The sequence below is a fragment of the Alkalihalobacillus deserti genome (assembly GCF_020734105.1).
Taxonomy (GTDB): Bacteria; Bacillota; Bacilli; order Bacillales; family Bacillaceae_D; genus Halalkalibacter; species Halalkalibacter deserti.
In genome coordinates, this window is the sequence record NZ_JAJAFR010000008.1 from 1 (window position 1) to 57,671 (window position 57,671).

At 36.6% G+C, this 57,671-nt stretch carries 50 protein-coding genes, 2 pseudogenes and 1 riboswitch (1 of these 53 running past the window's edge); of the genes and pseudogenes, 12 read left to right on the forward strand and 40 right to left on the reverse strand.

From position 1 onward, the window contains the following. Positions 1-149, forward strand: a 149-nt coding sequence (locus LDX58_RS15370; RefSeq protein WP_227937813.1) for an IS3 family transposase, incomplete at its 5' end; no start/stop codon positions are given. Between the two features lie 152 nt (positions 150-301). Here LDX58_RS15370 and queF read toward each other — a convergent pair. Genes queF through queC form a run of 4 tightly spaced genes read right to left on the reverse strand, consistent with a single transcriptional unit; the run spans position 302 to position 2,611 of the window. Further along, entirely contained in the window at positions 302-799 is a 498-nt protein-coding gene (gene queF, locus LDX58_RS15375; RefSeq protein ID WP_227937709.1) for a preQ(1) synthase, read from the reverse strand. Positions 800-816: 17 nt separating this feature from the next. Next, a complete protein-coding gene (queE, locus tag LDX58_RS15380) occupies positions 817-1,524 on the reverse strand; it encodes a 7-carboxy-7-deazaguanine synthase QueE (protein ID WP_227937710.1) in 708 nt (235 codons plus the stop codon). Beyond that, positions 1,521-1,946 carry a 6-carboxytetrahydropterin synthase QueD gene (gene queD / locus LDX58_RS15385; protein WP_227937711.1) on the reverse strand — a complete coding sequence of 142 codons (426 nt, stop codon included), beginning with the start codon at positions 1,944-1,946 and terminating at the stop codon, positions 1,521-1,523. The genes queE and queD overlap by 4 nt, the downstream gene beginning before the upstream one ends. Continuing rightward, complete coding sequence (gene queC / locus LDX58_RS15390; RefSeq protein WP_227937712.1) at positions 1,943-2,611, reverse strand: 7-cyano-7-deazaguanine synthase QueC; 669 nt, start codon at positions 2,609-2,611, stop codon at positions 1,943-1,945. The genes queD and queC overlap by 4 nt, the downstream gene beginning before the upstream one ends. Positions 2,612-2,808: 197 nt before the next feature. Then, positions 2,809-2,852, reverse strand: a riboswitch (PreQ1 riboswitch). Between the two features lie 117 nt (positions 2,853-2,969). On the opposite strand from queC, the gene LDX58_RS15395 reads away from it, so the two are divergent. Continuing rightward, positions 2,970-4,202, forward strand: a complete 1,233-nt coding sequence (locus LDX58_RS15395) for an aminopeptidase (RefSeq protein WP_227937713.1) — start codon at positions 2,970-2,972, stop codon at positions 4,200-4,202. Positions 4,203-5,060: 858 nt separating this feature from the next. Next, positions 5,061-5,396 carry a hypothetical protein gene (locus tag LDX58_RS15400; protein WP_227937714.1) on the forward strand — a complete coding sequence of 112 codons (336 nt, stop codon included), beginning with the start codon at positions 5,061-5,063 and terminating at the stop codon, positions 5,394-5,396. Positions 5,397-5,629: 233 nt separating this feature from the next. On the opposite strand, the gene ectB is transcribed toward LDX58_RS15400, so the two are convergent. Further along, positions 5,630-6,907: a diaminobutyrate--2-oxoglutarate transaminase gene (gene ectB / locus LDX58_RS15405; RefSeq protein ID WP_227937715.1), complete on the reverse strand. Its 1,278-nt coding sequence runs from the start codon at positions 6,905-6,907 to the stop codon at positions 5,630-5,632. A 31-nt stretch (positions 6,908-6,938) separates the two neighbouring features. Beyond that, positions 6,939-7,475, reverse strand: a complete 537-nt coding sequence (gene ectA, locus LDX58_RS15410; protein WP_227937716.1) for a diaminobutyrate acetyltransferase — start codon at positions 7,473-7,475, stop codon at positions 6,939-6,941. A 167-nt stretch (positions 7,476-7,642) separates the two neighbouring features. Between ectA and LDX58_RS15415 the strand changes: the two genes are divergently transcribed. Both LDX58_RS15415 and LDX58_RS15420 read left to right on the forward strand, forming a co-directional pair. Then, the gene (locus LDX58_RS15415) at positions 7,643-8,881 is read left to right on the forward strand and encodes an aspartate kinase (protein WP_227937717.1); all 1,239 of its coding nucleotides are present in this window, start codon (positions 7,643-7,645) and stop codon (positions 8,879-8,881) included. 774 nt (positions 8,882-9,655) lie between these two features. Beyond that, entirely contained in the window at positions 9,656-10,489 is an 834-nt protein-coding gene (locus tag LDX58_RS15420) for an MBL fold metallo-hydrolase (protein WP_227937718.1), read from the forward strand. A gap of 32 nt (positions 10,490-10,521) precedes the next feature. On the opposite strand, the gene LDX58_RS15425 is transcribed toward LDX58_RS15420, so the two are convergent. Next, entirely contained in the window at positions 10,522-11,166 is a 645-nt protein-coding gene (locus tag LDX58_RS15425) for an NUDIX hydrolase (RefSeq protein ID WP_227937719.1), read from the reverse strand. Between the two features lie 299 nt (positions 11,167-11,465). Between LDX58_RS15425 and LDX58_RS15430 the strand changes: the two genes are divergently transcribed. Further along, positions 11,466-11,708: a DNA alkylation repair protein gene (locus LDX58_RS15430; protein WP_227937720.1), complete on the forward strand. Its 243-nt coding sequence runs from the start codon at positions 11,466-11,468 to the stop codon at positions 11,706-11,708. Between the two features lie 24 nt (positions 11,709-11,732). On the opposite strand, the gene LDX58_RS15435 is transcribed toward LDX58_RS15430, so the two are convergent. The 5 genes from LDX58_RS15435 to LDX58_RS15455 all read right to left on the reverse strand — a co-directional run bounded on the left by LDX58_RS15435 (position 11,733) and on the right by LDX58_RS15455 (position 18,214). Next, positions 11,733-12,896 (reverse strand): alpha/beta hydrolase, encoded by a 1,164-nt coding sequence (locus LDX58_RS15435; RefSeq protein ID WP_227937721.1) that lies wholly within the window; start codon positions 12,894-12,896, stop codon positions 11,733-11,735. A gap of 140 nt (positions 12,897-13,036) precedes the next feature. Beyond that, positions 13,037-13,570 (reverse strand): peptide-methionine (S)-S-oxide reductase MsrA, encoded by a 534-nt coding sequence (gene msrA, locus LDX58_RS15440; protein WP_227937722.1) that lies wholly within the window; start codon positions 13,568-13,570, stop codon positions 13,037-13,039. Positions 13,571-13,940: 370 nt separating this feature from the next. Further along, positions 13,941-14,609: a GNAT family N-acetyltransferase gene (locus LDX58_RS15445; protein ID WP_227937723.1), complete on the reverse strand. Its 669-nt coding sequence runs from the start codon at positions 14,607-14,609 to the stop codon at positions 13,941-13,943. Between the two features lie 201 nt (positions 14,610-14,810). Then, entirely contained in the window at positions 14,811-17,564 is a 2,754-nt protein-coding gene (ppc, locus tag LDX58_RS15450; protein WP_227937724.1) for a phosphoenolpyruvate carboxylase, read from the reverse strand. A 437-nt stretch (positions 17,565-18,001) separates the two neighbouring features. Further along, on the reverse strand, positions 18,002-18,214 hold the full coding sequence (locus LDX58_RS15455) for a hypothetical protein (protein WP_227937725.1): 213 nt from the start codon (positions 18,212-18,214) through the stop codon (positions 18,002-18,004). Between the two features lie 336 nt (positions 18,215-18,550). Here LDX58_RS15455 and LDX58_RS15460 point away from each other — a divergent pair, with 336 nt between their 5' ends. Together LDX58_RS15460 and fumC are read left to right on the forward strand one after the other, a co-directional pair. Further along, positions 18,551-19,270, forward strand: a complete 720-nt coding sequence (locus LDX58_RS15460; RefSeq protein ID WP_227937726.1) for a lipase family protein — start codon at positions 18,551-18,553, stop codon at positions 19,268-19,270. Between the two features lie 274 nt (positions 19,271-19,544). Then, positions 19,545-20,933 carry a class II fumarate hydratase gene (gene fumC / locus LDX58_RS15465; RefSeq protein WP_227937727.1) on the forward strand — a complete coding sequence of 463 codons (1,389 nt, stop codon included), beginning with the start codon at positions 19,545-19,547 and terminating at the stop codon, positions 20,931-20,933. Between the two features lie 690 nt (positions 20,934-21,623). On the opposite strand, the gene ppnP is transcribed toward fumC, so the two are convergent. Then, positions 21,624-21,938, reverse strand: a complete 315-nt coding sequence (gene ppnP / locus LDX58_RS15470) for a pyrimidine/purine nucleoside phosphorylase (RefSeq protein ID WP_227937728.1) — start codon at positions 21,936-21,938, stop codon at positions 21,624-21,626. Positions 21,939-22,157: 219 nt separating this feature from the next. On the opposite strand from ppnP, the gene LDX58_RS15475 reads away from it, so the two are divergent. Then, positions 22,158-22,295 (forward strand): hypothetical protein, encoded by a 138-nt coding sequence (locus LDX58_RS15475; protein WP_227937729.1) that lies wholly within the window; start codon positions 22,158-22,160, stop codon positions 22,293-22,295. Between the two features lie 319 nt (positions 22,296-22,614). On the opposite strand, the gene LDX58_RS15480 is transcribed toward LDX58_RS15475, so the two are convergent. From LDX58_RS15480 to LDX58_RS15495, 4 genes are all read right to left on the reverse strand, one after another. Continuing rightward, positions 22,615-24,081 (reverse strand): alanine/glycine:cation symporter family protein, encoded by a 1,467-nt coding sequence (locus LDX58_RS15480; RefSeq protein WP_504752983.1) that lies wholly within the window; start codon positions 24,079-24,081, stop codon positions 22,615-22,617. A gap of 344 nt (positions 24,082-24,425) precedes the next feature. Further along, complete coding sequence (locus LDX58_RS26760; protein WP_227937730.1) at positions 24,426-24,566, reverse strand: NAD(P)-dependent oxidoreductase; 141 nt, start codon at positions 24,564-24,566, stop codon at positions 24,426-24,428. Between the two features lie 43 nt (positions 24,567-24,609). Further along, on the reverse strand, positions 24,610-24,930 hold the full coding sequence (locus tag LDX58_RS15490; RefSeq protein WP_227937731.1) for a CHY zinc finger protein: 321 nt from the start codon (positions 24,928-24,930) through the stop codon (positions 24,610-24,612). A 337-nt stretch (positions 24,931-25,267) separates the two neighbouring features. Beyond that, positions 25,268-26,623 (reverse strand): sodium-dependent transporter, encoded by a 1,356-nt coding sequence (locus tag LDX58_RS15495; RefSeq protein ID WP_227937732.1) that lies wholly within the window; start codon positions 26,621-26,623, stop codon positions 25,268-25,270. A 411-nt stretch (positions 26,624-27,034) separates the two neighbouring features. On the opposite strand from LDX58_RS15495, the gene LDX58_RS15500 reads away from it, so the two are divergent. Then, positions 27,035-27,220 (forward strand): hypothetical protein, encoded by a 186-nt coding sequence (locus tag LDX58_RS15500; protein ID WP_227937733.1) that lies wholly within the window; start codon positions 27,035-27,037, stop codon positions 27,218-27,220. Between the two features lie 101 nt (positions 27,221-27,321). Here LDX58_RS15500 and LDX58_RS26470 read toward each other — a convergent pair whose 3' ends face one another. The 4 genes from LDX58_RS26470 to LDX58_RS15520 form a co-directional block, all read right to left on the reverse strand. Further along, the gene (locus LDX58_RS26470; protein WP_308017542.1) at positions 27,322-27,477 is read right to left on the reverse strand and encodes an aspartate-alanine antiporter-like transporter; all 156 of its coding nucleotides are present in this window, start codon (positions 27,475-27,477) and stop codon (positions 27,322-27,324) included. Between the two features lie 351 nt (positions 27,478-27,828). Next, complete coding sequence (locus LDX58_RS15510) at positions 27,829-28,236, reverse strand: SET domain-containing protein (protein ID WP_227937734.1); 408 nt, start codon at positions 28,234-28,236, stop codon at positions 27,829-27,831. 170 nt (positions 28,237-28,406) lie between these two features. After that, entirely contained in the window at positions 28,407-29,297 is an 891-nt protein-coding gene (locus LDX58_RS15515; RefSeq protein WP_227937735.1) for a fumarylacetoacetate hydrolase family protein, read from the reverse strand. 527 nt (positions 29,298-29,824) lie between these two features. Beyond that, entirely contained in the window at positions 29,825-31,057 is a 1,233-nt protein-coding gene (locus LDX58_RS15520) for a helix-turn-helix domain-containing protein (RefSeq protein ID WP_227937736.1), read from the reverse strand. A 289-nt stretch (positions 31,058-31,346) separates the two neighbouring features. On the opposite strand from LDX58_RS15520, the gene LDX58_RS15525 reads away from it, so the two are divergent. After that, on the forward strand, positions 31,347-33,647 hold the full coding sequence (locus LDX58_RS15525) for a glycoside hydrolase family 2 protein (RefSeq protein ID WP_227937737.1): 2,301 nt from the start codon (positions 31,347-31,349) through the stop codon (positions 33,645-33,647). A 459-nt stretch (positions 33,648-34,106) separates the two neighbouring features. On the opposite strand, the gene LDX58_RS15530 is transcribed toward LDX58_RS15525, so the two are convergent. From LDX58_RS15530 to LDX58_RS15570, 9 genes and pseudogenes are all read right to left on the reverse strand, one after another. Next, positions 34,107-35,603, reverse strand: coding sequence for an MFS transporter (locus tag LDX58_RS15530; protein WP_227937738.1), 1,497 nt, complete (start codon positions 35,601-35,603; stop codon positions 34,107-34,109). 702 nt (positions 35,604-36,305) lie between these two features. Then, positions 36,306-37,715, reverse strand: coding sequence for an NADP-dependent phosphogluconate dehydrogenase (gene gnd / locus LDX58_RS15535; RefSeq protein WP_227937739.1), 1,410 nt, complete (start codon positions 37,713-37,715; stop codon positions 36,306-36,308). A gap of 179 nt (positions 37,716-37,894) precedes the next feature. Further along, positions 37,895-38,135, reverse strand: a pseudogene (locus LDX58_RS15540) (HPr family phosphocarrier protein). 350 nt (positions 38,136-38,485) lie between these two features. Beyond that, a complete protein-coding gene (locus LDX58_RS15545) occupies positions 38,486-39,346 on the reverse strand; it encodes a sugar phosphate isomerase/epimerase family protein (protein WP_227937740.1) in 861 nt (286 codons plus the stop codon). Next, entirely contained in the window at positions 39,343-40,356 is a 1,014-nt protein-coding gene (locus LDX58_RS15550) for a Gfo/Idh/MocA family protein (protein WP_227937741.1), read from the reverse strand. The genes LDX58_RS15545 and LDX58_RS15550 overlap by 4 nt, the downstream gene beginning before the upstream one ends. A gap of 132 nt (positions 40,357-40,488) precedes the next feature. Further along, a complete protein-coding gene (locus tag LDX58_RS15555) occupies positions 40,489-41,649 on the reverse strand; it encodes a Gfo/Idh/MocA family protein (RefSeq protein ID WP_227937816.1) in 1,161 nt (386 codons plus the stop codon). After that, positions 41,649-42,536 carry a sugar phosphate isomerase/epimerase family protein gene (locus tag LDX58_RS15560; RefSeq protein WP_227937742.1) on the reverse strand — a complete coding sequence of 296 codons (888 nt, stop codon included), beginning with the start codon at positions 42,534-42,536 and terminating at the stop codon, positions 41,649-41,651. The genes LDX58_RS15555 and LDX58_RS15560 overlap by 1 nt, the downstream gene beginning before the upstream one ends. A 55-nt stretch (positions 42,537-42,591) precedes the next feature. After that, positions 42,592-43,443 (reverse strand): AraC family transcriptional regulator, encoded by an 852-nt coding sequence (locus LDX58_RS15565; RefSeq protein ID WP_227937743.1) that lies wholly within the window; start codon positions 43,441-43,443, stop codon positions 42,592-42,594. A 476-nt stretch (positions 43,444-43,919) separates the two neighbouring features. Beyond that, the gene (locus tag LDX58_RS15570) at positions 43,920-45,398 is read right to left on the reverse strand and encodes an MFS transporter (protein ID WP_227937744.1); all 1,479 of its coding nucleotides are present in this window, start codon (positions 45,396-45,398) and stop codon (positions 43,920-43,922) included. A 1,309-nt stretch (positions 45,399-46,707) separates the two neighbouring features. Between LDX58_RS15570 and LDX58_RS15575 the strand changes: the two genes are divergently transcribed. After that, positions 46,708-48,174 carry an MFS transporter gene (locus tag LDX58_RS15575; RefSeq protein ID WP_227937745.1) on the forward strand — a complete coding sequence of 489 codons (1,467 nt, stop codon included), beginning with the start codon at positions 46,708-46,710 and terminating at the stop codon, positions 48,172-48,174. 176 nt (positions 48,175-48,350) lie between these two features. On the opposite strand, the pseudogene LDX58_RS15580 reads toward LDX58_RS15575, so the two are convergent. The 10 genes and pseudogenes from LDX58_RS15580 to LDX58_RS15620 form a co-directional block, all read right to left on the reverse strand. After that, positions 48,351-48,545, reverse strand: a pseudogene (locus LDX58_RS15580) (ABC transporter substrate-binding protein); the annotation flags it as partial. 178 nt (positions 48,546-48,723) lie between these two features. Continuing rightward, positions 48,724-50,739 carry a transketolase gene (gene tkt, locus LDX58_RS15585; protein WP_227937746.1) on the reverse strand — a complete coding sequence of 672 codons (2,016 nt, stop codon included), beginning with the start codon at positions 50,737-50,739 and terminating at the stop codon, positions 48,724-48,726. Between the two features lie 23 nt (positions 50,740-50,762). After that, positions 50,763-51,644, reverse strand: a complete 882-nt coding sequence (locus LDX58_RS15590) for a 6-phosphofructokinase (protein WP_227937747.1) — start codon at positions 51,642-51,644, stop codon at positions 50,763-50,765. Between the two features lie 121 nt (positions 51,645-51,765). Beyond that, a complete protein-coding gene (larC2, locus tag LDX58_RS26045) occupies positions 51,766-52,245 on the reverse strand; it encodes a nickel pincer cofactor biosynthesis protein LarC2 (RefSeq protein WP_265416715.1) in 480 nt (159 codons plus the stop codon). Between the two features lie 29 nt (positions 52,246-52,274). Then, a complete protein-coding gene (gene larC, locus LDX58_RS26050) occupies positions 52,275-53,162 on the reverse strand; it encodes a nickel pincer cofactor biosynthesis protein LarC (protein ID WP_265416716.1) in 888 nt (295 codons plus the stop codon). Continuing rightward, the gene (larB, locus tag LDX58_RS15600; protein WP_227937748.1) at positions 53,159-53,914 is read right to left on the reverse strand and encodes a nickel pincer cofactor biosynthesis protein LarB; all 756 of its coding nucleotides are present in this window, start codon (positions 53,912-53,914) and stop codon (positions 53,159-53,161) included. Before larB ends, larC begins: the two co-directional genes overlap by 4 nt. 60 nt (positions 53,915-53,974) lie before the next feature. Further along, positions 53,975-55,447 carry a gluconokinase gene (locus tag LDX58_RS15605; protein WP_227937749.1) on the reverse strand — a complete coding sequence of 491 codons (1,473 nt, stop codon included), beginning with the start codon at positions 55,445-55,447 and terminating at the stop codon, positions 53,975-53,977. A gap of 124 nt (positions 55,448-55,571) precedes the next feature. After that, positions 55,572-56,372, reverse strand: coding sequence for an ATP-dependent sacrificial sulfur transferase LarE (larE, locus tag LDX58_RS15610; protein WP_227937750.1), 801 nt, complete (start codon positions 56,370-56,372; stop codon positions 55,572-55,574). 99 nt (positions 56,373-56,471) lie between these two features. After that, positions 56,472-57,242, reverse strand: coding sequence for an SDR family oxidoreductase (locus LDX58_RS15615; RefSeq protein WP_227937751.1), 771 nt, complete (start codon positions 57,240-57,242; stop codon positions 56,472-56,474). A 34-nt stretch (positions 57,243-57,276) separates the two neighbouring features. Next, positions 57,277-57,671 carry the final stretch of a nickel pincer cofactor-dependent isomerase, group 22 gene (locus LDX58_RS15620; RefSeq protein WP_227937752.1) on the reverse strand. It continues 874 nt past the right edge of the window, so the window shows 395 of its 1,269 coding nt (coding positions 875-1,269); the start codon falls outside the window, past its right edge; its stop codon occupies positions 57,277-57,279.

The following is a 57,671-nucleotide window of genomic DNA, read 5'->3' on the forward strand; positions in this document are numbered from 1 at the left end:
ATTATGGGGAAGAATTAGTAAACTATGAAGAATTAAAAAGACGGATTGAAGAATATATCTACTGGTACAACCATGAACGATCAAAAGAAAAATTGGCTGGTTTAAGTCCAGTCGAATACCGAACTCAACCCAGCCAATCAGCTGCATAATAAAAACTCTAACTTTTAGGGATAACCACCTTAGTTGCACTCTTATCACGGTTATTTAATTGGTCACTTCTTTTATAGTTTGTCTAACCTTTGGTCACCTAACTTGGTCACCTTTTGTTCTAAATCGGTCACTTTTTAATGTAATTTCCCCACTATCTATTATCAATCGTCTCCGGATACAAGTCATGATTCATCAATCGGTACTCTGCCATCTTTTCATACTTTGTTCCGGGCTTCCCGTAGTTCGTGTAAGGATCAATACTAATTCCTCCACGTGGTGTAAACTTGCCCCATACTTCAATATAGCGTGGGTCCATTAATTCAATTAAATCATTCATAATGATATTCATGCAGTCTTCGTGAAAATCTCCATGATTTCGGAAACTAAATAAATATAATTTCAACGATTTACTTTCAACCATTTTCACATCAGGTATGTAACTGATGTAGATCGTAGCAAAATCCGGTTGGTTCGTTTTTGGACATAACGAAGTAAATTCCGGACAGTTAAATTTAACGAAATAATCTCTATTTTGATGCTTATTTTCAAATGCTTCTAGTACAGAAGGGTTATAAGAGAAATCATATTGTGTTCCTTGATTTCCTAGTAAGCTCACTCCTTCTAACTCACTCTCTTTTCTACCACTCATGTTGATACCTCCTAAAATTAAACACCGCGTTTATTTCCCCAAATAAGGGTGTGCAATTGCGGCAGAACCTTTGAATCATTCATAATAACAGACTCCGTTGCTTTTCCAATCAGCCATTCATAACGCTTTAATAAAACGGAAATTAAAGACGCATTATTGGTTGAAGATACATCTTCATTTCCAATCTGTAAATAAAACGGGACAGCTGGATAACGTTGATGGATTGATTCGGCATAAGCAAAATCGTCATCATTAAACACAACCACTTTCAAACTAACATTTCGATCCTCAAGTTTCTCTATATAATGATCGAGTTCATTAAAATTTGTTTCCATCATTGAACTCGGTGGCTTGGGAGAAATCGTAACGTCATCGATCTTCTTCATCCAATCTTGCCAAATTGACCCTTGAGTCTCAATGGCTGTCTTCCAACCTCTTTGATGACACAAATCAATTAACTCTCCAATCCCTTTATGAAGAGCTGGATTGCCACCAGAGATCGTAACATGAGAAAAACACTCTCCGCCAATTCTTTCTAGCTCGCTTACAATGTCCGTAGCTTGCATTAGATGGCTTTTGGTTGAGCCGTCCCATGTAAAACGAGAGTCACACCATGAACACGAATAATCACAACCACCCGTTCGTACAAACATCGTTTTTTGACCAATCACCATTCCTTCGCCTTGAATAGTCGGCCCAAATATCTCCATAACCGGTATTTTCATGCTAACTCCTCCGGTTTCGGACGATAAACGACATAACTAGTTGGTGTTTCCCGAACAACAACTTGTAAACACTTTGGTTTATGGGCTAAAGTGTCCAGCTCTTTTTGAATAGCTTTCCAAATTTGTTCTGCTACACGTTCCGTAGTTGGATTAACGTCTTTATACTCAGGGTGATCATTTAAGACACTATGATCATAGCGCTTATGAACAATCTCCTTGATGCGTTTAAAGTTGATGAGAAAACCGAGGTCATCAAGTTGATCGCCACCAATGGTAATATTAATAAAATACGTATGACCATGCATATGCTGGCATTGTCCTGCAGTACTGTCCGGAATAAAATGAGCTGCTGCTAGGTGCATATCTTTATTTAACTCATAGCGATAACTATGGGGGATTTGCGGATAAAATTGCTGCATCATAGACTAGCACCTCCTTGCTTTGATTCAAGATAGGTGTTCAAGCCTTGTTTTCGTAGTACACAAGATGGACATTCACCACAGCCATCTCCACGAATTCCGTGATAACATGTTAGAGTCTTTTCTTTCACAAAATCAAGAGCATTTAATTGATCAGCAAATTTCCATGTTTCGGCTTTATTAAGCCACATAAGAGGTGTATGGATGACAAATTGCTCATCCATCGCTAAATTTAACGTCACATTTAATGATTTGACAAAATTATCACGACAATCAGGATAACCACTAAAATCCGTTTCACAAACACCTGTAATAATGTGGCGCGCACCAATCGCTTGTGCATATACAGCTGCAAACGATAAAAACAAATGGTTACGTCCAGGAACAAACGTCGAAGGCAATTCTCCATTTTCTCCTGCTTTCACCTCAATATCATGACGAGTTAAAGCGTTAGCCGATAGTTGATTAATTAGTTTCATATCAAGAATATGAAATGAAACTCCTAGTTCATCTGCAATTTTACGAGCACATTCAATTTCATCATAATGGCGTTGACCATAATCAAAAGTGACGGTTGCCACTTCTTTAAATTGTTCAAGCGCCCATAGAAGACATGTCGTACTGTCTTGACCACCACTAAATACGACTACCGCCTTTTCATTTTTCATGTCTCATTTCTCCTTTTGTCAAAGCCTTTGACGTGATAAGCTTTTTTCTGAAGAAAGAGCATTCGATCACTCCTAATGGGTATATCCGTTAGTCCCTATTCATATAACTAATAGAATGGGGTGTAAGCCTTAATCGACCTAACAAAAACTGAATATTGTCTATAAACGACAAGAAAACTGTACTAGAATGTACAGTTGCCACCTTAGTTTTTTATAGAGGGAGTTTGCGAACCTCTTTTCTTTTATCCATATAGTATAATAGCATAAGCAGGCTTAAACCGCTATCCTTTTCACTTGCTTATAATATTGATAAAATGAAAATGTCACCTACATACGTATAGAAATGAGGAATGGTAATATGTCAACCTTTCAAGAAAAGTTAGAAAAGTATGCTGAACTTGCCGTTAAAGTCGGAGTAAACATTCAAAAAGGCCAAACACTTGTTGTTCGTACACCTCTTTTTGCAGCTGAACTTGTTCGTGTAGTAGCAAAAAAGGCCTATGAAGCAGGAGCAAAGAATGTTCATGTGGAATGGAGTGATGAAGAGCTGACTAAAACAAAGTTTGATTTAGCTCCAGATGAAGCCTTTCACGAATTTCCTGAGTGGGTAGCAAAAGGGTACGAAGAAATGGCGGAGAATGGCGCAGCCTTCTTAAGCATTACGGGATCAAACCCAGATTTATTAAAAGATGCTGATCCTGAACGTGTCTCTAACGCGAATAAAGCTAGTGGAAAAGCGATGGAAGGTTTCCGTTCTTATATCATGTCAGATAAGATTAGCTGGTCCATTGTTGCGGTTCCTTCTCAAGGTTGGGCAAAAAAAGTATTCCCAGATGTATCTGAAGAAGCCGCTGTTGAGAAACTTTGGGATGCCATCTTCGCTGCAACTAGAAGTAATCAAGAAGAACCCGTGACTGCTTGGCAATCTCACTTAGAAAACCTAGATAAAAAAATGAAAGCGCTAAATGAAAAGCATTATCACGCCCTACATTATACTGCTGAAGGAACAGATTTAGTTATTGAACTTCCAAAAACACATTTATGGATAAGTGGTGGCAGCGTGAATAAAGATGGGGTTTCCTTCGTTGCAAACATGCCAACGGAAGAGGTGTTTACTTCTGCTAAGAAAACAGGTGTAAACGGAACTGTATCTAGTACGAAACCACTAAATTATGGTGGAACACTTATTAATAATTTCTCGCTAACTTTTAAAGATGGTAAGGTTATTGATTATAAAGCAGAAGAGGGATATGAGACGTTAAAAAGGTTATTAAATACAGATGAAGGTTCAAGTTTTATTGGAGAAGTAGCTCTTGTACCACACAAGTCCCCTATTTCTGATACCAATATCCTTTTCTACAACACTTTATTTGATGAAAACGCCTCAAACCACCTTGCCTTAGGCTCTGCCTACGCATTCTGCATCGAAGGCGGAAAAGAGATGAACAAAGAAGAGCTTGAGAAAAACGGCTTAAACACAAGCCTGACGCACGTTGACTTCATGGTGGGCTCAGCGGATATGAACATCGATGGTGTTTATGAAGATGGCAAACGTGAACCGGTCTTCCGTGATGGGAATTGGGCATTTTAATCATAACATTGGTATAGCAGTTGTTTCACTGTTCGATCACACACCGGTCAGATTGAGCGAAAATAGCTTGTCTAATTAATTGCTACGTCTTACTACATAGAAGGTAGGACGTGGCTATATCATCTATCTAATGTCATCTGAATGGACATATGGCCTAGTCGCTTGGAAATCACTTTTACGTTTACATGCAGATGAAAATGAATCATTTAGTTTGTCTTAGAAAAACGGATTATGTTTACAGGTATAAGTTATATTAGAACCCTTGCCAACTTGTAAGGTTTTTTAAATGCACCACGTATAATAATGACATTTTTTGTCTATCATAAAATTACATGGTTCAATATACTGAACAACATCTCGCGAATAGATTATGTCTGACCATGTAAAGGAAGCCGCCACATGATGGAGTGGAGGCTCTTTTGTGTTTACAAGCCTAAAATAAATTTCTAAAGTTCTTAAGCATATCGTTCATATTCAGGACGATCCTTATACAACTGGAGATCTTTACTTATTCATGATAACCTTCCCTCTTTAAAATTAAGTTAATCGCTATCATTTTGTACCTCTTACTAAAACCCATAAAAACCTATTAAATATGCCCCGGTGATAATCATTTATATATACTTTCACGTTATAACAAATGTCTACATTCTAATTCTATTTCATCCAAGTTTAGTCGACCACCATTGCCCTGTCCTTTGAAACTACACATTAGAACTTCGCACAACTTTAAGGTGTTATCAGTGGATTTCCGGTAGTGGACATGCTAGTAAGGTGAATCCCAGCTAAGTTACCTAATATAAACGAGATTAATTTATAAAAAACTGCAAACAATGTTAAGTGAGGAGGGATTTTTCATTGAAAATAATTGTTCAAAATGAAAAAGAAATCGATTTAGTGAACAGGTTTTTAAAAGATATTCTTGATCAACACACTCAAAAGTCTTCGCCATCTTTAAATGAGGATGAATATCGATTACTCATACATTCACTTGAAGGAGCTACAATTTCCCTTGATCCAGCAGAAGAAGAAATGACTTTCAGTAAAGATGATATAATGTCGAGAATAATGAATTGCCGTAGCGGTAGCAGAAATGACACCATTACCTATGCTGATTACTCCGACCAGCAAAATCAGCCAATGAATGAAATATGGGAAAATAATGCTTGTTGGAATGAGGATGTTCTTGAATAAACCACAATAAAAGGCCTTAATAAAAGGCCTTTTATTGTGTGCTTGCTAATTCTGTTCATCATCTATATGAAGTGGATAAATTCCCCTCTATATCTGTGACCTAAATATTTCACAACAACCAATCGTATATCCTATTTCGCTCAATCTAACCCTTTTCATGATTAGATTGAGCAAATACATCGTTCTAACTCATCGGTTCATTATCTTACTCTTTACGACCTAGATTCTTTTTATTATTTCACTATCTCCTGAATGCTCTCTTCTAAAATGGCTAACCCTTGATCTAATGCCTCATCATCTATTATTAACGGTGGCATCACCTTAAGGACTTCGTCATTTATTCCTGCTGTTTCAGCAATTAACCCTTTCTCAAACGAGGTACAACAAATACTGCTTGCTAACCCTTCAACATTACAAACTAAGCCTTGCATTAGCCCTCGTCCTCGAACTTCTCCTTTTAGCTTAGGATATTTCTCGACAAGTTTTTTTAAAAATTGCTGAACTTTTTCTCCTTTTCTTTCCACCTCATTTTTCAACGTGTCATCTTCCCAGTAACGTAAAGCTTCTGTCGCGGTAACAAAAGCTAAATTGTTCCCACGAAATGTTCCATTGTGTTCACCAGGATCAAAGATATCATGCTGAGGTTTAAATAACGTTAATGCAAAAGGAAGTCCATAACCACCAATTGATTTTGAAAGGCATATAATATCTGGTTCAATCCCTGCAGGTTCAAAACTAAAGAATGAACCAGTACGACCTATTCCAGCTTGAATATCATCAATGATTAACAGAATATCCCAACGACGACAAAGCTCTTCAATCCGCTTTATCCAATCAAAACTTGCTATGTTGATACCACCTTCTCCCTGGACGGTTTCTAAAATAATCGCAGCTGGTTTTGATACCCCGCTCCCATTGTCCTCTAAAAAGCGCTCTATATAAGTAACAGAGTCTGTCTTTTCATCAATAAATTGATCATACGGCATCACAACTGCATTATGAAGTGCTACACCAGCTCCATGGCGTTTGAATTGGTTCCCGGTAATTGACAAAGCTCCTAATGTCATACCATGAAAGGCATTTGTAAAACTCATTATCGTTTCACGTCCCGTAACTTTCCTTGCTAATTTCAAGGCACTTTCAACTGAGTTTGTACCTGTAGGACCAGGAAACATCACTTTATATTCCATATTTCGTTTCTTGAGAATGGTTTCTTGCAATTTTTTGATAAATTCTTCCTTCGCTTCAGTTGCCATATCAAGACCGTGAGTAACTCCATCACTCTCAATGTACTCCAACAATTTTTCTTTCATTTTTGGATCATTATGCCCATAATTTAACGCCCCTGCACCAGCGAAAAAATCAATATATTCCTTTCCCTCTTTATCCCAAAGCTTATATCCTTTGGCTTTCGTAAAAATAGCAGGAAAGCTGCGGCAATAGCTTCGCACCTCGGATTCATGTTCGTTAAAAACCTTTAAATGTGGGTTTTCTTGAATTGTTGTTGTCAAAAATAACCTCTCCTTCTTCAACCATTTTCCATTAACGGATAGGTCCAATTTGGTATGTCTGCTCCGTCTCGTGACTTTCATTTGGAAATACATCAGGAGATATTTGAACCGACTCTTTCATTTGCGTTCCTAATGTGTTGGCTAACTTATGAAACAGTGCTTTTGAAGCTTTATTTGAAGGGGAAATCGTCGTTTCAATGTACTTTATATTCGTGCATTCCTCCCTACTTATGAGTTCTTGTAAAAGAGAAGACGCAAGACCTTTTCCTCTTTGTGATTGGTCTACTGCAACTTGCCAAACAAAGATAACTTCTGGATTTTCAGGGTGACGAAATGCTGAAACAAACCCAACAATTTGGTCATCTTCTTCGGCCACAACACAAGTATTTCTGAAATACTTGCTTATAATCAGATAATAATAAGCAGAATTTAAATCAAGTACGTCTGTATTCCGAATGAGTCTCCAAATGTTTGCCCCATCTTCTAACCGAGGCTTACGTAATGTAACAGTTTTCGTAAGTGACAGGTCTACCCCTCCCTTCATTCGATGAAAAATACAATTCATCATCAACATTATTCTTCGTAAAAGCTTATTAATTATAAGTAAACTTCTCACCAGTTCTTGCAATTAATTCTAAAATGGAAATTAAACTCACTTACATATTTAAAATAAAGATACCGTTAGCGGCTTATACTAGTTGATAGTAAAATTCGTACAAAAGGTGGGCAAGTCCTATGGGAATTATCTTACAAAAGTATGGTGGAACTTCAGTTAAAAACGTCGAACGTATTAAACATGTTGCCAATCGCGTTAAACATACAGTCGAAGAGGGATCACAAGTCGTAGTTGTCGTTTCAGCTATGGGCGATACAACTGATGAGCTAGTATCTTTAATGCATGAAATAACCCAAAAACCTTCCCAACGCGAAATGGATATGATGTTGACTACAGGAGAGCAAGTGTCGATGTCATTATTATCTGCAGCTTTGCAAGAATTGCATGTGCCTTCCATCTCTCTTACGGGATGGCAGGCCGGCATTGAAACAGAGGAAGCCTTTGGGAATGCAAAAATTTTAAATATTAATCCAGACCGAATACTTCAGTCCCTTACTGAGGGGAAAGTTGTTATTATCGCAGGATTTCAAGGAGTAACGGAAGCAGAGGAAATCGCAACATTAGGAAGGGGGGGCTCAGATACATCTGCTGTCGCCATTGCCGCTGCTGTCAACGCTGACCATTGTGAGATCAACACAGATGTCGAGGGAGTTTATAGTACTGACCCGCGAATTGTATCAAAAGCCCGTAAACTCGCAACTATCTCTCATGATGAAATGTTAGAAATGGCAACATTAGGTGCATCTGTCTTGCACCCAAGAGCGGTTGAACTCGCTAAAGTTCATGGCGTGAAAATTTTGGTACGCTCCAGTTTTTCAGATGCGGAAGGAACTTATATCAAGGAGGGAAATGACATGGAACAAGAAAAAGTTGTGAGCGGGGTAGCTTATGATAGAAATGTTAGCAAAGTAGAAGTACTAAAAATGCCTAATAAAATTGGAATAATCTCCAAATTATTTAATTATCTAGCAGTAGAAAAGATTAATGTTGATATGATCGTTTTAAGCGAACATGGCACAGACACCTTCAATGTAGCATTTAGCGTAAGCTTAGAAGATGCCGACCGTACGATAAAAACGTTAAAACAGCATGAAGATGAGTTACAGTTCAAGGATGCTTTCTCTGAAAAAGGAGTTGCAAAAGTATCCATTATTGGTTCTGGAATGAGTATACATCCAGGAGTAGCCGCAAAAATGTTTACCGTTTTAAGTAATGATGAGATTCGGATCAAAATGATCACAACTTCTGAGATTAAAGTATCTTGCATTGTACCTGAAAATAACGGAGTAACTGCTGTCCAAAAACTGCACAGTGCATTTGGTTTAGATACTGATGAAAAGGCAATCGTTCAAGCCTAAACTCATCGACCAAATAATAAACACACTAAAGTGAATGATCATAATAGAAATATCCATTTCTCCAAACCGAGATGAAAAATCGATTTAGAGGAGGCGACTAGCCTCCTTTCTGTCACACCACCGTACGTAGATATGCACCAATACTTCTTACGGCAATTTACCCATTGATAGGCCTTTCTCGTTTCGAACTCCAGGGGAGATAAGACTTTTTTTCGGCAGTAAGAACTTTAACTTGTTAGGCAGTTTCATCCAAGGCTTACTTAGTCCTCATATCAAGTTCGTGTTCCTAGAAGCAGAGGTTTGCCGCCGACCTTCAGATTTTGGTTCACTTTCAGACATGACCCTTGTCTTGAGCTAATTGTTATTACTACCTTACACAGCGGTCACATCGATTTAATCTATTAGCTACGTCCTTGCCGCATACTGTGGCAAGAGACGCAGCTATATTTATCTAAGAAGTCCTAAAGCTTAGAATCAACTTTGTCGTTCACCTTCTGATCGTTCGTGTCATCACTCGAAAACAAATAATGATAATTAAAACTTCTGAGGCAGCTCCTTAAACTATTTTTTCAAAGAGTTAAAGGGTTTACATACAGGATGTTTGCATTTACACGACTAAAATTACAATTGTTACTCCTAAACACTCCAAATGAGGCTATAACCTAAGTTGTCATAAGACTTTACAGTAAGTTTAATTTATTTCTTTTTAAAGGATTTTGGTGTTTGAAGATGAATATGTTAACGAAGGATTTATTTCACGAAAGGATGAGGTCGTTGCAAAAAGATCGTACAATAAAAATAATACGTGTTCCTATTCAAACTCCAACATTGTGGCCACATACAGAAACGAACTGCTATTTAATAGGTAACGACAAAGAAAGCTTATTGGTCGATGCTGGGTATGATCATCAGACAACAAAAAAAGAATTAGAGAGAGCGATTTTGGAAAACAGTCTTGCAAAACCAAAATCTATTATTTTGACACATTCCCACCCAGACCATGCACTAGGCGTTCGCCAATTAATAGACTGGTCCCCGATTGTTTATTGCCATAATGATGAAAAACAAGCAATAATGGCTGCTATTTCACCAGTAAATGAGTTATCGATACTTAACGACGATGACATCATTAGAATAGCTGGTTTAGACATAACAGTCATTCATACCCCTGGACATACTGCAGGTCACTTGAGCCTCTATATCGCTTCCGAAGAAATCCTCATTGCCGGGGATAATATCGTAACTGATGGAACAACATGGATTGGCCCACCGGACGGGGATATGACTGACTACGTTCATACTTTGAATCGTTTAAAGCAATTAAAAATAACTAAAATTGGGCCTGGTCATGGCGAATGGGTGCTAAACCCTCATGAACAGATCGAATTCGTCCTAGAACGTAGATTATATCGAGAAAGCCAAATCAAGTCCTTGCTCAAAGAACATAAGCAACTAACTTCTAATCGTTTGACTAACTTGATCTATAAAAATACAATTCACCCAAGTATTTATGAGGTTGCGAAAAGAACAACAGAGGCTCATCTTATAAAATTGATGAAAGAAGACCATGTTTCCCTAAAGGATTCCGTTTATTCTTTAAGATCTTAACTCTTAGCTTATTCTTCTCCTTATTCTTGTCATTAGACAACAGGCATCATTAAAGGACCTCCATTTTGATGATTGATGATTGTACGAAGGGCAAGAATAGTGGGGCTTGCTACGGGAAATCCCCCATTTTCATACGCTGTTATCGCTTCCCTTGGAGTAATCCATAAAGCTTCATCAATTTCATAATGATCTGGCTTAGGAGTTTGATCTTCCGGCATATTGGCTAAGAAAAATCGAGTATCAAAACGAATCGGGCTCATTTTAGGTGTGATTAGATTACCAAAATACTTTAAATTTTCAAAATTAAGATGGAGTTTCTCTTGCTTTAACATTTGTAAAAATGAAATCTTTCCTTCAACAAGAAGAGAACGGTATTCTCTTTCTGTTTCTTTATTAAATTGCACAGTTGATCCATCGTCTTTACAAACAAGTAAAATCCCAACTTCTTCGAATAACTCTCTTGCTGCGGCTACGTAATATGCTTGACTAAACTCCTCACTTGTTTTCCCATTTATATACTCAATTTCTACTTCGCTGTCTTCCTTTTCTACTGATCCACCAGGAAAAACAAAGACTCCGCCTAAAAACTTCATTGTTCTTGGTCGTTTAGTTAAGTAGACTCTTGACATATGATCCATCAATGCTACTGTTGATGCCGGTTTTGGAATTATTGTCACATTGGCCCCACCTTTTTATATTTATTAGTGCTCAAATACAATTTCCGTAGAAGGAATTTAACTTCAATTAAAAGTTTTCTTCTTATAAATATTCAACTCCCCTTACTTATTCACCTTCCTAAAACTTACAGTAACTCTTGTGTTTTAACAAAACCAATCACTGAGCCTTTCTTCTTAAAAGTGTAGTTTCTTCTTTTCATAATTTCGTTATTTAATTATGATTGTTTAGACTCTTCCCTTTATTTACCATCATTTTCTACTTTTTTAGGGAAATACTATGAAAAAAGGAGGCGAATGAATTGGCAGATCCATACTTATGTCCAAATTGTAAAACCAATCGATCTCGTTTTAATTTAATTGAACAAGTTGTCACTCCTGTTAAGATTGACTCTCAAAGCGGTGATATCGTTGAACAATATATAAATAATAATGCTGGACCATTACATATACCTTATCGTGGGCCAGAACTACGTGTTCAATGTGCAACCTGTGGACTGATTGAAGAGGAAAGAATGTTTATAAAAAGAGCCCAACAAAAATAGGAGCACTTCAGGCTCCTATTTTTATTATTCAAATATGGAAATAGCTTGTTTGCCAAGTAAAAAACTGCCAATTGCATATGCTTCTGCTTGGTCTTTTATTTTCATAGCCCTTGTTGTTTTTCCATTATATACTTGTAAATTATATGGTTGATAAGCAGGTCGTTCCTCAAAAGATGTATGAAGAAACTTAGCAGTGTTAGCAAGACCATGATTCCCTCTATACATAACTTCATAAAACGAGATAAAACCATGCATAACGCCATTATAACGTATCGTTTCAACAGGCACACCATGTTCAGCTAAACGTTTGGCATAGGCTTCCCCTTCATCACGTAAAGGATCAAATTCAGCTGTTATAATGATGGCAGGTGGCAAATCATATAATTGATCAGCTTCAAGTGGTGATGTGTATTGATGAACCCATAAAGATTCATCTGGCGTATAGGTATCACGTGCTCGTAGCATGACATTTCGGGATAATAAATAATACCCGCTATCATACTTTAACCTCGAATCAAACTCAATATCTTGAAACGTCGTTAAAGGGTACAACAATGCCTGAGCTTGAATATCTGGGCCGTTACGATCTCTAGCCATTAACGTAACAACCGTCGCAATATTTCCACCTGCACTGTCTCCAGCTACAGCTATTTTAGAGTTGTCACCATCCCATTCAGCTGCGTTGTTGTATGCCCAATTTAAAGCATCGTAACTATCTTCTATTGCCGCTGGAAATGGATGAGCTGGAGCAACTCGATACCCTACCGCAATAACGATACTGTTTGTTCTTGCTGCTAAGGATCGAACGATATTATCATGTGTATGAATGTTTCCATACCCCTCCATAAATGCTCCGCCATGATAATAAAGAATAATTGGGTGCGGACCTTCTGCAGTAGGTTTATATATTTTAGACTGAATTCTAGTTCCATCTGAAACTGGAATTTCTATTATTTCACTCGTAAATCGTGAAACTCCGCTTGTTGAAAAGAATTTCGGTGCTTTCATATTCGGAGTAACGAGATTATGATGAATAGCATGGAGAAGAACCGCTGTTTTTGGAGGTACTTGTCCTGCTTCAGTATGAGCCCAGTAATGTACGGAAAGGATAACTGTAAGTGAGCTCATTATTAAACCAAGTGACACAACCAATAACCAAATGCCTAGTTTCTCACGTATTCTCTTCACTGCGCCACCTCCAATATAATTTTATTATATCAGAAAAAGGTTTGACGCGTAAGAGATTTCCTCAATATTTTCTGTATTTTTACACAATTCATCTAATTATGGTATTCACTTTGTTGCTTGTCCGAGCTAGCTATCCTCTTCTACTCACGCCAATTAGTTTGAATAAATTCATCTCGACCTGAGATTTCACGATCTGTTTTGTATTCTTTTGGTTTTTTCTTATAGAAATCTTGATGATACTCTTCTGCACGAAAAAATGAACCAGCTTTAAGAATCTCTGTTACGACCGGTGTCTCAAAACGTCCGCTCACTTCAAGTTGTTGCTTCGATTCCTCTGCTGCGTTTTTTTGTTGGTTATTGTGATAGAAAATAGCTGTACGGTACTGTGGTCCACGGTCATGAAACTGTCCGTCTGGATCCGTTGGGTCAATTTGAGGCCAATAGAGAGAGAGCAGCTTCTCATATGGAAACGTTGAAGGTTCAAACGTAATTTGAACGACCTCATAATGACCACTTTCTCCGCTTTTTACTTGTTCATATGTAGGTCTATCAATATGTCCACCCATGAATCCAGATTGAATATCAATAATCCCCGGCTGTTCGTCAAAAGGCTGAACCATACACCAAAAACATCCGCCTGCAAATGTTGCCTTCTCATAATGTAGTTCTGACATCAATAATCGCCTCTTTCACTATAATATCTAATAGTATAGCACAATAGAAAGTTTTCTAGACTTTTTTGCTTTACACATTAATAACAGTGGTATTAGGCGCGCAAATCGAGAAAAATCATTGTGCTACCTCAAAGGTCGCTTTTAATTCTTATTAATGTCCATTACTTTAAATAAGTACATTCTGTTGAGATTTTATTTTACCTAGTTTAGATAGGACGAAGTACATGTATGAATTTAGTGTGACCCTAGTTATCACTATAACCATTGCTAGTTCAATCATCGACATGATCTGTTTGAACGTCTTGCATCAACTTGGGCAATTGAGAGGTTAAATTTCAATATATTCAATTAACCTATTTCTCGTTTCATTTTAGTTCTTGAACGGATTTTTCCACTCCATTAATGCAGCGTAGTTAAGAGACTCCTTGTCTTCCAAGTAATCTACCGCAAGTCCTAAAGGGGTCCGACCACAACGAAGAAGAAATGTGGTTACCGGATCTTTTAGCTTTCCTTTAACGACCGCTTCTAAATATTCTTTGGCAGACATCCTATTAGCTACTTTGTGGTACCCGGGCAAACGCCCACCGCCAAGCAAACGGTCTAGTCCTTTATGAACGACTACTTCATACATCGATTGCATTAACCATTTACCTAAATCAAGCTTTCTATACGTTGGATGGACACAAATATCGACGACGTATAACGTATTACCGATTGGATCATGGTTTCTGATATACCCATTATCTGTGACCTCTTTCCAAGTATGCGCCGCCTGGTTAGGATCAAAGTTTACTAATAACCCTGTCATTGAACCAACTACTTTTCCTTCTACTTCTACACAAAGCGCTCCCTCAGGAAAGAAACTCACATGATTTATTAATTGTTCTTTACTCCACCAAAGATCAGATGAAAAGGGTGGTGGAAAGCTTGCTTTTTGAATCTCTATTAATTGATCAAAATCCTTTTCGTGATAATTACGAATTACAACCTCTACATTTTGATCTTGATTATAAAGAAATAATTGTTTTTTATACGTCATTATTTACCTTTATCCTTTCATACTAATGTTTACTTCCCATTGTATTAACAGTTGCGACTGGTTACAAGTCATAGTTACCGCCCATTAGCAATATTTCCAATTTTTCTTACAAAACATTTTTAACTGTAAAAAAACACCTCCCTTTTTGTCTATAAAAAGGGAGGTGTTAAATTATTTTTCATTTATCTCGGCTTTTTAAAATCAGCCCGTATTCACTAAACCAGCAGCAATACCACTGATAGTCAGAAGTACTTCTGTCATTACTTCTTCAGATTCTTCGTCAGACTGACGCATTTTCTGAATTAAATCTACTTGCAAGAAGTTAAGCGGATCGACATAAGGATTTCTTCTTTGAATGGACTCTTGAATATTTGGAGTATGATCCAAAAGTTTCTGATTACCTGATATTTGTAATAAAATCTCTTGAGTACGTTTGTATTCATCCGAGATATCATTAAAAATTCTGTCTGCAATTGTTTTATCTTCGACTAAGTTAATATATTCTTTAGCTGTCGCTAAATCAGCTGTCATTAGCGCCATTTGTAAATTGTTAATTGTCGATTGGAAAAACGGCCATTTTTGATACATATCCTTTAATAATTGAAGATTTTTGGCTTTTGCAGATGCAAAGGATTGTAAGCCTGTACCCGCAGCATACCAAGCAGGAATCATTTGTCTTGATTGAGTCCAAGCAAAAACCCATGGAATTGCGCGAAGATCTTCGAAGCGCTCACTACCTTTACGACTCATTGGTCTTGAGCCAATATTTAATGCTCCGAGCTCTCTTAATGGGGTTGCTTGTTTAAAATATGTTAAGAACTCTTTATCACCAAAAACGAGTGATTGGTATTTTTTCAAAGCGTGTGTTGAAACGTCTTCCATCGCTTCTTCCCATTCTTTATCACGAACACAGCCTTGTTCTGACTTTTTCGCCACCTTCGCAGAAGCTTCAAGCAAAGCCGACGCAGCCTGCTCTAAGTTACGATATGCAATATCTTCAAGTAAGTAACGAGATGATAACACTTCTCCTTGCTCGGTAATTTTCACACCATCTCCTAGCGTTTCTGCTGGCTGAGATAAAATGCTACGATTTAACGGACCGCCCCCCCGACCAAGAGACCCACCTCGACCATGGAAAAACTTCAAGGCAATATTAAATTCTTTCGCCATATTATGAATTTCTTGTTGTGCTTTAAAAAGTTTCCAGTTGGCTGTTAACGTTCCGCCATCTTTACTTCCATCAGAATAACCAAGCATAATCTCTTGGTGGTTGCCACGCTCATGAATATGATTGCGATACACATCCAATTCAAAGAGTGTCTTCATAATCTTAGGACCAGCTACTAGGTCATCCACGGTTTCAAGTAAAGGAGCAACATTAATTCCACTCTCTACTTTCCCATCTGCATGCAAACGATAAATTCCCGCTTCTTTCGCCAGTACAAGGACTTCAAGTAAATCACTTGAAGATTGCGTCATACTAACAAGATAAACTTCAATGGAACGACTGCCGAATTCAGCATGTGCTTTTTTTATCATTTGGAACACTTTTAAGACCTCTTGCGTTTCCTTAGAATAATCATCTTCAAGCAACAAAAGCGGTCTTGGTTCACTTAGAACATCCTTTAGAAGATTAATTTTCTCTTCCTCTGACAATTCAGCATAGTTATCAGTTACATTTACAGCTTTTAAAATTTCAGTTATCGCTGCTTCATGCTCACCGCTATGATTTCGGATATCAAGTGTAGCTAAATGAAAACCAAATAACTGCACCTGACGAATGATCTTACGGATCGTTTTAAGTTTTTTATTAGAGGGTTGGTGGTTTTCTACACTTTCTCTCACGATCACTAAATCATTTACAAGTTCTTCAGAATTTTGATAACCAAGATCCGACTTCCCTACTTCGCGGATACGTTTTAACATAATCGCAAATTTACGACGATATATTTCGGTTTTCACCGGCCATAATTCGCTTTCCTTCATATATATTTTTTCATCTTGTTCGACTGATTTAACCAACTCTTCATCTAATGAAACACGAGATGTAGACTGACTAAACCGTTTCATTAAATCAACAATTGCTTCATCATACTTCTTTAAAGCTAGTTTTCGTTGAAGCTTCAATGTTTCCCAAGTGATTTCAGGTGTAACATTAGGGTTCCCATCACGGTCTCCACCAATCCATGAACCAAAATGCAAGAAATTGGGTACTTTCCAGTTATTCTCGGGAAAATAGTCTTCCAATTGATCTTCTAATTCTTGATGAATATCAGGTAAAACATCAAACAATGTTTCATTAAAGTAGTAAAGACCATTTTTCACTTCATCTAATACAGTAGGCTTTCGATGACGCAGTTCATCTGTTTGCCATAAGGCTGTTACATCATTAAATAAACTATCTTCTAAATTTTTTCTTTCCTTCTTCGTTAACAGCGGATTATCTAAGTCTTGAAGGATGGTAGAAATCCGTTTTTGTATTTCAAGCACAGTCCGTTTCGCTGCTTCAGTTGGATGCGCTGTGATAATTAATTCAATTGATAAATCATTCAACACCTGTTGGATCACTTCATCAGAGAATTCACCTTCTTTTATCGAAGCAACCGCACTTTCAATTGAAACAGGTTGGACCACTCCACCTTCTTGCAATTGATATTCTCGTCTGCGTCGAATCCGATGATTTTGCTCAGCGATATTCACTAAATGAAAGTAAATTGAAAATGCGCGAATGACTTGCTGACGTGTTGGTGGCTTAAGTGAAGCAATTTCTTCTTTAAGAGTATTGTAGGATTCTTCACTATAGCTTTTACGTAAGTTTATCGTTAGCTCTCTGATCGTCTCCACTTTTTTAAGAAGTGAGATCCCACCATGATGAACTAAAATCTCTCCCAGAATGTTCCCTAGTTTTTTCACATCGTTACGTAGAAGTAAATTTCTATCTACTACATCGATCATTTAACCAGCCTCCTATTTCCAAAACGATTTCTCTCTTTACTTTACGGACAAACAATAACAAGCTATGGACTCTTTAAGACCCTCTTGGACAAAAAACGTCCCTATACTATAGAACTATGTACTGTCAGTAAGTACTTATTATATTAACATAAAAAACAGGAAGCCTCAATATATTCTGATTATTTGGATCTTGAAGCATTTTTATTACTGAAGAATAACCTTAATCTGAAAAAATTCTCTATCTAGAAAACAAGATTAGAAATAGCTAAATTCGAGCGCTTCTCATGCAGTATTGCTATTATCGTCTGCTCTTAACCCCAGTTCGGAAAGTCGTTACTATAAGTATGGATGTTTTGCTATTTTTTATCCCTCTCAACACTTCCATTCGATCGGCTTTTCCTAAAATAACTAAATCTCTTCCTCAGTCAGTTTCTTCATCACAATCCATACATCAAAATGAATGTTTTCTTAAAGCTATGAAGTTCCTGCAATTCAGAGCCAACTTTTCCATCATCTGAATCCATTCTATTTTTTTCAAACCCTGTGATATTTACAGTCTCTGTTTTTTTCCACTTTATTATAGAAAACATCAAAATCATTTTTTCAAGAACATCATTATCAAGAAATAAGAATATTCGATTGGTCTTCAACGTCCGGAACACTTCTTTTACGAACAAGGAGGTTGTGGGAAAATGATGTGCAGCAATACGGCGAGTGTTAACTCAAATGATTCATCTTCAAAAGGCACTTGTTCGGCGTCCTCCTTGAACAAACTCTACATTTCGAATGGCCGTTTGAGTCGATAAATCGTTTTGCAACCGTTAAGATTTCATCAGTTATATCCAAGACGATCACTTTTTCTGCGTTTAAAGCAAATGCATTCGCAACATGCCATCAGTTCTTTCGCTATATTTTGACACATCTTGAATTCTAGACTAACCTCCCGACATATACATAGGTAAACGATTCAACAGGAGGAATTCATTATGAACCAACAAGATAAAAAACAGCTCCCTTTATTTCTAGCAAATTGCTGTTTACAAACTTATAACCAATATGCTAATAATGGTGTCTTCACGAAACCAAAAGGATATAAAGAAATGACGAGCTTTAAAGCGGTTGCTTTTGGGGTAGAAAAATGGTTCGGTTTTGTCATAGAATCCAAGCAGAACATCATTATTGCTTTTCGTGGAACCGACTCAGACCCAGATTGGATCGTAGACGCAGAAGTTTCTCAATCTCCATTTCCATATACATCAGAAAAAAGTCTTGTGCACTCCGGTATTTTATCAACTTATCAATCGTGCAGAAAAGCGATCATGAAAAGCCTTGAATCAACTTCTCGTAAAAAACCGATCTTTGTCACAGGTCATAGCCTAGGTGCTGCCCTTGCCACACTATGTGCCTATGATCTGTCCACTAATCGGCTTAATCTTTCTCTTTATACGTATGCAAGTCCAAGAGTTGGAGATCCAAAGTTTGCTAAATCCTTTAACACTCGTGTCAAACAAAGTCAACGCTTCGTTAATGTATTTGACATTGTTCCGTTGTTACCATCTGAGTCAATTTATTCACCCTTCACTGATCAAACCTGGCATTACAAGCATGTATTTCATGAAGATTCCTTTGGCATACAAACAGATACATTGGGAGGTAATCATAGTATTTATACGTATATTAGAGGGGTCAAGTCTTTGTGTGAGTAGTTGTTTTACTGTGAAATTTCGAGAGGTCGTGCAATTAAGTTGATTTTCATGCAATTATTCGTCACTCTCGCACAATCCCCTCAAACTGTCGTGCAATTCGTCAGTATTTTCGTGCAATTGCATAAAAGTAGCTCTTTACATTCATAGTCAATACGCTTCTTCGTTTAACAATATGTCTATATGGGAATTGTAATTAACAAACGATGTATACACTTATGATGAATCTGCTATTAATGAATTTAATTCAGAAAATGAAAAGGAATGGAATGATACGATGGATTACAGAATCGAAAAAGATACCCTTGGTGAAATACAGGTTTTAGCTGATAAATTATGGGGAGCCCAAACTCAACGGAGCAGTCAGAATTTTAAAATTGGGAAAGAAACAATGCCCATTGAAGTTATTTATGGCTTTGCTCAATTGAAAAAGAGTGCCGCGATTGTTAATCATAGTCTAGGCAATTTAAGTGATTTAAAGAAAAGAGCAATTGAGCATGCGGCTGATGAAATCTTATCAAACAAATTTGATCATCATTTCCCTTTAAAAGTGTGGCAAACCGGAAGTGGTACACAAACGAACATGAATGTAAATGAAGTCATAGCAAACAGAGCCAATCAACTACTTACGGACCAAGGAACTGAGGAGAAGGTTCATCCAAACGATGATGTCAATCAATCTCAAAGTTCAAATGATACATTTCCAACTGCAATGCATATTGCTGCTGTCATCAAAATTGAGGATGCCCTTTTACCTGCCCTCTCTAAACTTAAACAAACGTTTAAAACGAAGTCAGTGCAATTTAACGATATTATAAAAATTGGCCGTACCCACTTACAAGATGCAACTCCTTTAACACTCGGACAGGAAATTAGTGGTTGGCATCGCATGCTTGAAAAGTCAGAACAGATGATCACGCAAAGCTTAGAATCCTTAAGAGAGCTCGCAATCGGAGGAACAGCAGTAGGAACAGGCATTAATGCACATCCGAAATTTGGAGATCTCGTAGCTGAAAATATAAGCAATGCCACGGGAAAGCAATTTACATCAGCCGAAAACAAATTCCATGCACTTACGAGTCATGATGAAATTGTATACATACATGGCGCATGCAAAGCACTAGCCGCTGACCTAATGAAAATAGCAAACGACGTGAGATGGTTAGCTAGCGGACCTCGTTCAGGTATCGGGGAAATCACCCTTCCAGCCAATGAACCAGGAAGCTCTATCATGCCAGGAAAAGTTAACCCTACTCAAAGTGAGGCTTTAACAATGGTTGCTTGCCAAGTGATGGGAAACGACACAACAATTGCCTTTGCAGCTAGCCAAGGGAACTTCGAGCTTAATGTGTTTAAGCCTGTGATTATCTATAACTTCCTTCAATCTGTACAGCTATTAACCGATTCTATGATTTCATTTAATGATCTTTGCGCTGTCGGCATTGAACCAAACCTAGAAAAGATTAAACAAAACTTGGAACAATCACTCATGCTCGTAACTGCTTTAAACCCTCATATCGGCTATGAGAATGCAGCAACGATTGCCAAATTCGCGCACAAAGAAGGAATTACCTTAAAAGAAGCCGCTAAACAAACAGGCTTCCTCTCAGAAGATGATTTCGATCGACTTGTAAATCCAGAAGATATGGTTAAGCCAAAGGAATAGCTACCTATGTTAGGCTGTAAAATGTGCGGGTATCGTATTCTCTATTTTTAAAAAGTAGTGGAGGAATTACTATCGATCAAAACGTTGATGTTGAAAAACATAACGCAGAAACCAAAAAAGATGAAAGTAAAGTGGCCTCTACTTTCATCAAATACGCTACCTCTTGATCATGTTTTTTGGTCTCTTATGGTTTTTAATTAGCTTTTTCATTCCGCTTTTTCAGTAAATATGCTATTTGAAAAACGATAGAGATTCTATTAGGAGACGGATATACCTCTAATTTACCTTTTAACTGATTTCTAATTTGATAAGAGTTTAGAGAGAATCAGTACTTTATGGCCTTACTAACATGATCGCATTTGACAAATTACAGCTTCCTGATCCCTGGAAATTTTTCACAATACTAGCTGATATCATTGAATTGTTTTATTACTTTGTTTGATCCATAAAATCTATCCTGTTACAGATAATCACAAAAAACAGTAGAGGACTACAAAACTTCTCTACTGTTTTAAGTACATTTTTATGGGGGGAAGAAAAATATACGACTAATTTAAAACTAGATTAGCTAGTCAGTTTATCTTTTTCTTTATGAGGTAAATCCAATTACAGCTTCTTACTGTTAACCAACACAGTATTAACGACAAAATGATGAACGTCATAAAAGGAACAAGCCAGATTTAAAATAAATTACTCAGAAAGATAAGAACAGCAATAATCAGTAACAGTATGTATCTTTAATTGAAATTTTTCATTGGCAGGAACATAGAAAACCCCATTACCCTCAATTAATTCCCAATCTTGTCCGTTTAACTTATATTCCAATTTCCCAGCTAGAATTTCCATTTCTTCTTTTAGAGAAGTCGAAAACTCATAATCACCTGGAAGCATAACTCCTACAGTTTTCTTCTCCCCATTTTCAAATAAAACCGTTCTACTCGTAACTTTCCCCTCAAAATAAACATTGGCTTCTTTTACTAGAGTAACATTCTTAAATTGTGACATCTCCATCTTCCTTTCAAGTTTATTGTCTAAATTTATCACAAATCGCTCTCTGAATAAATAATAATTTAAAGAGCTTGTTCAAAAAGGGTGGTCTTCCCTTTTTGAACAAGCTCTTTAAGTAGTAGAAAGTATTTTCAACCGTACTTAATCGTTTATGAGTAAAAAAATTGTAATTGTATACAACTAATAAGATAAACAAAAGAAAGTGAGCGAAACAATATGAAAAACAAGAATAAGACGATATCAGGAACCAATATCGAAGAAGTGAAACAACTAAATGCTCAATCAGGTCTTTCTTATAATGAAGCCAAAATTCTACTCGCTAAGAAAAAAGGATTATATCCTTATAATCAATAATTCATTTCATAGCTCCCATTCTTATTATCATCAGGAATGTGAGCCTTTGCAATGAAAGGCAATTACAGTTCCTTTATTCTGGCCATTGTTCTTAGAAGCATTAAGCAGAACCATTGCTTTTCCTTGAGTACTCAAAAGCATCTTAAATGAAAGGCACTGAAAAAGGCAAAAACCAAAGGGTACTGAAAAACCAACCTTTTTCAGTGCCCTTTTTAAAGCACCTTCACACTGCTTTAAATCTTGATTCACCTTTTAAAAAAACGGCAGTGGAGCTATGTCCAATGCCGTTCTCTAAATTTCCGGTTGGAATCAAAATAATTTAGCTTGAAAGCTTATCTTTTTCTTGATCCTTCTTGTACTCATCTTCCCAAAAGTCTGCATTTTTAATCCCTAACTTTTTAGGATCAAATACCGGGTCAAGACCTTGCTTTTTCTGCTCCTCGAAGTCCTTCAACGTGCGCAAAGCAGGTTTTGCTAAGATAAGAATGGCAATTAAATTCAACCAAACCATTAGTCCAAGCCCCACATCTCCAAGAGCCCACGCAAGCTCTGCTTCGCGAACAGCTCCAAAAAAAACAGCTAATAATAAAACAATCTTTAAAATAAACATTCCTGCTTTGTTTAACTTACCACGAATCAAATAAGCAATATTTGTCTCAGCAATATAGTAGTAAGCCATAATCGTTGTAAAAGCAAAGAAGAATAATGCAATTGCTACAAACGCTGCTCCAAAACCAGGTAATACAGACTCGATAGCAGCTTGAGTATAGCTTGCCCCAGCTGGAATTTCACTACCTAAGTTGTTTGTGATGAAACCTCCATCAGGATTAACTGTATTATACATACCTGTAAAAAGAATCATGAAAGCCGTTGCCGAACAAACAAGCAATGTATCAATATAAACAGAAAACGATTGCACCAAACCTTGCTTTGCCGGGTGTGATACTTCTGCAGCCGCAGCCGCATGTGGACCAGTCCCTTGACCGGCTTCATTTGAGTAGATCCCACGTTTAACTCCCCAAGAAATGGCCAACCCAATAATTCCACCAAAAGCAGCATCCGCTCCAAATGCACTGCTAATAATTAACCCAATCACCGCAGGTAATTCAGTAATATTGACCAACACAATAATTAACGATAGGCCAATATAAGCAACCGCCATGAAAGGAACAACAAATTGAGCCACATTCGCAATACGTTTAACTCCACCAAAAATAATAACACCAATAATAGCAATTAAAATAGAAGCAGTAATGTACGTATTAACAGAAAATGCGTTTTCAACCGCAATAGCAATTGAATTAGCTTGAATACCTGGCATTAACAAACTCATTGCTAAAAGCGCTGCAATCGCAAACAAAACAGCATACCATTTCCAGCCTATCCCTTTTTCAATATAATAAGCTGGTCCACCTCGATATTGCCCATCTTGCTTAACTTTATACATTTGCGCAAGTGTCGATTCAATAAAGGCACTTGCCGCTCCGATAAAAGCAATCGTCCACATCCAAAATACAGCTCCCGGTCCACCAAAAGCAATCGCCGTAGCCGTACCTGCGATATTACCAGTTCCAACTCGGCCGGAAAGAGAAATTGCTAGTGCCTGAAAAGAAGATACTCCAGCTTCTGAGCTCTTTCCTTTGAACGTCAATTTGACCATTTCTTTTACATGTCTCACTTGTAAGAAACGTGTCAGAATAGAAAAGAGCAATCCTACTCCGAGGCAAAAGTAGATCATCGGTGTACTCCATAGAACACCATTTAGCCAATTGATCAACTGATCCAAATGAACCCCTCCTAGTTTTTTAAATCTTTTGAATTTTTTTCAAATTATAATTAATTATAATTTGAAATTCACTTAATGACAATAAACTATTTTACAAACCCGAAAGAAATCGTTCGACATTTTGTCGTATTTTCTACTTGATATTTGATTTACTGAATACTCTAACAAAAGTCCAAGCGATTATGCCGGGTTTTTTTTGACTGTCGTTATAATCGCATTCAATCTGCTACTTTTTATTCTACAGCTTTTTTAACAACATCCACTTCTCTCAAATCAGCATCTGCATAACAGATTAAAATAGGTAACTCCTCCAATATGAGGCGATATTACCAATTCGGAATAGGTCATTCATTTATTTGTGAATCAAATTCAAACACATCTATGGCTGCTCCTTTAATTTGATTTTGTTTCACGCGAAAATGAGACCCTTCTTTATGAAGGATCCCGTCACGTGAGACGTTAATTAAAAAGGCCGTTGATTTCATTAAACGCTAAACTTCAGAAAAGCATGGAATCCAATCGACCCTTTCATTCAAAATATAAATGATAATGATTTTTACAACCTTCATTGAACGAAGACTCACAAACCGGACACCGAGAACCACTACTAACGTAAGTATGAATAGTTAACTCCGTTTGGCAAGCACCACATAAGATCGCTTTCTCTTCTCGTTCTTCTTTCTTCCATATAATAGGCTCATGATCTGCCAACTCTTCATGACAACGATGGCAAGGATAATAAGTGTTACAACATTTATATTTAATCGCAATGATGTCTTTATCCGTATGATAATGTGCACACCGTGTCTGCTCATCTACCTTTATACCTTTTACTTGAATTGCTTTCATTACCATCGACTCTTTTCTTGAATATTCATATTTATTAGCACCTCGTTACTAGTATAACATCGGCGACTAAAAAAAGGATTCACTCATGTAGGAAACTAGCAGGACTGAAATGAAAGCATACATAATGAATCGCTTAGATAGCAATAGACTGACCAGGAAGCTTGTAATGGGTAACAATCCGCTATATGCTAAAAATCAGTAGACATGAACTGTCAATAAAACAGAATAAGGATCGAGTGTGCACTAAAGACAAATGACTATAGTTATAGCTATTGGAATAAAACGCTGATCTAACTAATGAAAAGAAGCAGCGCCTTAACTAGCGCTACTTCTTTCTTTAAAAGATCCACTCAAGAACACCCATCACATCTAAAAACACAACAATAATGGCAATCGGTGTTACGTATCGCAATAAATAAAACCAAGTATAAAAGAATCCCTTTCCTATTTTAGAGCCTTGCTGAAGCTCGTCAAACAAAGCGGTTCTCGAGACCTTAAACGTAACAAAGATTGACACTGCAAGCGCTCCTAATGGCATGAGAATATTACTTACCAACATATCTATAAAATCGAAGAAAGTCCGACCAAAAATAACCGTATCAGCCATTAGCCCAAATGAGAGGCATGAAGGAATTCCCACAATGAAAATTATTCCTCCAAGTAACCACGTATATTTCTTCCTCTTATTTGGATCATCTTTTGCTAAGTTTGCCACAAGAGCCTCAATCATCGAAAAGGCAGATGTTAAAGCCGCAAATAAAAACAATATTAGAAACGCAATGAAGAAAAGCATTCCAAACGGCATTTCGTTAAAGACAGCTGGTAACACAGCAAAAACCAAAGTAGGCCCTTCATTGACTTCTAACCCCATTGAAAAAACTCCTGGAAAAATAGCTAAACCAGCTAACAAAGCGATAAATAAATTCATTCCCACAATCGAAACAGCTGATTTAGGTAAATTCTGCGATTTAGGAAGATAAGAACTATAGGTCACCATAACAGAGACCCCAAGTGACAAAGCAAAAAAGGCTTGCCCTAACGCAAATAGAATCACTTCTGAATTCAACTGTGTAAAATCAGGAACAAGTAAAAAACGCACGCCTTCCATCGCTCCATCCAAACTCAAAGAACGAATTACCAACATGAAAAATAAAATAAATAAAGCTGGCATCATAAAAGTGCTGGCTTTTTCGATTCCTTTTTGAACCCCTTTTGCCACTACAAAAACCGTTATCAGTAAAAAGACAAATTGTCCAGTTAAAGCAGAAAACGGGTTCGATATAATGCTTCCAAATAACTGCCCATATTGTTCTTGCGGTAAGTCGTTCAGCCCTCCTGTAAAGGCTTGGAACAGATATAAAATAATCCATCCACCTACCACACTATAAAACGACAAAACTAAAAAACTCGTAAATACACCCAATCTCCCCGTCAGATGCCATAGTGTGTTTGGTGCTAATTTTTTATAGGTCGTTACCGCATCACTTTGAGCTCGGCGTCCTATCACAAATTCACCAACTAATAAAGGATAACCTAATAACAAAGTGAAAAGGATGAAAAGAAGAAAGAAAGCTCCACCACCAGATGTTCCTGCGACATAAGGTAACTTCCATATGGCTCCTAGTCCAATCGCTGACCCCGCTGCCGCTAAAATAAACCCTAACTTTGATTTCCATTGTTCATGTGCAGACATTCTATCAAACTCTTTTCTACTATTTTTTTTCACAAAAAATAAACACAAATGAAAGTATAAGCGAAACTCTATCGTTTTAAAAGACTTTTGTCGAAAAATATCGTATTTTACTATAATTTTTAAGAGCAATTGTATACACCGATACAAGATTGTATTTATTTAGAATTAGTGTTTCAATCTCTCAACAATTCCATTACAGATTGCTTACACAACATTAAAAAAGGTGAAAAAACAACAAAAAACCTCTAAACGAGTTGTAAGATTGTCCAAAAATAATGATAATACTATAATTTGCAAATAAAAAAGTTTACGATGGCATTGTGTATGTGCTGACTTTTGAAGCCTATCTTTTCCTCAATCAAATTAAAAAATTCATGGATCAAACCTAAAATAGAAAGGTGGTCGTTGTGAATGAACCGAGATTTCACTTTACAACAAATAGCTGAAGGGCTTACGAAATCTGTATTAAATGCATCGGATAAAGACTTAGAAGGGTTTCAAAGAATTATCGATGAAACAATTAAATTAAGAGAAGCACACAAAGATCTACATAAAATGGTACAAAGTTATACGACCTCTAGTGTACAACGTTCATAATCTGAGAGTTTACCAAAAACCGTCTAAGAAGAAGCTCTGACTTAGGCGGTTTATTATTTATTCTCACAAGAAAAAGATTAATAACTGCGACGCGATTGCCACTAAAACAGTGCAAATCGATAAGCAGCCGCATAGGCAATCGAAGGACCTTCAGAATCAACCAATTGATTGACAGCTCCTAAACCTGGAGTACTAGTTAAGCCACCACATAGGGCGCCAAGTGAGTATCCTCCATTAAAAAAGCATAATCCTATTATGCTTTTTTACTATGTCTTAGTGATTTAAACTTTGAAAGAAGTACCTTGCTCACATATTAACTAAGTCTCTATCAAAAACAAAAAGATAGAGTTTATATAAATTATGATACGTGCTAGTGTTCGCAGCAATGTACTTCTGTCCGACTTATTAGTTCGCCATAAAAATATCCCCCTAAACGCCTATAACGCCTAGAAGGTAATACTTGTTAAATTCTTTACACTAACCACTCCTCCATACTCTCGATCTTAGCCAAAGAGTTCTCTTGTTAGAGTAATGAGACTTTAACCTCAAGCCCCCAACTACCCTCGGAGTAAGAGAGCTTAACGCAAAGAAGTTTAGTTGCCAACTACTTAATCGCTATCCTCTTCACCTTTTCCACCATCGTCCTCAAGAAACCAGAGTGGACTTTTATTATCGACTTCACCATTATAATTGATTAAGATTTCTTCCCCTGCTTTTATATCACAATATGCATAATAGCTAAATGTATGGTGTTCAAAATTAATATCATACGTCGCATTTGGTTCATATGAGTGGTTAAATAACATCCCATATCCTAACACAACTGCAGAATGATTTTTTCCATATTCATACACATAATCCGCCAGGGTCGTTTCCTGTATTAAAATATGTTCCTCATTAAGATAAGGGATAACAGGCGCTTCATGTATGAGCTCTCCTTTGGTAATATCGCGCGTGGCGAATATCCCTCTATTAAACTCACCTGTACTGAGTTTGGACGTTTTGACTTCAATCATACTAATCACCTTCACGTTCTTTAAAATACTTTCTAAAAGCTTGCCCGTTAATTACAAAGTTTAGACTTGTTTATCATACCATATCAAATCCTTTTCACTTAGGATTTCCATCAAAATAAAAAAAACGTATGGATGATTATAGACCCCAAACGTTTTTCTGATCCTTATCTTCAAACTTCTTTTTTAAATGTATTCGTCAACTTACCTAACTTCTCTATTTCAATTGTCACTTCATCGCCGTCCCGAAGATACACTCTTGTGTCTTCAGGCATACCGAATGCAACCCCTTCAGGAGTACCCGTTAAAATAATATCGCCTGGGTATAATGTCATATGATCGGAAATATAACTAACGATTTCATTGCATTTGAAAATCATATCTGCCGTATTTGAATTTTGTCGTACTTCTCCATTGACAATTCCCTTAATGGCTAATTGATTCGGATCTCCGACTTCATCACTCGTTACTAAATAGGGTCCTAGTGGACTAAAGCCATCTAGACACTTTCCAAGTAACCATTGATTTGTTCTAAATTGTAAATCTCTAGAGGATAGATCATTTGCATTGCAATAGCCGAACACATAATCGAGGGCTTCATTTTCAGAGACACGTTTTGCTTCTTTCCCTATCACAATCACTAACTCAGCCTCATAATCATTCTCGTTGGAGTTAAATGGTAGATTAATTACATCATGATGTGCGGCAATTGTATTATCAAATTTATTAAATAAAATTGGATATTCGGGGATTGGCATGTTTGTCTCTTCTGCATGCTTTTTGTAGTTTAAACCAATACAGATTATTTTCCCTGGTTTTGGTACAGATGGTCCTAACGTTAGACTTTCTTCCTCTAAGAAAACTACATCATTTTTGTTCTCAAGAGCAAGCTTTGTTAAAACATCTAATGTTTGAAGAGCCTCTTCATTGTTAATAACTTCTTCAATGGACGTTGGCACTTCTTTAGAGAAGAATCCAGCTGCTTTTTCTAGGTCTAAAATACCCTCATTTGTCTTTATCCCTAATTTCAAACGCTCATTGTCCTTAAATGTTACTAATTTCATTCTTTTACCCCTCCAACATCAAAATGGTTTATAATTAAATTTCTCATTTACACCTCTCTTAGAGGCGATATTACTTCTGTTAGTAAAAACACCGCTCTTTCAATTTCGAGATCCACCTGCATGGAATTTTCTTGACACAAATCCTAAAGCGCTTTCATTTCATAGGATGAAAGAAAAGAAAACTGCTACATTTGGTCTAGTAGTTTCACTATTAATATACCATTCCTCACCCCGTGATTAAAGAAAAATGATTAAACAGACTTGTCGCTTTGGAGAATTTAAGAGCAACTACGTTTAGCTCAACTATGTTGCCATTTGGGTCATCTACGTTGAAATAATAATTCACTGTATTTCACCTATGTATTTACGTTTTAAACACTGAGGAACGCACAGTACAGCGTTTAAACCGCATTTCTGTTTGAGAAATCATCTCAATATTACGCCTTGTCATCCGATCCAACATTTTCTCAAAAAGTATCGATATCGTACTTTAAAAGACTGGATTTGAATAGTCGGTACGTTGGAACCTAATTTTCACTTTTACTATATTGAGAAGGTGTTAATGATGTAAACTTTTTAAAAACTCTACTAAAATAATTCAAATCATTAAATCCAACCATGAAAGCAATTTCTGTAATGGAAATATTTCCTCTTTGGAGATGTAGTTTTGCTTCATCCACCCTCTGTTGGTTTATATAATCTATGATATTCATATCGGTATCCTTTTTAAATTGTCTTGAAAGATGCGAAGAGTTCACGTGTAATTTAGCGGCAATCTCTTTCAAAGTTAGAGGATTTTCTATATTTACATTAATAAACTCGACAGCCTTTTTCACAATGGAACTGTAATTACGTGTAGAAAAATTCCTTACAACATCACAATACTCGTTCATCATTACGACACTTAACTTTTTTAAATAAGGTAAATTCGGAGCTCTTTCAATCAAAATCGCAAATTTTTCTGAGATCGTATGAATATATATAGGATGAATCCCTCCTCTTTCAGCAGCTATTCTACAAATCGTATTCAGAACCAATGATAAATTTTTCGCAGATCTAATGGGACTTTCAGGTATTCTATCGGAAAGATTTAAAATACTATTCGCTTCTTTTGAAATGCGTGTTATTTCATCTTTGTCTCCTTTAGCAATGGCATTCATCATTTTCTTTTCATATTTATATCGGAATTCTATAATGTTTTTGCTTTCCACAATATTAGATTTTAACTGATCTTTGTTTAGAATAGGTTTATTTATATCCGTCGTTATTAACTGTGAATCCATATGTTTATGTGTTGACATATTGACAAGTAAATCTCCAATGCTATTCGAAGCATTGCTACTTATGACTGATAATGATTTATAAAATTCATGAACCTGTTTTCGCTCACTAATAGGTAGTTTGTTTTTATAAATAAGTTCACTAATAAATCCTATAGTAGGTATATTGGAAAGAAACGGACCAATTAAAATGGAACCGTAAAAAGACCTATTTTCCCATATGCCCGAGGCTATATACTCAAGACCATAGGAATTTATATAGTAATAATAGCTATTCGCTGCATTCATTCTCAGTGTTTCATTTATCGTAAAAAACTCATTATCAAGGCTTTCTAACACTGCTGGGACGTTATCATTCACCAGTTGAAAAATAGCCTTTCCTTCACTATTTATTAACCTTACATCCATTTTAGTGAGCGTAAATAGTAAGTTACATATTTTATTGAAATCATTAAATTCAAACTCTGATTGCTCTAACATCAACATCACCTTGCCCATTGTTTAAATATTTTAAAGCTGTTCAAAACGTTTTTTCCTTTTTATAAATTGTATGCTGTTAGACATGGCTGTTTTGAACATGCACTTTTATTATAACTGAGATCTCCTCCAATGGCGCAAAATATGTACTAATAAAGTCGAAAATGTATGATCTTAATTGAAATCGATATTTTATAATGAATTTAATCTTCCAAGAAATTTAATATCTATTAATGGTTTTGGATAAGCTTAACATGTAATTATTTATTTCGTATGAACTGGAGGCAAAGCAATGAGAAAGATTATTAGTTTTAATGATCAATGGAAATTTTCAAAGAAAAATGAAGAAAAAGCAATGACTAAAGCTTACAATGATGAAAACTGGGAAGTTGTAAATGTCCCACATACGTGGAATGCTATTGATGGAGCAAATGGATTTGATTTTTATAAAGCAGCTTGTTGGTATCGAAAAGAATTCACTATCGACACACTAGCCCAAGGAAACAAAGTATTTATTGAATTTCAAGGATCTAACAGCATTACTGACGTATATGTCAATGGTAACCATCTAGGACAACACCGAGGTGGATATTCTACTTTTAGATTTGATATAAGTGATGCAATTGAATTTGGAACTAAAAACACACTAGCCGTCAAGGTCGATAATACAGTTGTTGACGATGTATATCCGCAAATGGCTGATTTCACATTTTACGGTGGTATATATCGTGATGTGAAACTTGTCATTACTAACCATGTCCATTTTGATTTATTAGACTACGGTTCACAAGGAGTTTATATCGTTCAAGAAGATATCTCGAATGAAAAAGCTAAGTTAACGGTCAAGTCTAGATTAGTAAATGACAACGATGAAGATAAAAAAGTAAGACTATGGACGGACTTATTAGATGCAGACGGCAAGCAAGTAGCTTATGCAGCAAAAGAAGTCGTGCTTGCTTCAGGTGAAACGAAAGAACTAGAAATACCAGTTGTTATAGAAAACCCAACACTATGGAATGGCAAAAAAAATGCGTATCTGTATGAAGCAAAAGTATCAATGGTGAGTTTTAATGATACGGTTGATGAGATTTCCATTCCTTTTGGTGTCAGATACTTTGAAGTGGATGCTGAAAAAGGATTTTTCTTAAATGGTGAACACCTTGCTTTAAATGGTGTTTCAAGACATCAAGATAGAAAAGATATGGGGTGGGCCATTACAAAAAATGAACACGATGAGGATATGGAATTAATTAAAGAGGTAGGCGCGTCTTCTATTAGATTAGCTCACTACCAACACGACCAATATTTCTACGATTTATGTGATAAAGTAGGAATGGTTGTTTGGGCTGAAATTCCATTTATAAGTGTGATGTCAAAAACAGAGCTAGAAGGAATTAATGCTAAACAGCAGATGATTGAATTGATTAAACAAAACTTCAATCATCCATCCATTATCTTCTGGGGTATTCAAAATGAAATTCAAATTAGTGGAGAACGACCAGAACTAAGAAAGCTTGTTAACGAATTAAATGAATTAACGAAAAAAGAAGATCTGACAAGATTAACGACAATGGCCAATGTTATGTTCGTGAAAGATGAAGATGAATATAACTATGTGACAGATACAATTGGATATAATAAATATTATGGTTGGTATAATGGGAAAGCTGAGGATTTTGCCGGCTGGATTGATGGATTTCATAAGACGAATCCAAATGTTAAATTAGGCATATCAGAATATGGTGCAGAAGGCATCTTGCAATACCACACGAATGATCCAAAAGTAAAAGACTATACAGAAGAATATCATACCCTCTATCATGAAACAGTTTGGAAAATCTTTGAGGCGCGCCCTTTCCTTTGGTCAACCTATGTATGGAATATGTTTGATTTCGGTGCCAATATACGAGATGAAGGTGGCGTAAAGGGTAGAAACAATAAAGGTTTAATCACTTATGATCGAAAAATCAAGAAAGACGCTTTCTTTATGTATAAAGCACATTGGTCAGACGAAAAATTTGTGCATATTACAAGCAAACGATTTGTCGATCGAACTGACAATGAAATTAAAGTGAAAGTTTATTCTAACTGCACTGAAATGAAAATTTATGTAAATGGATCTGAGGTTTCTACACAAAACAGTAATGACCGCATCTTTATTTTTGAAAACATTGCATTAAATGATGGATTGAATCAAATAAAAGTTATTGCTAACCACGAAGGTGAAATCTTTGAAGATGCTGCTACCTTCAATAAAGTGAAGGAGCCAAATGAAAGCTATATTGCTCCTGAAGAATCGGGTGGCCCTGTAGCCAACTGGTTTGAAATGCCAGACTTAGATGATGTTGTAGTGGAAGAGCTTGAAATAACTGATGATGTTTATTCAACGCGTTGTACGTTTGGACAACTTATGGAAAACAAAGAAGCAAAAGCAGTGCTCACTAAATTGATGCCTGGTTTTGAAGAACATCCTATGTTTGAAATGGCACAGGGATTTGTTGTTGAAGACATGGCTGAATTAGCACCTGAAAAGTTTACTGAAAAAATGCTGTATTCCCTTAATAAAGAATTAACAAAAATTAAAAAATCCTAAATGAAGGAAGAGGCTGTTGTATTTAACAGCCTCTTTTTATTCTTTTAATGTAATTATCGCACATTCATACTAGAGACTTTTAAGTGCCTCCTCATCTTTACCCGATGTTGTGTGAGCCTTTTCCACTATAATGAAAAGAACTTTTCAATAGCCTTGAGCGTTGCTTCTGGAGGTTCTTTTGCTATCATGGCCATTCATCTCCTCTTCCCTTGTGCTGAACCCCCATTCTCAGGTAAATAAGGTAGTACATTAGCTTATATCAAGTACTTTTAACAATCAAAACGTAAATGATTAAAAGCCGATTGTTTTAAAAAACAATCGACTTTTTGCTAATCAGAATGAGTATTGTTATCTATCGTAGTGATTTATTTAAATATTTCTCATAGCGGCGCACTAGCTAGACGGAGCCCTTTCACTTACCTTTTGAACAGACATTTTTCCTGTTGATTAGAAAATTTCTTATTTGTTATCATCAGTTAAAGAAGGCATTTCATCTTTTGAAACATAAATTTGCTTAACTTCTGCTATCTCTTCTTGAATTTGTTTCATTCTTTTTCCATCTAGTTCATAGAATTTCATCGCAATTAATGAAATAACCCACCCTGCCATTGGAATAGCAAAATACATAATGAGTGTCATTGTGAAAAGGGATGGGGTTAACAACTCGTCTACTTGTGGAAATTCTTCTATATAACCAATAGTCGCTAAAAGGAATCCTACCAACGATATTGCTAAAGATGAAATCATCTTATCTACAAAAGAAAAAATCGTTGAAATCATGCCAGGTACGTATCTCCCTGTAACATGGGTTTCATAGTCTGAAGTATCTGCAATCATCGGAATGACAATATTCCCAGTGAAGCCCATAAATGAGTAACCTAACGTATACAAGATTAAAAAGAGAACTGTTGTAAACGTCAAATTTGACAACGAAATCGTGGCAGGGTCAATGAGAAACAGCATGATTAGCGTAAGTGTGAAAAACAAGAGCGCTCCCCATGTACCAAGCACAAAAACATTTTTTAATCCCGTTCTTCTTGCAAAGGCAATCCCTACAAAAGTTATAAGCAAAGTCGGAACCACAGTGATAAGGGAGATCGTTCCACTTAGTGCGTAATCACCAAGCAAAATCCCGAAGAACATTACAGGAACGGCTGGCTGTCTAAGAACACTACTTGCTAATTTATCTGTGGACGCTGCCAAAACAAGCATTTGTAAAGGTCTGTTTCTCTTGATAACAGGCCAGTAGTCTTTAAACTTTGTCTTTACTGTTTTTTCTGCAAAACCAAAATATTTTGTTCTATCCTTCTCCCAAATCGCACTGACTGCCATTAGGGTGAAAATAGCTGAGAGGATCACTGCATATAAGTTTAATTCGACAAAAAAGCCGTATGTGAATCCACCATGTTTAGGTACAAGATACGAAGCAACTAAAACTTGTCCACCAATAAAAATACCAATGTTGTAAGAAGCATCAAAGCCAGAAAAAAGAGGTCTTTGTTTAGGGTCATTCGTTAAAACGGTTTGAGCCGCTCTCGTACACGCTGTCTGGAATGTATAACCGATCATATGTATGGCATACATAAAAATAAAGAAAAGTAATTGATATTCTTGTGGAAGCATATGTGTCACATTAAAGATAATCAGTACACTACCTGCAAGAATGATATTCCCAACTATCATAAACGGTCTAAATTTACCAAGTTTTGAATTCGTTTTATCAATGAAATAACCAACAATTGGATCCGTTATTCCATCAAACATTCTCATTGCCATTAAAACGGTACTAATAATCATAACTGTCAGTCCTGCAACCCCGGTTGCATAGTATGAGACAAACCCCATAATAAACATGTATAAATTCGTTGCAGTATTATTTAATGCAAAAAAACCAATTTGCCACAGTCTGGATGTATTCTTAAATTCCTCTATTGCTGGTGCGTTAGTTGTAACCATTCCTCTCACTCCTTCAAATCTCATCCATACGAGATTTTCTTTTTATAATGTGCTATAAAGCCTTTGTTATGAAACGTCTGTTTAAGAATTAAAGATGCGATCGACTCCTCCAATGTATCCACCCTACTAGTATGCTTATTCTGCGTCTGAAAAATTCGTTAGAAGTATCATCATGAACTTAAAAAAATTATGAAACTTAGTTCAAAGATGATTGCTCATATCCCTTTCCCTTTTAAGCATTTTCATAATCATAAGTAAGCCTTTACAAACATACCTCTCTTCGTTCGTCACTAATTTTGTAAAGAGCCGATATCAAAGTTTTTAAATTTATATTAGAGTCTGTTCAAAAAGGGAGGTTTTTTCCCTTTTTGAACAGACTCTAAGCAATAAGCTTAGTCGCTACACCTTTAAAAGTCTTACTATGAGTGGGTTTCTCATAGTAAGACGAGTAGCGAACGGAGCCATTGCAAGTCTTATAGAGTACCTTTTTGAACACGCTCTATTAGATAATAATTTAAAATAAAATTGCTTTCTGTGAATGTATCAGAGAAAGCAATTTATTGGCTTATAATAATAACACATAATTGCCTTTTACCGAGTAAAAGGCAATCAATCAACTACTATTATAATTTTTTTATTAATCACTACAATGACACTTTAGTGTTCAAACTAAATGTAGTAATTATAGCGATTTATACAATCTTAGAACCAATTGGTATGGAATGAACCCTCTTTGTCCACACGTTGATAAGTATGTGCACCAAAGTAATCACGCTGTGCCTGAAGAAGATTGGCTGGCAATGTTTCCGTACGATAACTATCGTAGTAGGATATAGCTCCTGTGAATGAAGGTACAGGTATGCCACGTTCAATTGCAACTCCAATAACTTGACGCAATGCCGTTTGATAACTCCCTATTATCTCATTAAAGTATGGATCTAATAATAAGTTTGCTAAGCTAGGGTCACGATCATAAGCTTCCTTAATTTTTTGTAGGAATTGCGCACGAATAATACAACCTCCTCGGAAAATCATGGCAATGTCTCCGTAATGAAGATTCCAGTCATTTTCTTCAGATGCGGCGCGCATTTGAGCAAAACCTTGCGCATACGAAACAATTTTGCTCATGTATAACGCTTTACGAATGGCTTCAATCAACTCTTCCTTACTACCTTCAAAAGACTTAACTTGAGGTCCAGCTAACAATTTACTTGCCTTTACTCGTTCCTCTTTCATCGCAGAGATAAAACGGGCAAATACAGATTCTGTGATAATTGGAAGCGGCACGCCTAAATCTAAGGCATTCTGGCTTGTCCACTTGCCTGTCCCTTTTTGCCCAGCTGTATCTAAAATGACATCAACAAGAGGTTTACCTGTTTCATCATCTACTTTTGTAAAGATATCCGCAGTAATCTCAATCAAATAGCTGTCTAGTTCTCCTTTATTCCATTCAGCAAACACTTCATGTAGCTCTTGCGGATTTAATCCAAGAACCTGCTTCATGATAAAATACGCTTCAGAAATTAATTGCATATCTCCGTACTCAATACCATTATGAACCATTTTCACATAATGACCAGCACCGTTAGGGCCAATATACGTGCAACAAGCATCCCCTTCTACTTTTGCTGAAATAGCTTTAAATATAGGTTCTACAAGCTTGTAAGCTTCTTTTTGCCCACCTGGCATAATAGAAGGACCTTTTAGTGCGCCTTCTTCTCCGCCTGAAACTCCTGTTCCAATAAAGTGAATACCTGTTTCCTCTAATTCCTTATTACGTCTAATCGTATCTTCAAACAGAGTATTTCCACCATCGATCAAAATATCGCCCTTTTCAAGAAATGGCTTTAACGAATCAATTGTAGCATCTGTTGCCCCGCCGGCCTTAACCATTAATAAAATTTTACGCGGTTTTTCTAATGAATTGACAAACTCTTCAATACTTGAAGCGCCGACAAAATTCTTTCCCGCTGCTTCAACCTTTAAAAATTCTTCTGTTTTTTCAAACGAGCGATTGTATACCGCAACAGAATACCCTCTGCTTTCAATATTTAGTGCTAGATTTTTCCCCATTACAGCTAAACCAATAACACCAATTTGTTGTTTTGACATATCTATTCATTCCTTTCTTCCTCATTAATTTGTTTGTTAAACAAATTAACTATTTTCCTAATAGCAGAATATCATTGTGCTATTATAATGTCAATCCTAAATAGCCTAACTTAAAGGATTAAGTGTTGCGAGATAAGTTCAGCAACTAGTGTTTTTTGATCAACATCTCTCTAATTCTCTTAATTAATTTCAATCATTTTACTTAATGAATGAAATGCTTCTTGTTCGTCTACTCCTTTAGTAATGAGTTAACCGTTGTACCATAACTGATTGCTAGACTCATTAGCCCCATAATACTCTTTGCATTCACTGTTTTAATTCCTTTTTCAATAAATACATTCGATGAAAATTTAGTAGCTCCTGTATAAAGAAAGCAGCTGGTCTTGATTGTAACCCAGTCTTTAACTTTAATATGTTCATTCTCAAAAAATCATCCTTCTTTATTTCTTTCTTGTTAAAAATGAACAACTTCCCATAAGATCGTTAACTGACAAGATTCCCTTGTCAGAGATCCCATAAAAATAGGTTCTATGATAACAGAAAGGGCAGCCCAGTGATTTTGGGCTCCCCTTACTTATACTGGTTCCGATCATTGTTTGTTCTCGCTCTTGTAAGCCTAACTCGGCAGTTTAAACATATGATTTTGTTTCTTAGTTTTTTTGTTTGGTTGATGCAGTCTATAATAAGTTGCTGAATATAAAAATCCACCCTTTACCAACTAACTCGAACAGTTGGTTACCTTTTGAACAAACTACAACCATTTCTTATTTTTAAAACCAATCTGAATAACCAAGTTTTCTTAAGTTATCAGCAGATGTTTTTAAGCAATCAAATGGATCACGTCCGTACACATCATCTTGCTCTACTAAGAAATATTGTGCGCCGCTTTCAAGGCCCGCTTCAATAATAGCTGGCATATTTAGGTTCCCTTCACCAACTTCAGCAAATTCAATCGTATTCGTAAATATTTGCATGAATTTGGCTATATCTTTAAAATCCACTTCACTTAAATCCATCTGTCCAATTCGATAGTCTTTCAAATGCAATAAAGAAACACGGCCTGCGTATTGCTTCACAAACTCTACAGGGTTTTCACCAGCTCTTTGAATCCAGTGAACATCTAATTCAAAACCAAGCTTAGACGTGTTATTTTTAATCATATCTAATAAATATTCTCCATCAAACTTTTGGAATTCAAGATGGTGAGTATGATAATAAAGGTCAATTCCATGCTCAGCTAGTCTCTCCGCTAACCCTTCAGCTTTATCGATAAAGGTCATGATTTGCTCTTTGTCACCCATTATATTTAACGGCATCATTCCTATACGCAAGAAGTTACAATTCAACTCCTTGCAATCGTTTACAATCTTTTCAAAATCCTTTGATAATGTCTCACCAGGTGCATCAGGTAACATTGGATCTACAGCAGCAGACAGGGCTGCAATCTCAATATTAAAATCTGCACTTGCTCTTTTTAACTCAGATACATTTTCTGCAGTCATTGGAATTTGTGAAACTTCCACGGCGTGATAGCCAAGCTCCTGAATTTTTCTCATCGTTTCATAAACACCAAGCTCTTCCACTTTGCCTTTAAGCATCATCATTTGAACACCGATTTTACCTTTTTTCATTTCGTAAAAACCTCCAGTTTTATTTCTTTTTTCTCTTCAGATGATTTTCGAATTGCATCAATCATTGCTATTGATGTAAGAGCATCTTTAGCATGAACATACTCTTGAGTTTTATTTTCTACAGAGGAATAAAACTGATTTATTAGTTTTGTGTGGCTGGCCCCGTAATAGAATTTTGTACCAGGCATCTTCGTATCTTCAATCATTTCTACCTTCTTACCACTTTCATCTAGTCTTGTAAGGATACTGTCCTTGATAGTGAATTTCCCTTCTTCAAAGACTACTTGAAGCTCAACACTAGAATTCTCAGAATTAGCATTCGTTGCAAAAAATAACCCCGTTGCACCGTTTTTAAACTTAATATTCGCTGTCGCGGTGTCTTCCACTTCAATCCCATAATCCAATAAATTGTCAATAGAACCCCTAATTGTTTCAATTTCGCCACCAAGCAGTTGCATTAAATCTAATGTATGGAGAGCTTGGTTAATCATCACTCCTCCACCAGCGTATTCCATCTGTCCTCGCCACGGTTTAACATCATAATAAGCTTTCGGCCTAAACCAGGTTACTAACCCCTTTATACCGAGCATTTTGCCGTATCGTTCGTTCTTGACAATCTCTAGCAATTTTTCAAACGATTCATTATAACGATTTTGTAAACAGATGCAAATTTGAACATTTTTATTTTCTTCTTCAAGTTTTACTAGAGCTAACCCTTCATCCGTGTTCAAGCCCAATGGTTTTTCCTGAAAAACATGAACTCCCTTTTCAACGCAAGCTTTCGTTGCAGGGAAGTGAAGATGGTGTGGTAAACAAATATGCACACAATCCACTGCTTCTCTTTCAAGCAATTCGTGATAATCAGTATAAAAATTAATACCAGGTCCAACATCATTTAATGTGTGATCTATATCACATACCGCCACCATTTCCACATTTGGGTTCTCCTGTATAGCTGATATATGAATTCTAGAAATATCTCCAAGACCAATAACCGCTGTTCTTATCATCAGCCCACCTCCTCCTTTAAAAACGAACTCATAACCAAAGTGGGCTATGAGTTAGTTTTGATTTTGTAATGGTCGCGCTCATTTGTACAAATAGGTGATAAAAAGTCCTTTTTATCTAATTCTTTAATAGCTTTATTTGTTAATCGGATGATTTTTTTCTTCTTCAATCTTTTTATTTAATTCAGCTAAGTATAACTCTTCATCAACTGGAAGCTCCACTTCTTTTCCTAACCAACTTGAAAGGTGTATCGCATTAGCCAATGCAACACCATGGATTCCATCACTACCAGGGGCAATTAACGGTGTACCTTCAACGATATTAGCAGCGAAATTTTCCAAAACAGCTATATGTTGAGCACCCCATACACTTTCAAATTCTAGCACTTCTTCACTGTATATGTCTGATAAGCCTTTACCTGTGAAAATCGTCATTACATCTGCCCAGCTCATGGTAGCGTTCATTTCGGGCTCAGGTATCTTAAGTCGTTTGATCGTAATTTTTTTGCTGTCATCAACGACGATTTTTCCTTTGTCTCCCAAAATTTCTAAGCGGTCCGTACCAAGAACGTCATGCGTTGCTGTAATAAATACACCCGTTGCACCATTCCCGTAGTCAAGCATCGTTGTTACTTCATCTTCAACGGCGATATTTCTTTGGTAGCCATATTTTACATTGGAATAAACTTTTTTAGGCATACCACAAATCCATTGAAGCAAATCAATTTGATGTGGTGCTTGGTTTACAAGGACACCACCGCCTTCGCCGCCCCAAGTTGCTCTCCATGCACTTTGATCGTAGTAACCTTGTGGTCTCCACCATGTTGTAATAATCCAGTTTGTACGGCGGATATCGCCAATCTCATTATTATCAATAAGCTCTTTTAATTTTTGATAAAGTGGGTTTGTTCTTTGGTTAAAGAAAATACCGAATGTTAGCTCTGGTTTAGTTGCCGCAAAATCATTTAATTCTTTAACTTGTTTTGTGTAAACACCCGCTGGTTTTTCTACCAATGCGTGGATGTTTCTCTTTAGCGCTTCAATTCCCATCTCCGGGTGTAGGTAGTGAGGTACAGTCGTAACAACTGCGTCAACATTACCGCTCTCAAGCATATCGATGTAGTTATCGTAGAAAGGTACGTCTGGATACTTCTCTGCACATAACTCTTTTTTAGCTGGATCAATGTCACATATCGCACCAATGACCATGTTTTTAACTTTTCCTTCTAATATAAAACCCGCGTAAGATCCTCCTTGTGCACCTATTCCAATAATACCTAATCTAACTGTCATAATTAATTCTCCTCACTTTCTATTTTCCCAATAATTTCTAGAAGTGCCTCATATTGAAGTTTATATCCACCTTCACCATCAAGCCCTTTGTTATCCTTAATCACTTCTGTTGCGTCTTCAAGTTCTAAATCCTTTAAGGAATCAAATAAAACAAGGTGCGGCTCAAGAGTTAAGAAGCCTTTGTAGCCGCTTCGGATAAACTGTGCCAACAGCTCAGGTATTTTCCCTTCACCAGTACCGCATACAACGTTTTCGCTATCTGTTGTTACAGCATCCTTAATGTGGATATAAACGATTTCATCTTTTAGCAAATCGTAACAAGCTTGTGTATCCTCTCCACATTGAACAAAATTAGCGAAGTCAAAAATCCCCTTGAAATATGGAGAAGCAACATCTGTCAAGATTTCATGACAGCGTCTAGCAATATCGCCGTAAATATCCTTTTCATTTTCATGGACTAAAATAACATCATATTTTTCTGCTATAGTAGCATATTCTTTTAACTTGCTTATCACTTGCTCTTTATAATGATCTGCCTCCTCCCCCTTTGGTATATAAAAGCTGAATATGCGGATATATTTACAATCAAGTAGATTAGCAATTTGGCAAAGCGTGTCCAACATTGCCTTTTGTTTTACAAAACCTTCTTCATCATTGACAAATACTTTCCCAATTGGAGATCCGATTGAAGAAACACTTATTCCTGTTTTTTTAAGTCGTGGCAGTACCTGTTCGTTTACCTCATCTACTGAAAAATCACCAATGTTTTTCCCATCAATTCCTCGCAATGAAATATAGTTCATACCTAGCTTAGAAACCACTTCAAGCTGAGTATTAAAATCTGACGAAATCTCATCCGAGAAACCTGAAATCATTAAATCTTGATTCATAAATGATTGTTCCTCCTTTTTAGTAGTATTAAAAGTTGCGCTACTATATTAATTATTATCTAAGACGTAATCGGCGATACTCTTTTGCCGTTACGCCTACTTTCTCACGGAAGTAACGACTAAAATGGGAAACGCTTTCAAATCCGCACTCATGTGCAATTTCCTTTAATGGTTTATCTGGCTCCACTTCAAGCAAATATTTCACTTGAGTTAACCGACATCCCATTACATACTCCATCACTGTAAACCCTGTCATTTCTTTAAATACATGCGATACATAGGATTTACTTAAATTAAGCGCATCCGCAATCGAAACTAGAGTCAATTTTTTCATAAAATTCAGCTGGACATAAGTAGCTATATTTTCAGCATGCTCAGCTTTGTCTGTTTTTTCATTCGGGGTGATGGTGAATTCCTCATGACCTAGACGATGTACAATAATTAACACTTGTAATAACAACACTTTCATTTCTGTTTCAGGCTCGATGTTGTTCGATTCCGAAAGTTTTTTCAATTCAGCTAAACGACGAATCACATCTTCTAAACGTTTCGATTCCGTGTTTTCATTCGTTCGAATTAAACAGTGTTGCAATGTTTGAAACGCTTCTAGCAAATACATACTTCCCAATTCATTTAATACACCTTTAATCCACTGCGGTGAAAAATGAATGACACTGCGAATATATTCACTATTTGGCCGAATATTAGGTCGATGAAGTGTCATGCCATCCATTAACAAAATATCCCCGGGTACTAAATCATAAATTTGATTATGAATTAGATATCGACATGAACCAGCATGAAAAAAATAAATTTCATATTCTTGATGCGAATGATAGTCAAATGTGTATTTGCCATGTCCTTCTTGACCCTGAATTCGGTAATTTACCAACAGCGTTTCATTCAAAATGAACCATTCCTTCCAATGAAACTATATTCATTATAGTAAATAAATGGTTGAACTTCATTACCTCAAACTGTCTATATTAGACTAGAAATTGACTGATAGTGCTTTTTTAAAAATAATTTCAGTAAACTCTTTTAATAAGATGTCCATTAAAATGGCTATTAAAACCCTTTTCTAAAATTGAAAAAGTTGTCTTTTACAGTTAAATGCTTCCTAGGACCTTGTACCAATAATTTTGATACATAATTTTCTACATTCACCTATTTTTTAACTTTTTCAAACCGATATCGATGTATTGTTAAGCCTCTACTATACCAGCTATATAAAAAGGAGAGTGAGTCAAAAGAAGGCTATTGAAAAAGGTCGATTTTCACCTTTTTCAATAGCCTTTAAACAATGAGTGCAGCAAGTTGCTGCTATAAGTGGGTTTCTAAATAGCAGGATCTCAACATTCCCTCTCTATTTTCACCTATCTATTAAACTGCAGTAGGTGTATCATCCTTGTTTCCTTCTTCTTTAATTTTTGCAATAGCTTCTTGAACTTCTTCCATCTTTTTGCTGTCTAATGCATAGAATTTCATTGCAATAAGTGAAACAATTAATCCCAAAAGCGGTATACCGAATGCTAATAATAAAGTCATTGCAAGTAATGGAGTTGTCAAGGCATCCCCTATTTGCGGGAATTCATCTTTATATCCAATTAATGCCAAAGTAAAACCAACGATTGTTGGAGCTAAAGATGAAACTAACTTATCAACAAAAGAGAAGACCGTTCCCAACATCCCAGGAATATAACGTCCAGTTTTAGAGGTTTCATAGTCTGAAATATCTGCAATCATAGGAATAACAAGCGCAGACGGAAGACCACCAAAACCCATAGCTAACGTATATAAAACTAAAAATGCAACTGTTGTTATACCGATACTTTGAAGTGAGATCGTTGTCGGATCAATCACTAAGAACATTAGAATTAAAAGACTAAAAGCGATTAATGCAATCCACGTCGACTTGACTAAAGAATTTTTCAACCCTTTCTTTCTCGCGATTCCAACTCCTATGAATGTAATCAAAACAGTTGGTACAACTGTAATTAATGATACTGTACCACTTAGAGCATAATCCCCGATTAAAATCCCAAATAACATTACGAGAATAACCGGATTCCGTACGAGACTAAAAGCTAGTTTGTCAGTAGAAGCAGCAAGAACAAGCATTTGCATTGGTCTGCTTCCTTTTAGGATTGGCCAATAATCACGGATTTTTGTTTCTGTACTTTTCTCTGCTAAACCATAGAATTCTTTTTGATCTTTGTTCCATATAGCCACTACAGCTAAAAGAGTAAATATACCAGAAAGAATCATTGCGTAGGTGTTAAATTCAGTAAAGAACGACATCGTAAATCCTTCGTGCTTTACAACTAGATATGAAGAAACAACAACTTGACCACCAACAAAGAGAACTGTATTGTATATTCCGTCAAAAATAGCGAAAAGCGGGCGTTGCTTTGGGCTGTTAGTCAAAACGGTTTGAGCTGCTTTAGTCGTAGCCGTTTGAAATGTATAGCCAATAATATATATGCCGTAAATAACAATAAAGAAAATCAACTGCAATGATGTTGGCAATAAATGCGTAACATTATACATAATTAATAAAGAACTAGCCAAAATAATATTTCCTATAATCATCATTGGTCGGAATTTTCCGAATTTCGACTCGGTTTTATCAATGACATAGCCTACAATTGGATCCGTAAATCCATCGAATACCCTCATTACTGTTAGTACAGTACTTACAATCACTACTGTTAGTCCAGCCACTCCTGTTGCATAATACGAAACAAACATGATAGCAAACATGTAGAGATTTGTTGCTGTGTTATTTAATGCAAATAACGCAATTTGCCACAGTTTCGCTGTATTATATTTGTTACCATTTTCCATTGTTACACTCGACATAATAATCGCCCCTTTTTTTCCTGGCGTTAGCCAATTTTGTAAATAATCAGAATCTCATTTATGAATACGTTTTCAATATTCATCTATATAAACTTGTTTTAATGCAAACATCCTTTAGTTCATAATTAGTTCCTCTTTGGTTCAATAATTTTAAATGAGTTCAAATTTAAAAGATTAATAAAGTACTTTCAATATTTTCAATCGATTAAAACCCTTATGGCGTAGCATGATCTTATTAAAATAAAGTTTAAAGCGAGAAGATTCATGCAATAACTAGTTGTTTAGTCATCACCCAATAAAGCTGATTAATCAACGAGACATATGATTAGAGATCATTACTGAAACGCTTTCATTAAGTGATATAATTAGACCATCTCCTTTAACTTACTTTAGTACTACTTTATTAATTTGTTTGCGAAACAAACTTATTACTAATAGAATATATGTAAATGCTTAATTTATCAATCTTTTTTCAAAAATTATTTTTACTAATTTTCAACAGCTTTACATAAAGTTCATTGAAATTAGGATTGATATCCGTCCAAATTCCAATATAATAGCAATATTTCCCTCAATCATAGCAAAGCTTTAGATCCGATCATCATTTTGTCATGAAGCCTATTATTCCATCTCCAAGGTTAAAAGGTATTAAAAAATTTGGACAACTTTAGCTAACTTTGGATGGTAGGAAAAAATAGAAATGATGTCTTTTCTATCTGCATTTATATATGAAGTAATACAGCAAGCTAAAGTCAAACGTGAACTTTTCTATCTGCTGCATCGACTTACTAGCAACAAAGATTTACTAGTTTTTTTCCTTATGTAACGTTTGAAAAATATATCCATTGTAGATTGAGTATTCCCAATTAGGTTGAACCATACTTGTTTCCTCCCTCATTTCGGTGTTCAACGATTTATTAATGTACTAAATGAATGAGAATGAAAATTTAAAATCATTACTGCAGATATCAATGCATATATAGAATCAACTTTCCCACTCATTACATTGTCAATAAAGTTCATTGTGAACAGCTACCTTGATAAAATAATGTTTTCCTTTACCAGTTTCGCTATTAATCATCTTATCAACCATTTTATGAACTAAAGATCAAACAATGTCGAATAGAAGAAGCTAAGATTCTATTAGAAGAGGTGCATAGGTCGAATAATATGAGGTCTCCAACTAAAGAATTTTTTTAAAAAACACTTGTTAATTTAAGCGCTTTCATTTAAAGTGAAAACATAAATAATTTGTTTGGTCAACAAACTGATGTGAGCGTTTTAAAAAACGAATTTAGGGGGAAATGAAATGTCAACATTATCAGTAAATAACCAAGAGAAGTACCATACGGCGAAGCTATGGCAAATAGGGTTATTCGCATTAAATAACACTGCTACAAACATTTATTTCTTTGTTATGTTTTTTGTTTCTTACTATGCGACAGGAGTTGCTGGATTAACAGTCGTTGTTGTAAGTATGATTATAACATTGATGCGCTTTTTTGATGGGATTACCGATCCGATCATTGGTTTTGTCATTGATAAAACCGAGTCGAAGTTCGGTAAATTTGGGCCGCTAATGGTTATAGGTAATATTATTTTAGCAGTGACCACTTTTATAATGTTTACATTTACACACATGCTTCCGGACTCACTACAGTTGCTCTTCTTCATAGCGATTTACGCCATTCATATTATTGGCTATACGTTTCAAACAGCATGTACAAGAGCGGCACAAACCGTATTAACAAATGATCCAAAGCAACGACCAATATTCTCGATTTTTGACGCTACGTATAACAGTATCCTGTTTACACTCGGTCAAATATTTATTGCCTCAGTTCTTGTTGCTAAGCATGGCGGCTTCTCAGAAGCATTATTTTCGGAATTGAAATATTATGCAATTATTATTTCTGCAATATTCACAATTTTAGCTGTTATTGCTATTAAGCCAAAAGATCGAAAAGAATACTATGGACTAGCCGATAATAATGTTAAAACGAGATTCCGTGATTATTGGCCAGTATTAAAAGGCAATCGTCCGTTACAAATGCTAGTTATCGCCGCTTCTTCTGATAAATTAGCAGCATCAATGACTAGGCAAGCTGCAGTTGGAGTTATGTTTTTCGGTATCATGCTAGGTGATTATGCATTAAGTGGTACGATTGGGTTAATTACATTAGCACCAATGTTACTTATTACATTTTTTGGAATTGGAAAAGCAAGAAAAATTGGCATGAAACGTGCTTTTGTTATGGGTACTTGGGCAGCTTTACTCTTATTTACTGTAACGATTGTTTACTTGTTAATGATTGATACATCAACAATCTCCTTAACGAATATTGGATTAGTAACGGTTGTATTTTTAATCGTATACAGTTTAGGAATGGGATTCCAAGCGTTAACTGGAAACATGGTTATTCCGATGATTGCCGATGTTTCTGACTATGAAACTTATAAAACAGGTCGATATATTCCGGGGATGATCGCTACGATCTTCTCATTTGTTGACAAATTTATCTCATCATTAGCGCCAGCACTTGTTGGTTTTGCAGTAGCGTTTATTGGTTTCCGTGATGAACTTCCACAAGTTGGGGATACGTTGACGACATCTTTGCTTGTGATGGCATTATTGCTAAAGTTTGGTGTTCCAATGTTTGGTTACATTTGTTCTATAATTGCAATGAAGTTTTATAAACTAGATGATAAGGAAATGGAAGAAATTCAAACAGCTATTGCGGAGATCAAAGATCAGAAAAACAAAGAAGCTATTTAATCTAATTAATTTCTAAAACGACGACATTCAGACTGATAAATTACGTTAGGCGTAAAATTATGCCATAGACGGACTTGTACTTTTATATTAACAGGCTCATACTTATGAGCCTGTTAATTGTATTTTGACCACTCCATTGACCTTATTAAAACCAATTAATTTCTATCAACCAGTTCTTCATCTCGAATCATGACTGTCCAAACTAAGCCATCACTACTTATTTCATAGTTTGTTGCTAAATCATACGTAATTGATAATTCATTATCACGCTTAAGCAATGTACTTTAAAATAACGGGGAACCATAACGACCCCAACCTGTAGTAGGATCGAAGCCCGTGTCTGGTTCAGAACCAATCGATAGAATTAACTCTCCTTATTCGATTGTAGTTCTCTTCCTGTTCCTTCATCTGAACTCATAGATTCAGAGCATCAGAGTAGGATCCTATTAACATATTCTCTGCCTTCCTCTAGAATCATTTTATAAAAGTTTCAAATGGAAAGCTAAAAGGAAGTCTATAGAGACTTCCTTTTAGCTTTCCTAACTATTTTTAATGAGCAAGTACCTCTTTAAAGGTTCTTACCACATTCTCAACAGAAAAACCATATTCCTTAAGCAAAACACTTGCTGGCGCAGACGCCCCAAATTGGTCGATCGCAATGACAGCTCCCGCATCACCTACATATTTACTCCAACCAATTGAAGATCCCATTTCAATTCCAACACGAGCTTTTACGTTTTTAGGTAAGATTTCTTCTTTATATTCAGCAGATTGTTTCTCAAAACGATCCCAACTTGGCATACTTACAATCGATACGAAAATATTTTCTTGCTCTAGTTCTTTTTGTGCAGCAAGAGCTAGAGATACTTCAGAACCTGAAGCAAGCAATAAACCACTAACGTTCCCTTTTGCTTCTGAGACGATGTATCCACCTTTTTTAACGCCTTCATATACTGTTTCTTGTTCAACATCTAATGTCGGTAAGTCTTGACGAGTTAAAATAAGGGCAGTTGGTGTATCTGTACTTTCAATCGCTAAACGCCATGCTGCAACGGTTTCTTTCGCATCAGCCGGTCGGATTGTACACAATCCAGGCATTGCACGTAATGATGCTAACTGTTCAACTGGCTCATGTGTTGGTCCATCTTCCCCAACTGCAATGCTATCGTGTGTAAACACATATGTGACAGGTAGCTTCATTAACGCAGCCAAACGAATGGCAGGGCGTAAATAGTCAGAAAATACAAAGAATGTCGCACCAAATACTTTGATTCCGCCATGAATCGCCATTCCGTTGATCGCCGCACCCATCGCAAATTCACGTACACCAAACCAGACATTACGTGCTGCAAAACCATCTAAACCGAAGTTCTTTTCTGACGTAATAAGTGTTTTATTAGATCCTGCTAAGTCAGCAGAACCACCAATTAATTGTGGAATCACGTTTGCAGCTGCATTAAGCGTTTTACCTGATGACGCACGAGTTGCTAATGAACCACCGTCTTCAAAGGTTGGTAATGCTTCTTGCCAATTTTCAGGGAGCTTGCCTGCGAGTGCCTTTTCAAATTGTGTAGCTAATTCTGGGTGTGTTTTCTTATAGCTTTCAAAAAGCTCGTTCCATCCTTCTTCTTTTTGTTGACCGATTTTTGCAAATTCTTGAAAATGATTAGCTGCTTCTTCCGGTACAAAAAAGGCTTCTTCGTAAGACCATTCATATGCATTTTTTGTTAATTTAATTTCTTCCTCTCCAAGTGGGGCACCATGAGAAGCGGACTTACCTGACTTATTCGGAGATCCATAACCAATGACAGTTTTTACTTCAATTAACGTCGGACGATCTAAATCTGCCTTTGCTTCTTGTAAAGCCTTTTGAATCGCGTCTATATCGTTCCCATCTTCAACACGAATCACTTGCCAATTATAAGCCTTGAATCTATCTTCTACACTTTCAGAGAACGATAAATTCAAGTCTCCATCTAATGAAATATCATTTGAATCATACATTACAATGAGACGTCCAAGTTTCAGGTGACCGGCAAGTGAAGCTGCTTCAGCAGAAACGCCTTCCATTAAATCACCATCGCCACAAAGACCATACGTATAATGATCGACAAGGTTAAACCCCTCTTTATTGTACGTTTCTGCAAGATGTCTTTCAGCCATTGCCATCCCTACAGCCATTGCAACACCTTGTCCTAAAGGTCCTGTTGTCGCTTCTACACCAGGAGTATGGCCGAGCTCAGGATGCCCTGGTGTTCTACTTCCCCATTGACGAAAGCTTTTTAAATCATCCATTGTTACGTCATAACCAAATAGGTGTAACATGCTGTATAATAACATTGATCCGTGTCCAGCGGATAAGACAAAGCGATCTCGATTAAACCAATTCGGGTTAGCTGGATTATGATTCATCTCTCTAGCCCATAACGTATATGCCATTGGAGCTGCTCCCATTGGCAATCCAGGGTGACCTGAATTTGCTTTTTCGATCCCATCAATTGATAATGTTCTAATCGTATTAATGGCTAATTGATCAAGTTGTTTTTCATTTATAACTGTATTCATGTAAAAACACTCCTTTTTCTCTTTTAATTTTTTTCTAAACTAAGATTACAATCTTTAAAGCTCGCCTTATTATCTTCTAGTGTTAACATTCCTGCATCCTCACTAGATTCAACCCAGCTAATCACTCCGCTAGCTATCTTCTTAGCAAGAATACGATCACTTGCCGTCGGTGACGCTCCCATGCATTGTGCTTCATCAAATTTGCTAACTTTCCAAGAAACATCCGCTAAAACAGGTTGTAATTTCTTTTCAACCATTGAAAGCTTAACCCGTTCATCAAAAATGATAAAAGAGTGATTATTCCCTGATTTTATTTTTTTATCTACTAATAGGGATAAGTCTTCAGTGGTCTCCACATCCCAATAACGAAGTAAGCCTCCCATTGCATCAGCAACATCCCTTGCTAGTAAACTGCCTTCAATTCCGGGAACCTGAATCCCAAAAAGACGAAACTGCTCGTACCGGCACGAGGAGATCGTATCTTCAATTTTAAAAACATCCTCTATAATCGCATTAAGAGCAGAATCATACCCAAGTGATTGTTTCGATTCAGTCATCTCGTTATAGATTGATACAGGAATAAATAATGATTTTATTTTAAACTGATTCGTTACATGCTGAAAGAATCTATGTCCATTCTCTCCACCCATAACAATAAGTGTATCAAAGATAGATAAGTCACTTGAGCTTAATTGATAAGGATCTTTATCGGAATAACAACGTAATAAATTCCCACCATATGATCGCCATGTAACTAAATCTTCTTCAAGGAATTGTTTCACATTTGTCTTCTCTTCAATCGAATATACCTCATGATGATTATGAATGAGTTCTCTCACAATATCATAAGTTAATAGATTCATAATTGAATAGCCTGATTCTATATTAATAATTCCAATTTTCATAAGAACCTCTCTCCTACCACTCATTTTCTAGTTGTCTTGTTTCAGAATGTTCCCTTAATAGTAAACAAAAGTAGGTTCCGTTGTTTCATCCTTACAGGGAATTGATTGGCTTCCAGCTTCATCATGACCGGTCGCTATCAATTTTTTTCCAAACCTGTTCATACACTTTCTTTAAAGGGATTTTATGAAGATTCGCAATACTCTTACAATCGTCAAACTCTGGTGACTTTTGTACAACTTGTCCACCATAAATACCTTCTTTAACGGAGACTGGCCCCCACTCGGTGGACACCGTTTTAAACTGCCTTTCTAATCGATGTACCGTTAATGGAAAATAACGTACTCCGAGAGTAGTCGTTTCTTTAAAAAGAATTTCCTCCATTTTCGGAATAGCGGTATAAGAACAAAGCAATTGAAGTAAAATAGCTGGTCTATTTTTTTTCATATAAATGGGTGTATAAAAAACGTCATTTGCCCCATAATCAAACAGCAAATCCATGACGTACCCAAGCCATTCACCCGAAATATCGTCAAGGTTTACTTCCATTTTGACCATTTGATCATCAATATGTTGGTGATCGGGCGGGAGATTAGAGTGCATCTTTTAACCCCTCTCGTTTAATTGACTACTTATTCACCAATAATGACGCGAAGGACATTAGGATGATCTCTAAAGCTTTTTGTCCCTGCCCCGTAACCCACCTGTTTTATCTTCATAGCTGGGAAAGCACAGAACTCTTCAGCTAATACCACAACAATTGCTGCGCCCGTTGGAGTTGTCAATTCAGCTTTCAATTCGCTTTGTGCAATCGGAACCCCTTTTAACATTTCTAATGTAGCAGGTGCTGGTACTGGGTAAACACCATGATCAATACGAATCTTCCCGTTTCCAACTGGAATGGGAGAAGACCTAATTACGTCAATTTCCAGCTGGTCTAGTAGGATCGCTGCTCCTACAATATCGATAATGGAATCCACTGCACCGACTTCATGGAAATGAACGTCTTCTAAAGGCAAGTTGTGAATATGCCCTTCTGCTTCTCCAATTTTCCTGAATATATTTAGCGATGTATCTTTCACGCGATCAGAAAAACCAGCTGCTTCAATGAGCTTCACAATATCTTTATAAGAACGGTGATGATGCCCATGAGCATGACTATGTCCGTGATCATGGCTATGTTCATGGGCATGACTGTCCTCGTGGTCATGGCTATGTTCATGAGCATGACTGTGCTCGTCGTCATGGCTATGTCCATGAGTATGACTGTGCTCGTCGTCATGGCTATGTCCATGAGCATGACTGTGTCCGAGTTCTTCATTGTTTAATAGTACGTCGAATTTGGTACTTGTGATTCCGTTCTTCACAACTTTCGTCCACTTCAACTTATACTCTTCAGTGATATGCAGCTTAGTTAGTTCCGCTTCTAATTTGAATGGATCCGCTCCTGCATCAAGTAGAGCTCCAATCATCATATCGCCACTTATCCCTGAGAAGCAGTCCAAATAAAGTATCTTCATTCGCTTTTAGCCCCTTTTTGTGCTAACTGATAAATTAATGCGGCGCTGTATGCTCCACCGAAACCATTATCAATATTGACAACACTAATTCCAGAGGCACATGAATTTAACATCGTAAGTAATGCCGATAAACCATGAAAATTAGCCCCGTATCCAACACTTGTTGGTACGGCAATAACTGGATGGGAAACAAGCCCGCCTATCACACTTGGAAGCGCACCTTCCATTCCAGCCACTACCACTGAGACGGTTGCTTGTTGAATTTCTTCATAATGATCGAACAACCGATGAATGCCAGCCACGCCTACATCGTAAATACGATGAACGTTACAACCTAATGCTTCGGCTGTAATGGCTGCTTCTTCTGCTACTCTTAAATCAGATGTACCCGCACAAATGATACTTATGTATCCTTGCACATCAACTACATTCGCTTTATTCTTCCATAAAAGAATCTGTGCGATTTCATGATAAATGAATTCCGGACACGCTTGAATGACTTGTTCAGCTTTATCTTTTGAAATACGTGTAACGAGCACATTATTGTTTTTTTCCCGTAATGCTTTAATAATAGAGATGATTTGTTCAGTAGACTTTCCTTCTCCAAAGACAATTTCTGAAAAACCTTGTCTCTTCTTGCGATGGTGATCCACTTTAGCAAACCCTAAGTCTTCGTATGTTGCTAACTTTTTTTTCGCTTCAGAAACACTTAAGTCTCCTTTTTGGACTTGCTCTAAGATCTCTTCTAACATCGTTAACACTCACCTTACTGATTAATGGTTACTTCTTAATGTATCATTTGTTAGAAGGATTTAAAAATACCTAGCTAAATCATGCGCTAGTTTCTCGTACTTTTCATACACACTCAAATAGATCTTGTGATTTTCCGCATTTGGTTTTACCACTTCGCCCATCGGTACGTTCTTTTTAATGTCCTCAAAGGAGGCCACTTTGCCAATGGAAACTAATGCCGTCCAAGCAGCTCCCCACGCGGCACTGTGATGACTTTCAGGAACATACACTTCTTTTCCAAAAACATCAGCCAGCATCTGAAGCCACAATGGAGACCTTGATAACCCACCATTAACATACAGCTTCTCAGGTTCGCCCGCTACTCGTTCTAATGCTTTTCCAATCTGATATAGATTAAAAGTAATTCCTTCTAATACCGCTCGAACGAAATGTTCCTTTTTATGAGTGATCGTTACCCCGTAAAAATTCCCTTTAGCACTTTGATTCCATAATGGTGCTCTTTCACCATTTACATACGGATGAAAAAGCATCCCTTCTGCCCCTGGAGAAACTCGATCTGCTTCTTTTGTAAGTTCATCAAAACTCCCTTGGTAATTTAACAGTTCCTTTAACCATTGAAGAGCAATTCCTCCGTTATTTGTTGGCCCTCCAATAATCGAGTAATCTTCTGTAAAGGCATAACAAAATGTCTCATGCTTCTTATCAACTTGAGCCTTTTTGGTAAACTGTCGAATGGCTCCACTTGTTCCAGCCGTCACAGCCACTTCGCCAGGTAAAATTGCCCCAATTCCCAGGTTCGCCAACTGTCCGTCAGCTGAACCTAATACGAACGGAAGTTGATTGGATATACCCATTGCTTCTGAAATGTCATGTTTGATTTCCTTGATGATCTCTGTCGGAGGAACAATCTTTGAAAGTTGATCCTTGTGAATATCAGCAAGCGCTAATGCATCTTCATCCCATTGGAATGTATGGCGGTTAAAGAGTCCGGTTGCAGACGCCATCGAATAATCAACGATTCTTTGACCAAACCATTTCTGAATAACAAATTCCTTTATTGACATGAAGTAAGCCGCTTTTTGATATGGCTCATATTTTGTTTCTTTCATCCAAAGAAGCTTAATGAATGGAGACATTGGATGAACCGGCATGCCTGTTTTTTCGTAAAACTTCATGCCTGCGGTTTTCATCAATTCCTCCGCTTGATCACTGCTTCTTCCATCAGCCCAAATAACAGCATTCGATAAAGGTTGTCCCTGTTCATCCACACATATAAGAGAATGCATCGCGGAAGAAATTCCAACTGTTAATAGTTCACCCTCTTGAACGTTTGCTTTTTCAACGGCGTTACGCACAGCTTGTACGGATAAACGTTCGATCTCATTCGGATCTTGTTCGACCCAACCTGTTTGAGGATAATACGATGTAATCATCTCTTCTGATTCAGCGATGACATTTCCACTTAAATTAAAAACAACCGCCTTAGCACTCGTTGTTCCAATATCAAGGCCGATCACTAACTCTTTTGACATCCTGCATCTTCCTTTTTGCTCTTTAAAATATTTTAAAATTTTAAAAAAGGCAAAGAAATCTCCTGTTCTCCAAAATAGAAACAGACTTTGAAAGAGCTCAAAGCCTGTTTCTACTTGTGCCCTCTTATGTAAGAACCTTATTCATGCTACCACTTTGATAGCCAATTAAATCTAGTGTGATATATTGAAATCCATACATTTGAAGTTCATTTGCTATCAATTCATGATTCCGAAGGACAATTTCCATATCATTTGGTTCGACCTCTATCCTAGCCACTTCCTGATGTGTTCGAACGCGCACTTGACGAATATGAAGCGTTTTTAAATACGCTTCCGCTTTGTCAACTTTTGTTAACTTTTCTTTTGTAATCTTCTCCCCATAGGCAATTCTAGAAGATAAACATGCAAAAGAAGGCTTATTCCACGTCGGTAAGTCAAATTGCTTAGAAAGCTCTCTAATTTCCTCTTTAAATAAATCGGCTTCTTGCAAAGGACCACGAACTCCTCTTTCCTTCGCAGCCTTCATTCCAGGACGATGTTCATTCATATCATCGGCGATGACCCCATAAATAACATTTTTGAAACCTTTTTCTTCCATAATCGGGATTAAAAGTTCAAATAAACTGTTTTTGCAAAAGTAACACCGATTCTTATCATTGTCTGTATAGCCTGGTATAGCCAATTCAGAAGTTTCGATCACTTGGTGATGAACTCCGATTTTTTCTGCTAATTCTTTTGCTTCTAGTAACTCACTAGACGGGTACGTTTCTGAGTCGGCTGTGACAGCAAGCACGCGATCTTTTCCTAATGTTTCGACCGCCACTTTTAATAAGAATGTACTATCGACCCCTCCTGAAAAAGCGACAACAACCGAATTCATTTCTTGGAGAATGGATACTAACTTCTGATATTTTTTGTTAACCATTGTCCTCTCCCTTCTAAAACATGTAGCAAAAGCATTCTATTGAGTCTCTCTATAGTGTATTGAATGCTCAACTCTAAAAGACCTTTTGTTCCGAGCCAATTAGATAGTCATGCTACCAAATCCACCGTCTACTCTAATCAAAGCTCCAGTTACAAAACTTGATGCTTTATCTGAAGAAAGCCAGACAGCTGCTCCTTGTAATTCTTCTGGTTCACCAAAACGGTCCATTGGGGTATGATTCATAATGGAAGCAATTCTTTCTTCGCTCAAAATTTTACGATTTTGCTCTGCTGGGAAGAAGCCTGGAATAATGGCATTTACACGAATTCCGTGTGGAGCAAATTCTCTTGCAAGATACTGAGTTAGACTATTTACTCCTGCTTTTGATACTGAATAAGTAAATACTTTTGATAATGGCGTTGTTGAAGAAACCGATGAAATATTAATGATACTGCCTTTTCTCTCTTGCTCAATCATTTTCTTTGCAAAGATCTGGCATGTAACGACAATTCCTTTCAAGTTCACATCCATGATATCATCCCATTCTTCCATATCAAGATCAAAGAATGGTGTGGCACTATTTTTCCCTGGGGCATTTAAAACGATATCCCAGCCACCAGACCACTGTTCAATCGCGTCTGCTGCTTCCTCTAAAGAGTCACGTGAACTAACATCTGCCTCAAAAGCTTTAGCTTTACCACCATTCTCTTCAATTTCCTGAACAACTTTATTAGCTTTTTCTAAATTACGACCAAGAATAGCTACTTTCGCACCATGTTCTGCTAAACCCTTTGCTATCGAACCTCCTAATACACTATTTCCACCAATAGCTACAGCTGTTTTACCTGTTAGATCAAATAAATTCCCCATTACTTCCACTCCAGTCAATATATTTTTGTAAGCTTTATTTTAAGTTTCCAAACTCATTAAATTGAAGTTCATAAAAGTCTGTGCCCTGCTCCATTTGCGGATGTTGTGCTATTTGTTCAAGCAGCGCTTCTGAAACTTCTATTTCACCTATTTCCAAAGTGTTCTTGATACGAACCATTTTCACTTTTGTAAAATCTAAAATATTGCATGTTTTTATCGCTGCTTGAATGGCCTCTTTATCATTTGCTAGCGTTGTAGCAATTTTGGTTGGTGCTACAACAGTTGAGGTTAAACCATTAGCATAAGTGAATTCCCTGTTCATCTTATCTACAAGGCGTTGTGTCGTGAAATCAGCTGTTCCAACACCATTTGCATTTCCTTCTGTCTCATGTGTTAAATCAAGCACTACCATCTTATTGACATCAGGGC

Excerpts from the sequence above, each read along its gene's own strand:
- msrA (WP_227937722.1), bottom strand. The coding sequence starts at position 13,570 with ATGTCAGAACTACATTATGAGAAGGCAACATTTGCAGGCGGATGTTTT.
- ppc (WP_227937724.1), bottom strand. The coding sequence starts at position 17,564 with ATGATCGATGTAGTAGATAGAAATTTACTTCTACGTAACGATGTGAAA.
- LDX58_RS15575 (WP_227937745.1), top strand. The coding sequence starts at position 46,708 with ATGTCAACATTATCAGTAAATAACCAAGAGAAGTACCATACGGCGAAG.
- larE (WP_227937750.1), bottom strand. The coding sequence starts at position 56,372 with ATGGTTAACAAAAAATATCAGAAGTTAGTATCCATTCTCCAAGAAATG.
- queE (WP_227937710.1), bottom strand. The coding sequence starts at position 1,524 with ATGAAAATACCGGTTATGGAGATATTTGGGCCGACTATTCAAGGCGAA.
- LDX58_RS15495 (WP_227937732.1), bottom strand. The coding sequence starts at position 26,623 with ATGTCTGCACATGAACAATGGAAATCAAAGTTAGGGTTTATTTTAGCG.
- LDX58_RS15445 (WP_227937723.1), bottom strand. The coding sequence starts at position 14,609 with ATGACGTATAAAAAACAATTATTTCTTTATAATCAAGATCAAAATGTA.
- LDX58_RS26760 (WP_227937730.1), bottom strand. The coding sequence starts at position 24,566 with ATGAAATCAACGGCCTTTTTAATTAACGTCTCACGTGACGGGATCCTT.
- ectA (WP_227937716.1), bottom strand. The coding sequence starts at position 7,475 with ATGATGAATTGTATTTTTCATCGAATGAAGGGAGGGGTAGACCTGTCA.
- LDX58_RS15510 (WP_227937734.1), bottom strand. The coding sequence starts at position 28,236 with ATGATTGAAGTCAAAACGTCCAAACTCAGTACAGGTGAGTTTAATAGA.
- LDX58_RS15475 (WP_227937729.1), top strand. The coding sequence starts at position 22,158 with ATGAAAAACAAGAATAAGACGATATCAGGAACCAATATCGAAGAAGTG.
- LDX58_RS15520 (WP_227937736.1), bottom strand. The coding sequence starts at position 31,057 with ATGTTAGAGCAATCAGAGTTTGAATTTAATGATTTCAATAAAATATGT.
- LDX58_RS15570 (WP_227937744.1), bottom strand. The coding sequence starts at position 45,398 with ATGTCGAGTGTAACAATGGAAAATGGTAACAAATATAATACAGCGAAA.
- larC2 (WP_265416715.1), bottom strand. The coding sequence starts at position 52,245 with ATGCACTCTAATCTCCCGCCCGATCACCAACATATTGATGATCAAATG.
- LDX58_RS15490 (WP_227937731.1), bottom strand. The coding sequence starts at position 24,930 with ATGAAAGCAATTCAAGTAAAAGGTATAAAGGTAGATGAGCAGACACGG.
- LDX58_RS15605 (WP_227937749.1), bottom strand. The coding sequence starts at position 55,447 with ATGTCAAAAGAGTTAGTGATCGGCCTTGATATTGGAACAACGAGTGCT.
- LDX58_RS15395 (WP_227937713.1), top strand. The coding sequence starts at position 2,970 with ATGTCAACCTTTCAAGAAAAGTTAGAAAAGTATGCTGAACTTGCCGTT.
- larC (WP_265416716.1), bottom strand. The coding sequence starts at position 53,162 with ATGAAGATACTTTATTTGGACTGCTTCTCAGGGATAAGTGGCGATATG.
- gnd (WP_227937739.1), bottom strand. The coding sequence starts at position 37,715 with ATGTCAAAACAACAAATTGGTGTTATTGGTTTAGCTGTAATGGGGAAA.
- LDX58_RS15560 (WP_227937742.1), bottom strand. The coding sequence starts at position 42,536 with ATGAATCAAGATTTAATGATTTCAGGTTTCTCGGATGAGATTTCGTCA.
- LDX58_RS15615 (WP_227937751.1), bottom strand. The coding sequence starts at position 57,242 with ATGGGGAATTTATTTGATCTAACAGGTAAAACAGCTGTAGCTATTGGT.
- LDX58_RS15460 (WP_227937726.1), top strand. The coding sequence starts at position 18,551 with ATGAACCAACAAGATAAAAAACAGCTCCCTTTATTTCTAGCAAATTGC.
- LDX58_RS15525 (WP_227937737.1), top strand. The coding sequence starts at position 31,347 with ATGAGAAAGATTATTAGTTTTAATGATCAATGGAAATTTTCAAAGAAA.
- tkt (WP_227937746.1), bottom strand. The coding sequence starts at position 50,739 with ATGAATACAGTTATAAATGAAAAACAACTTGATCAATTAGCCATTAAT.
- LDX58_RS15500 (WP_227937733.1), top strand. The coding sequence starts at position 27,035 with ATGAACCGAGATTTCACTTTACAACAAATAGCTGAAGGGCTTACGAAA.
- LDX58_RS15415 (WP_227937717.1), top strand. The coding sequence starts at position 7,643 with ATGGGAATTATCTTACAAAAGTATGGTGGAACTTCAGTTAAAAACGTC.
- LDX58_RS15515 (WP_227937735.1), bottom strand. The coding sequence starts at position 29,297 with ATGAAATTAGTAACATTTAAGGACAATGAGCGTTTGAAATTAGGGATA.
- larB (WP_227937748.1), bottom strand. The coding sequence starts at position 53,914 with ATGTTAGAAGAGATCTTAGAGCAAGTCCAAAAAGGAGACTTAAGTGTT.
- queF (WP_227937709.1), bottom strand. The coding sequence starts at position 799 with ATGAGTGGTAGAAAAGAGAGTGAGTTAGAAGGAGTGAGCTTACTAGGA.
- queD (WP_227937711.1), bottom strand. The coding sequence starts at position 1,946 with ATGATGCAGCAATTTTATCCGCAAATCCCCCATAGTTATCGCTATGAG.
- queC (WP_227937712.1), bottom strand. The coding sequence starts at position 2,611 with ATGAAAAATGAAAAGGCGGTAGTCGTATTTAGTGGTGGTCAAGACAGT.
- LDX58_RS15550 (WP_227937741.1), bottom strand. The coding sequence starts at position 40,356 with ATGATAAGAACAGCGGTTATTGGTCTTGGAGATATTTCTAGAATTCAT.
- ppnP (WP_227937728.1), bottom strand. The coding sequence starts at position 21,938 with ATGTCACAATTTAAGAATGTTACTCTAGTAAAAGAAGCCAATGTTTAT.
- LDX58_RS15590 (WP_227937747.1), bottom strand. The coding sequence starts at position 51,644 with ATGAAAATTGGAATTATTAATATAGAATCAGGCTATTCAATTATGAAT.
- LDX58_RS15545 (WP_227937740.1), bottom strand. The coding sequence starts at position 39,346 with ATGAAAAAAGGTAAAATCGGTGTTCAAATGATGATGCTTAAAGGCAAA.
- LDX58_RS15530 (WP_227937738.1), bottom strand. The coding sequence starts at position 35,603 with ATGGTTACAACTAACGCACCAGCAATAGAGGAATTTAAGAATACATCC.
- fumC (WP_227937727.1), top strand. The coding sequence starts at position 19,545 with ATGGATTACAGAATCGAAAAAGATACCCTTGGTGAAATACAGGTTTTA.